Genomic DNA, 56,655 nt, shown 5'->3' on the forward strand with positions numbered 1-56,655 from the left:
GAGGGCTGTCTTGCCCATAATAAAAGCGCCTTTTAATCGCGATGGTACTGACGACGCAGAGTGCGACGTTAGTGACGGCTGAGTCCTGGCGCTGATCCGGGGGTAGCCTGGCAGGACGCCAGGCTAGCTGCACCGGGCCATGGATGGCCCGTTGCAGCGACCCCCGGATCAGTGACAGGGCGAAGGAACCCGACGAAGTCGGGCCGGAAACGGAGCTGCGGGCTTTGCCTACTTTGGCCCCATCAAAGTAGGTCGCCGAGGGGCGAAAAGGTGATCTGAGCCGGACCCCAACCTACCTGATATCACAGAACCGCTCTGTGACGCAGAGCGTCACGGAAGGCATTACCACGCGTGGGAACGAGAGTCGCAATGTGATTTTTGATTCGGGCAGAAGCCTGGAAGCCTTTTACTTGGAGCCTCCAGGACTTGCGCATAACGATGAGTGCAGAGCGTGTGGAGGATCAATATTATGGTCTGAGCAGCATTTTCCTGGGCCTCTCAGGCAATCTCAACACTCAACGAAACACCGGCACCACGTGCTTGATGAACAGCTCGAGCGACTTTTTCTTCTCGGCGTGCGGCAGGCTGTTGTCGCACCAGAAGCTGAACTCGTCGACACCCAACTCCTGATAGTGACGAAGGCGCGGAATGATCTCCTCCGGGGTGCCGATCATAGTGTTCTTGCGGATATTCTCCAGCTCGAACTCCGGACGTTCCTTGAATTTCTCTTCCGGGCTGGGGGCCAGAAAACCGTTGACCGGCGTCTGTTTGTTGCCGAACCAGGCGTCGAAGGTACGGTAGAACTTCGCGATGGCGGTGGCGCCCACTTTCCAGCCTTCAGGATCATCTGCGGCATGCACATGCGTGTGGCGCAATACCATCAATTGCGGGCGGCGCACTTCGGGATTGTTGGCCAGCGCGGCTTCGAACTTGTTCTTCAGGTCGACAACTTCTTCATCACCCTTCATCAATGGGGTGACCATCACGTTACAGCCGTTCTGCACGGCGAAATTGTGCGAGTCAGGGTCGCGTGCAGCGATCCACATCGGTGGCGTGCTGATCGGCTTGGGCACGGAAGTCGAGGTCGGGAATTTCCAGATGTCGCCATCGTGAGCGTAGTCACCCTGCCACAGCGCACGTACCACCGGGACCATCTCACGCAACGCCTTGCCACCTTCGGAGGCTGGCATGCCACCGGCCATGCGGTCGAACTCCACCTGATAGGCGCCGCGTGCCAGGCCGACTTCCATTCGCCCGTTGCTGATCACATCCAGCAGCGCGCATTCTCCCGCGACCCGCAATGGATGCCAGAACGGCGCAATGATGGTGCCGGCGCCCAGATGAATACGCGTGGTCCTGGCCGCCAGATAGGCCAGCAGCGGCATCGGGCTTGGCGAGATGGTGTATTCCATCGCGTGGTGTTCGCCGATCCAGACGGTGCTGAAGCCACCTTGCTCGGCCATCAGCGTCAGCTCGGTCAGGTCCTCGAAAAGCTGGCGATGACTGACACTGTCATCCCAGCGTTCCATGTGCACGAACAACGAAAACTTCATGACACTTACCTCGCTTAAATCCTGGCGCCTGCACCGGCGTGATGAGTTATTGTTGTCTGATGGTATACCGTAATACTTTCGGTGCAAGTGTTTTTTGCGCCGCTGCTCCTCGTTGCAAAATGCAACGGCAGAAACGAAAAAAGCGCCTCAAAGGAGGCGCTTTCGGATGTTGCGGATTCAGCCGGGGCAGGCTCGATCAGTCGGCTTCAACTGCAGGCTTCGGATTCAATATAGTCAGCCGTGGAGTCGCGAATCACCGGTCCCATGCCACTCACGGCCTTAGCCTGCTCCATGATTTCCAGCGTGGAACCGGTGCCGACCAGGTTCACCGTATGGTTGGCGCAGTTATACACCCGCTTGGAGTAGATCACCCCAAGCATGCCTTCACGCCGGGTGATCACCACGCGTTCCTTTGCGCTGCCGCTTTTTTCTACCAGTGCGTGATGACCGGTCGGATCATGGGGGATGGATAGGGTTTTGCCTTCGGCATGCGCCGACAGGGCAGGGATCATCAGGGCCAGAAAACAGGCATGCAATTTCATCAGTGCTCCTGCGGATGAATGCGGGTTCGTTGGATCCAAAATTTACTACTGCAACACGATTCTGGATAGCAGGGCGAGCTGCCTCTCGTCGGCTTGTTTTCATCAAATCACACCCTGCGCCATGCCAAAAAAACCGTGAAGCTGTTGCTCCGGCAACAGCCATTCCACACCCTGGCATGGCACGGACAGTTGACGCCGCACCTTAGCCGTCGCAACGCCTTGATCTGCCTGTATTTTATTCAATGGCACGGTTGCTGCTCTGTGGATGTGCAGGCCCTTGTGCTTAATGCGCTCGGGAAGCTTGCAGCCAGAGGAGTACCGATATGAGCCAATCGTCCATAAAATTTGCGTACTGGGTCCCGAACGTCAGTGGCGGGCTGGTCGTCAGCAAGATCGAACAGCGCACCAGCTGGACCATCGACTACAACCGCAAGCTGGCGCAGATCGCCGAGCAGTCCGGCTTCGACTACGCGCTGACGCAAATCCGCTTTACCGCCGGCTATGGCGCCGAATTCCAGCACGAATCCGTAGCCTTCAGCCACGCACTGTTGGCGGCGACCGAAAAGCTCAAGGTCATTGCCGCGATATTGCCCGGGCCATGGACCCCGTCGGTTGCCGCCAAGCAACTGGCGACCATTGATCAGCTCACTGCCGGGCGCGTGGCGGTCAATATTGTCAGCGGCTGGTTCAAGGGCGAGTTTCAGGCCATCGGCGAGCCCTGGCTGGAGCATGATGAACGTTATCGGCGCTCCGAGGAGTTCATTCGCGCGCTCAAGGGGATCTGGACCACCGACAACTTCACCTTCAAGGGTGATTTCTATCGCTTCCACGATTACACCCTCAAGCCCAAGCCGATCCAGCGTCCTCACCCGGAGATCTTTCAGGGCGGCAGCTCCCGTGCTGCACGTGACATGGCGGCGCGGGTGTCAGACTGGTATTTCACTAACGGCAATACTGTCGAAGGTATCAAGGCGCAGGTCGATGACATTCGAGCCAAGGCAGCCGCGAACGGGCATTCGGTGAAGATCGGCGTGAATGCCTTCATCATTGCCAGGGATACCGAAGAGGAGGCGCGGGCCGTGCTGGCCGAAATCGTCGACAAGGCTGACCCGGAAGCCGTCAACGCCTTTGGCGATGCCGCGAAACAGGCCGGCCAGTCGAGTCCGGAAGGCGAGGGTAACTGGGCCAAATCCACCTTTCAGGATCTGGTGCAGTACAACGATGGCTTCAAGACTAACCTGATTGGCACACCCCGGCAGATTGCCGAGCGCATCGTGGAACTCAAGTCCGTTGGCGTAGACCTGGTGCTTTCGGCGTTCCTGCATTTCCAGGAAGAAGTCGCCTATTTCGGCCGGTACGTATTGCCTCTGGTACGCGAACTGGAAGCTGCTGCACAACGCAAACCTGTCGCCGAGACGGCTTGACCCCGGCCAATACCGACAACCCCGCCTTGCCCCGGTAAGCCGGTCGCGCTTACCGCCCGCCATAAAATCAGGCGCCACTGTGATCCAGTGTGCGCCTGTGTCCGTATGTTCAACCCCGATCAACCCATAGACAGTTGTACGTGGCATTATGATGCCACTCTCTGGCATGCTTTTATCGATGCCAGGCCTTCCAGGTATGGCCGAGCACTTGCCGACAACGGCAGTTGATAGCGAAAGGATTGTCGATGGCCCCTGAGCAATCAGGTCCGGTTTTCAGAAAAACCAGATGCACTGGTTCTCACCTGTTGTGGAGGCAAGTTTTGAAACGCGACCTTCGGCTTGCGTCATGGCTGATCTTCGTAGTGTGCGCCTGCGTGGTGATGTTGATGGCCTGGCAAGCATGGACCGCACGCCGCAACACCCTGGAAAACATCCAGACCAGCACGATCAATCTGGCTGGAGCGCTGAGCACCTACACGGATGGTATTTTCAAGCAAAGCGAGCTGATGCTGATCGGCCTGACGGAGCGTGTCGAAAAGGACGGCGTCGGGCCTGAACAGATCGAGCGTCTCAGGTGGGTCATTGCGCGTGAAATGGGCGCGCTGCCGCAGATCGATACCGTGTCGCTGTACAACGCCGACGGGTACTGCATCTTCTCGAGCAATCCCAAGGTCATTGGCATCAACAGCGGGCAGCGCGAGTTCTTTCAGCACCACCTGCAGATGCCTGACAAAACCCCTTATATCGGCCCGACGATTCGCAGTCGCGCTTCCGGCGAATGGGTCATATCAGTCAGCAGGCGCATCAATAATCCCGACGCCAGTTTTGCCGGGCTGATGGTCGCGACCATCGGTGTCGACCATCTGTTGAAGTTCTACTCGGATATCAAGGTTGGTCGAACCGGCATCATCAGTCTGACGTCGACCGCCGGGCAATTGCGAGTGCGCTATCCCCATCTGGAGCAGGAGATCGGTCGCGATCTGTCATCGACGCCTATTTTCAAGTCGGAACGCGCCCAAGTGTCCGGTACCGCCCAGTTCGTTTCCAGGATTGACGGTGTTGCGCGTTTTTATGCGTTCAAACGCAGTGATGTCTACCCGATCGTCACCGTGGTTGCGCTGGGTCAGAAAGAAGCCATGCTCGACTGGCTGGGTCAGACCAAACAGTCCATTCTGGTCATGCTGGTGCTGCTCGGACTGGTGGTCGGACTCGGCGTTCGTCTGATCGGGCATATTCACAGTCGCATACGCGCAGAAGACCAGTTGCTCGATTCCCAGGCGGCCCTGATCCAGCTGAACCAGCACCTGGAGTTGATCGCCTCCGAAGACAAACTGACCGGGCTGGCCAATCGCAGACGTTTCGATCAGTTTCTGGAAGTCGAATTCAAGCGCGCCAGACGCGAGCGCAGCCCGCTGTCGTTGATTCTGATCGATGCCGATCATTTCAAGCGCTATAACGATCATTACGGTCACCTGGCCGGTGACGAATGCCTGATTGCGCTGGCCAGAGTGGTCGAGCAGTTCATTCGTCGTCCCAGTGACGTCGCCGCCCGTTATGGCGGTGAAGAGATTGCGGTGGTGTTGCCCGGTACTGATGAGTCGAACGCTCGCCAGGTGGCCGAGAAGATCCTGCGGGCGATCCGTGACGAGCAGATCGAGCATCCCGCCAGCCCGTTTGGCATCGTGACGATCAGCCTCGGTGTTGCGACATTCGTCGGCACGGATCGCCAACTGGATCAGCGCGGCCTGATCGAGCTTGCCGACCGAGCGTTGTATGCCGCCAAGTCGCAGGGGCGCAACCGGGTGAATGTGGCGTCGGAAATCGCGACCAGTACGTTACCGGCCTGGACCCGCGTCAAGTCCGCTACGGACGCGCAAGCCGACACGGAGCCAAGGTCGGGCCAGCGGGATTGATGCCCGCCGGCCGTCTCTGGCCTAGCGCTTCTCAGGCAGCTGCTGGTCTTCGGTAGCCTGTTGCGCATGCGGTTTGCGGCGCAGCACGGACAGGACCCAGACGAAGAATATCGGCACCAGAACCACGCCCAGCAGCGTCGCGCTGAGCATGCCGCCGATGACGCCGGTGCCGATGGCGCGCTGGCTTGCCGCCCCCGCGCCGGTAGCCAGGGTCAGCGGCACCACGCCAAGGATGAAGGCCAGCGAGGTCATGACAATCGGCCGAAAGCGCAGTCGCGCAGCCTGAAGTGCCGCGTCGCGCAGTGAATGGCCCTGATCCCACAGCTCCTTGGCGAACTCGACGATGAGAATCGCGTTTTTCGCCGCCAGCCCGATGATGGTGATCAGGCCGACTTTGAAATACACATCGTTGGGCATGCCCACGGCTGTCACGGCCAGCACGGAACCCAGCGCGCCGACGGGTACGATCAGCATCACCACCAGCGGGATCGCCCAGCTCTCATACAGTGCGACCAGCAGCAGAAACACCACCAGCAGCGCCAGGCCGAACAGTCCGGCCGCCTGGCCGCTGGCGACTCTTTCCTGATAGGAGAGGCCGGTCCATTCGTAACCGATGCCTTGCGGCAGCCCGGAAACGATCCGTTCGATTTCCGCCATTGCCTCGCCGGTACTGACCCCCGGCGCTGCGTCGCCGGAAATCCTGAACGCGGGGTAGCCGTTGTAGCGGGCGATCTGCACCGGGCCTTGTTCCCAATGCGTCGAAACGAAGGCACCCAGCGGCACCAGCGTGCCGCTGCTATTGGGCACGTAGAGTTTGAGCACGCTTTCCGGGGTCATTCGCGCACTTTGCTCGGCCTGCACGACCACGCGCTGCTGACGTCCGGCATTGGCAAAGTCACTGATCACCGAGGAGCCGAAGGCGGTGGACAGGGCGTTGTTGATCGACTCGAAACTCACGCCAAGCGCCCGGGCTTTTTCGCGGTCGATGCTCAGGCGCAATTGCGGCGCTTCGGCCAGACCTTCCATCATCGCGTAGAGGATCTTCGGATTGCCGTTGGCCTCGCCGAGCAGCTTGTCGCGTGCCGCCAGCAAGGCTTCACGGCCCAGGCCTGCGCGGTCCTGCAGACGCAGCGAGAAACCGCCCGAGGTGCCCAGGCCGTCGATGGGCGGTGGCGTTACCGCCATCACGGTACCGTCGCCAAGCCCGGCAAAATGCTGGTTGAACGCCGCCGCTTCTTCAGCCGCCGACTGGCCCTTGCCGCGCTCCGACCAGTCTTTCAGGGTCGGGAACGCAAGACCGGCGTTTTCACCCATGCCCGAGAAGCTGAACCCCAGCAGCATGGTCACCGCGCCAGTGGCTTCACGGGACAGCATGTAGTTCTCGAGCAATTGCGCGGTGAGGTCGGTACGCGACCGGGTGGCACCGGGAGGCAGTTGCACGTCGATGATCAGATAGCCCTGATCTTCAACGGGTACAAAGGACTCCGGCAGGCGCAGGTAGAAAAAGCCCAGCAGACCGACGATACCGACGTACAGCAGCATGTAGCGGCCGGCGCGCTTGATCATGCTGGAACTGACGCGCTCGTAACGGTGGGTGAACTTGCCGAACAGACGATTGAAACCACCGAAGAAACCACGCTTTTCATGGTGCCCGGCCGGGATCGGCTTGAGCAGCGTGGCACACAGCGCCGGGGTGAACGTCAGGGCCAGGAAACCCGAAAACAGAATCGACACGGCCAGCGACAGCGAGAACTGCTGGTAGATGACCCCGACCGAGCCGCCCATGAACGCCAGTGGCAGAAACACGGCGGCCAGGACCAGCGTGATGCCGAAAATCGCTCCGGAAACCTGCTGCATCGCCTTGACCGTGGCGGCGGCGGGAGAGAGGCCTTCTTCAGCCATGATCCGCTCGACGTTCTCCACCACCACAATGGCGTCGTCGACCAGAATACCGATGGCCAGCACCATGCCGAACATGGTCATCATGTTCACCGAGAAGCCCATCAGGTACATGATCGCCAGTGTCCCTGCCAGACACACCGGGACCACGATGGTCGGGATCAGCGTGTAACGGATGTTTTGCAGAAACAGGAACATCACCAGAAACACCAGCACCATGGCTTCGATGAGGGTGTAGATGACCTTGTCGATGGCCACGTCGACGAAGCGCGAGGTGTCGTACGGTATCGAAAACCCGACGCCTTCCGGGAAATTGACCGATAGCTCGGTGAGCCGCTGCTCGACGGCTCTGGCCGTCTGGATCGCGTTGGCACCCGGCGACAGTTGCACGGCACCGGCGACGGCGCGTTGCCCGTTCAGGCGTGATTCGAAGCTGTAATCCTGGCTGCCGACCGCCACACGCGCCACATCGGACAGGTGCACCGCAGAGCCGTCTTCGTTGGCACGCAGAACGATGCGCCCGAACTCTTCCGGGTTGTCCAGCGTGCCCTTGACCGCCAGGGTCGCCGTCAATTCCTGCAGTGACGAGGCTGGGCTGCTACCGAAGCTGCCTGCCGGAACCTGCACGTTCTGCGCCCGGATGGCGGCATTCACGTCGTCGATGGACAAGCCGAAGCCCACCAGCTTCTGCGGATCGATCCAGACCCGCATCGCGGCTTCGGCGGCGAAGAATTGCAGCCTGCCGACACCGTTCACCCGGCTGATTTCGTTATTGACGTTGCGTGCCGCGTAGTCGGCCAGCGCGACAGTATCCTTGCTGGCCGCGCCGTCCTTGTAGTTCAGGGTGTAGATCAACAGAAAACCGGAGCTGGCCTGTTCGACCTGCAGGCCCTGGCTGAGGACCGTCTGCGGCAGGCGCGCTTCGGCTTTCTTGATACGGTTCTGCACCTCGACCTGAGCCAGGTCCGGGTTGGTGCCCGGCACGAACGTCACGTTGATTTCCGCGCTGCCGGTCGAGTTGCTGGTCGACTCGTAATACAGCATCCCCTTGGCACCGTTGAGCTCGTCCTCGATAACGCTGGTCACCGAATCGACCAGCACTTTCGCGGATGCGCCGGGGTAGGTCGCGGTGATGGTGATCTGCGGTGGCGCCACGTCCGGATACTGCGCCACGGGCAGGGACGGCAGCGCCATCAGCCCGGCGAGCAGGATGAACAGGGCGAGTACCCAGGCGAAGTTGGGGCGCTTGATAAAGAAGAGAGACATGGACAATGATCCTCGGTCGCGCTGAAGGCGGCTTTATTGCGCCTTGGCCTGCGGCTGGGCGGAGGGCGATTTGCGGGCGACCTTGTCACCGGCGCTGAGCCCGGTCATGTTGCCGACAATGACCTGTTCGCCTGCCTTCAGGCCTTCGGTGATCTGCCAGCGCGAATCCTGCATCGCCCCGGTTTTGACCGGACGCGCTTCGACCGTGCCGTCCTGGGCAATCACCAGCACGCGGGCGGCACCGTCACCGGAGCGCTGAACGGCACGTTGCGGAACAAGAATGGCGTTGCTGTCGACGCGTTGCGGTGTGCGTACCCGCACGTACATACCGGGCAGCAGCACGCCCTTGGGATTGGCAAAGCGGGCCCGCAACGACACCTGGCCGGTGGTCCGGTCTACTGCAACATCGGTAAACAGCAGGGTGCCGGTGCTCGTGTAGTCGGTGCCGTCGACACTCAGCGACAACGCGTCTTCGCCACCCTTGGGCAAGCGGCCTTCCTGTATTGCAGCGCGCATCTGCAAGGCCTCGGCAGCCGGCTGGGTGAAGTCGGCGTAGACCGGGTCGAGTTGTTGAATGGTGGCCAGCAGGGTGGTTTCGCCCTGACCGACCAGCGCGCCCTCGGTGACCATCGCGCGGCCGATGCGGCCCGAAATCGGCGCCTTGACGGTGGCATAGCCCAGGTTCAGCCTGGCTGTTTCCACATCGGCCTCGGCTGAACGCTTCGCTGCGACAGCGTTTTGCAGCGCGGAGCGGGCCGTGTCGAAGGTCTGACGACTCACCGCTTCAATTTCCACCAGCGACTCATAGCGCTTGACCGTAGCCTGAGTCTCGAACAACGTGGCCTGGGTCCGTGCCAGATCTCCCTGCGCCTTGGACAGCGCGGCCTTGAACGGCGCCGGATCAATCTGGAACAGCACTGCGCCGGCTTTCACGTCGGCGCCTTCCTCGAAGTTGCGGCTCAGCACGATACCGGCCACCCGGGCACGAACCTGCGCCACACGCACGGGTTCGATACGGCCGGGCAATTCGTCAACCACTGTGAACGATTCGGTGTTGACGGTAATGGCTTCCACCTCTTTGGGCGCTGTTGATGCAGCGTGATCCTGCTGCTGTTTCTGCTCGCACCCGGACAGACCCAACGCTGCCAGCAGGGCTACTGCAGGCATGACACGCCAATCGCTGAAACTACTCATCGTTCACCCGGCCGCAGCCATCAGATGCTAAAGCCGAGAATGATCCACTCTGAAAGGCGATGAGTCAATATTGACTCACATGAGGCTTTAGTGACTAATTGTGTATAGGCTTTGAGAACGCGGTAAGGTTTCTGCACAATGCGCCGCCTGCCACTTAGACGAGTTGAAGACGTACCAATGGAATTACCTGCTGACGACAAATTTCTGAAGGCCCTGGCCGTTGCGCTGGTTGACCATTCCAACGGTACGCTCAAGGATATTGCTCAGGCAGCTGGCGTCAGCAAGGCGACGCTCAACCGCTTCTGCGGCACCCGCGCCAACCTCGTGGAACTGCTGCTCAATCACGCCTCGGACCTGATGAACCAGATGGTCGCCGACGCGGATCTGCAGCATGCTCCGCCGCTGGAAGCGCTTCAGCGGCTGGTCGACAACCACCTCATGCACCGCGAAATGCTGGTCTTTCTGGTATTCCAGTGGCGCCCGGATTCGCTCGATGAAAGCAGCGGTGGGCGCCGCTGGTTGCCTTACTCCGACGCCCTCGATGCGTTTTTCCTGCGCGGTCAGCGTGAAGGTCTGTTCCGGATCGACGTCGGTGCCGCTGTCCTTACCGAAATGTTCGCAGCGCTGCTCTCCGGGATGGTCGACGCCGAACGCCGCGGCCGTGTGGCACGCGTCGGCATGGGCGCTTTGGTGACCCAGTTTTTCCTGCAGGGCGCGGCGGCACGATAAGCAGGCCTGTGCTGTTTTGTCGCATGACCTATTGCAGCCCATGAGCGCGACGTTTGCGCGTCTGCTCATGCCTTGATACAGGATTGGCGGTATTCCCCATTGTCCTTGAGTGGTAAATTCGCCGCCTTTGAATTTGTCTGAATCCACGCGCCTTATCCTCAGGGGACGCATGACATGACGCAACATCTGACACGCCGCGAGGTGGTCGCAGGCCTCTCGTTGCTGAGCCTTGGCCTGCTGACCGGCTGCGGCAGTTCCAACGCACTGCCGTTCAAGCACGGCAAGGACATGAGCAACGAGATTGTCGGCCGCAACTTCCGGCTCAAGGATTCGCAAGGCAACGTCAAGACCTTGTCCAGCTTTCGCGGCCTCATGCCGATGATCTTCTTCGGTTTCACCCAGTGCCCGGCCATCTGCCCCACGGCGCTGGCGCGGGCTGCGCAGATCAGGAAACTGATGGGCGAGGAGGGAAAAACGCTGCAGGTGGTGTTCATTACCCTGGACCCGGAGCGCGACACGCCCGAAGTGATCGACGCCTACGTGAAGGCCTTCGATCCGACCTTTGTCGCACTGTCCGGCACGCTTGAAGAAACGGCGGCAACGGCCAAGGAGTTCGGCGTATTCTTCGAGAAGGTCCCGCTGGGTGACACCTACACGATCTCGCACACTGCCACCAGTTACGTTTACGACACCCGCGGTGTATTGCGCCTGGGCTTGTCGCACAGGCTGTCCGCCCAACAATGCACCGAAGATCTGCTCACTTTGATGGAAGTATGCTGATGACCGTTCTGATTCGTAACGTCGCAAAACCGCTGTTGCTGACCCTTTCGCTGTTGGGCCTGAGCGCTCAGGCCCTGGCCGAAACACACGTCGATGACGCCTGGGTGCGTGCCACCGTGCCGGGCCAGTCCGCCACGGGTGCGTTCATGCGCATCACTGCGGACACCGACAGCAAGCTGGTCGACGTTGCTTCACCCGTTGCGAAAACCGTGCAGATCCATGAGATGAGCATGAAAGGCGATGTGATGAGCATGCAGCGCGTCAACTCGGTCGACCTGCCGGCCGGCAAACCGGTGATGCTCGATTCCGACGGCTACCACGTGATGTTCATGGGCCTGGCCGCCCAGGTCAAAGAAGGCGACCAGGTGCCTCTGACCCTGACCGTGGAAGACGCCAAGGGCGCGAAGCAATCGATCCAGGTCAGCGCAGTCGCCAGGTCACTGACCAGCGACGAGCACAGCAGCCACGGCGATCACAGCGGCCATTGAGCCTGTAGCCGGACGCGGAGCGTCGAGTGATCTACCTGACGACTATCGTTCCTCACGCTCCAGTGGAATGCCTTTCGTGACGCTCCGCGTCACTCTGCGCCGCACTGCACATTCAGGGGAGGACGCAGAGCGTCCAGAACGGCATGCCCACGCGGAGCGTCGGCACGATATGATCTGCCTGACGACTATCGTTCCTCACGCTCCGGCGTGGGAATGCCTTTCGTGACGCTCCGCGTCACAACTCTGCGCCGCACTGCACATTCAAGAGCTGACGCGGAACGTCGGCACCCTAGTCTTTTCCGTACACTCATGCCGCATTCCGACCGAGTCCAAGAAAGCAGTCAATCAGGTCTTTATATGTATTTAAGATCTAACCGACGAACCAAATATTCTTTTCAGGAACAAGCCTTTTTCGGCGATGATTGCCTCGCCACTTCGGCCTAAGGAAGGTGACTGATACCAACAGAACCTGGATTTTTATCATGAAAATGCAGGAGTGTATCAATGGGCAATGTCCAGACCGCAGCCAGTGCACATGACGTGCCCTGGCGCCAGACGCCGAGTGGCGACCTGGTCGATCTGGGGCGTCCTTTCCGTGCGCCGCTGGCGTTAGCGCGGCTGCAAAGCACCCCCAAGCCGATTCTGGGGCGGCGCGAAGCCATTTTGCTCGGTGCGCTGGCGCTGGTGTTCCATGGCGCGATCATTTACTGGCTGAGCCAGAACCCGACGCCAGCGTTGCCGGTGGTGCCACCTGAAATTCCGCCGATGACCATCGAGTTTTCCCAGCCTGCGCCACCGGTTGTGGAAACACCGCCGCCAACGCCCGAGCCTGTCGTGCAGCCGGTGGTCGAGCCGCCGCCTCCGGTCGAGGACGAACTGGCAGTCAAACCACCACCGCCCAAACCGATTCCCAAGCCCAAGCCACAGCCGCCCAAACCGGTGTTCAAGCCAGCTGTAAAACCAGTGGCCAAACCGGTTGAGCAGCCACCCGCACCTCCTGTACCTGCAGCCCCTGTCGCCGCGCCTGCGCCACCGGCAGCGCCCGCACCAAAGCCGGTGACCCCGGCCTCGGCCAGCGCGGGTTACCTGCGCAACCCGGCCCCGGAATACCCATCGCTGGCCATGCGTCGTGGCTGGGAAGGCACTGTGCTGTTGCGCGTACATGTATTGGCCAGCGGCAAACCCGGCGAGATTCAGATACAGAAGAGCAGTGGCCGCGACCAGCTCGACGACGCCGCGCTGGCGGCGGTGAAACGCTGGAGTTTCGTTCCGGCCAAGCAGGGCGATGTCGCCCAGGATGGCTGGGTCAGCGTGCCCATTGATTTCAAGATCAAATGAGGCTTCAAGATCAAATAACGTTTCAAGATCAAACCCGGCTATTCGAATGACCTGGCGAGCTACCTGAACCAAAGGCGCATCGCGACACAACCCATGCCTTGTTCAGACTTTGTTCATAGAGAGAGCTGCGCCATGAACCTGATTGCTTCGCCTTTTGAATCCATCGAACACGCGGTCATCTGGCTGCTGGTCATTTTTTCCGTCGCGACCTGGGGCCTGGCCCTGCTCAAGGGCGTGCAGTTTTCGCGCCTGAAGTCTCAGGATCGCAAGTTCCACAAGCAGTTCTGGGCGGCATCGAGCCTGGATTCAGCCGCGCAACTGGCCCACGAGCAACCGGGCGCTGCCGCTCGGGTCGCGCTGGCCGGTTACGCCGCCATTCAGGTGGCGGATGGCGCGCAGGCCCATGACCTCAGTCAGTCCATCAACCATCAGGACCGCCTTGAGCGCGCCCTGCGTCAGCAGATCGTCCGCGAGCGCCGCTCGCTGGAAACCGGTCTGGCCATCCTCGCCAGCATCGGCAGCACTTCGCCTTTCATCGGTCTGTTCGGTACGGTCTGGGGCATCATGTCGGCCCTCAAGGGCATCAGTGCGGCCGGTTCCGCGAGCCTGGAAACGGTGGCCGGGCCGATCGGCGCGGCGCTGGTGGCAACCGGTGTCGGCATTGCCGTCGCAGTGCCTGCAGTGCTGGTCTACAACTACTTTCTGCGACGCCTGAAACTGACGGCTGCCGATCTGGATGACTTTGCCCATGACTTCTATAGCCTGGCGCAGAAGAGTGCCTTCCGTGTGCTGCTGCATCCGGTATTGAAGTCCGGCGCTGCAGGCGCACACGCCGGGCAGAAAGTGCAGGAGGCCTCCTGAGATGGCTTTTTCCACGCAAGACACCGATGAAGTGCTGAGCGAGATCAACGTCACGCCGCTGGTAGACGTGATGCTGGTGCTGCTGGTGGTGTTCATCGTTACCGCGCCGCTATTGACAAACTCGATCCCGATCAACCTGCCCAAGACCGAATCGGTCGCGCCAGTGGAGCAGAAAGACCCATTGGTGGTGAGCATCGACGGGCAGGGCAAGCTGTTCATCAACAAGGACGAAATCCAGCCGGACTTGCTGGAAAGCAACCTGAAGGCGGCCAGGGACAAGGCCCCTGACGTGCGCGTGCAATTGCAGGCGGACAATGGCGTCAACTACGGGGAAGTCGCGCGCGCCATGGCCTCCATCGAACGTGCCGGGATTACCAAATTGTCGGTAATCACTGCCAGGTAAAAGATTCATACCACCTACAGTTTCAACAGTTTCGGGCCGCATCCTCAGGCAGGTGCGGCCTTTTTTTGTCTGCATCGCAGGCATTTTTCAGTACTGACACAAATGCAGATGCTTATTCGTTATTGATATTTAAATATTTAAATCAATGTCATTAAGCTATATCGCATCGGACTACCGGAACATTAATCAGACACCGTAATGATCGCCACCGTCCGCCGCACGGATCGCTCGTTGTAACCAGAACAGAGTTTCTGGATCAAGGATTTTCAAGGGGTAGTGGTATGGGGAATTTCAAACGCAGTGTATTGGCCACGGCGATTTTTTCAGCCAATTTGCTGAGCGTCGCGGGCATCAGTGCAAGTGCATTCGCCGCAGAAGCGACAGATGAAGCAAACACTCAGGGTGCGTCCACCCTGGGTACAGTGATCGTGACCGGCACCCGTGCGCAGGAGCGTACCGCCAGCGCCTCGCTGTCGCCTATCGATGTGATTTCCGGTGACAGCCTGCGCAGTTCCGGCTCCAGCGAACTGGGCACCGTGCTGGCACGTTTGATCCCTTCGATCAATTTCCCCCGGCCGAGCCTGGTGGACGGTGCGGAGCTGACGCGTCCGGCGCAACTGCGCGGCCTGTCGCCGGATCAGGTGCTGGTGCTGGTCAATGGCAAGCGCCGCCATACATCCGCCTTCGTCAATCTGGGCGGGGCGGTCGGACGCGGTTCGGCACCTGCCGACCTGAATGCCATCCCGCTGTCGGCCATCGACCATATCGAAGTCCTGCGCGACGGTGCGTCGGCACGTTACGGGTCCGATGCCATCGCCGGGGTGATCAACATCATTCTCAAAAGCGCCGACCACGGCGGGTCGATTTCCAGCCAGTACGGCCAATACAAGAAGGGCGACGGGATCCAGCGCCAGGTGTCGGGCAATACCGGTTTTGCTTTAGGCGACAATGGCACGTTCAACCTTTCCGGTGAAGGTGCCAACAATGACTACACCAACCGTGCCGGTGACGACTTTCGAGCGTCCAGTGTCGGGTCCACCACTTACGGTCAGCAGGTGTTTCGCCAGGGCGAGCCACAGACGCACGAGGGCAAGCTGCAGTACAACGCTGAATACAGCTTCAATGATGCGGCGGAGTTCTATAGCTTCGGGGGCTACAGCAAGAGGCGTGGCGAAACCGCCGGATTTTATCGGCCGAGCAATGCCTCGAATAACATTGCGGCGATTTATCCCAACGGCTATCTGCCGCTGATCAATGGCACGCTCGAAGACATCTCGCTGGTCGCGGGCCTGCGCGGAGAGCTGGCGTATGACTGGCACTACGACGTGTCCGCCAACTATGGCAAAAACTCCTATGAGCTGCGCACCAAAACCATCAACACCTCATTGGGACTGAACACGCCGCGCTCGTTCTACAACGGCACGCTGACCAATGATCAGAAGCAACTGAGCCTCGATCTGTCCAGAGAATTCAATACAGCGTGGTTGCCTTACCCGGTATCGGTTGCGTTTGGCGCGGAATACCTGCGTCAGGGCTATCAGATCGAGGCAGGGCAAGCGGAGTCGTATTTCCAGACCGGCAGTTCCGGGCTGGGCGGTTTCCGTGCGGCGGATGCCGGCAGTTACTCGCGACACAACTTCGCCCAGTATCTGGACCTGGAAACCAATCTGACCGAGAAACTGGGCGTGTCGGCGGCCGTTCGCCACGAGGACTACAGCGATTTCGGCTCCAATGTCAGCGGTTCACTCTCGGCGCGCTACGATTTCACTCCGCAGGTGGCCTTGCGAGGCAGCGTATCGACAGGCTTCCGCGCGCCTTCGCTGGCGCAGCAGAATTTTGCCTTCACGTCGTCGCAGCTGATTGGCAACACCCTCCAGGAAGCGGGCACGTTTCCGGCCGGCAGTAACGTTGCAAAACTGTTGGGCGCCGAAGACCTCAAACCGGAAAAGTCCCGTAACTACAGCCTTGGCCTGGTACTCCAGCCGCTGAACAGCCTGACCTTGACTGCCGACGTCTATCGCATCGACATTCAGGACCGTATCTCGCTGTCTTCCAATCTGGTGCTCAATGACACCGCCATCAATTACCTGCGCAGCAATGGCGTAGGCGATATCAACTACACCAGTGCCCGCTATTTCACCAACGCCACGGACACCAGCACCGATGGCGTCGATCTGGTCGCCAGTTACCGCTATCAGTTCGACAACGGCGTGCGCTGGAACAGCACGGTGGGTTACAACTACAACCACACCAAAGTCACCGACGTGAAGGCCAACCCGGCGATTCTCGATCAGTTGGGGGTGAATCTGGTACGGGTAGACCGCAGGGAACGCATCGGTTTGCTGGGCGACACCACGCCACAACACAAACTGACACTGGGCAATGACCTGACGTTCGGTAACTGGGCGTTGCACTCCAACCTGGTCCGCTACGGCGAGTTCACCAGCTATCAGGCCGACAAGGTCAACGACCAGACCTTCAGCGCCGCCTGGCTGCTGGACCTGGCGGTCGACTACAAGCTCAAGAGCTGGGTCTTCACCCTGGGCGGCGACAACGTCACCGACAAATACCCGGAGAAGCTCAACGACTTCTCCTCCAGCGGCGGCAACCTGGCCTACAGCACGTTCTCACCCTACGGGTACAGCGGCGCTTATTACTACGGCAAGGTCACGTATAACTGGTAGCGCGATTTGCCGCTGACTGTCGTTCCAATGCGTTGAGTTTGTATAAAGCTCGTGACGCTGCAACACGACGCTATGCCTTGCTCCTGGGCACTGCACATAAACGAAAGCGCTTTTTTGGCGCGATGGAACTGACAACGCAAATTGCGACGTAAGTGACGGCTGAGTCCTGACGCTGATCCGGGGGATGCTCGGCAGGACGCCGAGCAAGCCGCACCGGGCCATGGAGGGCCCGTTGCGGCGACCCCCGGATCAGTGACAGGGCGAAGGAACCCGACGAAGTCGGGCCGGAAACGGAGCCAGGGGCTTTGGTCACTTTGGCCCCATCAAAGTGACTCGCCGAGGGGCGAAAAGGTGACCTGAGTCGGACCTCAATCCACCTGACATCCCGGAACCGCCGTGTTACGCAGAGCGTCGGCCGCTGTGAGGCAGCTGATACGGGGCAGAAATCTTGCAGTCTTCGGCATGCGATGCTCCAGCGGGGATTTAGAATGCTCTGGAGCATGTCGCTATACAAAAAGTTATTTAAATAGCCTTTAGGAATAATCATAGACCGTCGTGCACACGCGCAAAGCAGATGACCAAGCAGATTTTAATATTCTGATTTTTTATAATTAGCTTAGAAGTAAATGTGCTTTTTAATTGGATTGCCATACGCCTAGTCTTGTTGATCAGTCAGCAGTCATCAAGGAGCAATACCATGAGCAACGTCAGCGCTTTGCCAGTCCAGTCAGGTACGACGCAGTCGGGTGGCGGCAGCGTGCGCGACAGAGTGTCGCCGGAGGAATGGGACGTCCGGGTCAAACTGGCGGCAGCCTATCGGCTGGCGGCGCTCAAGCGTTGGACCGATCATATCTATACGCACTTTTCGGCACGTGTGCCGGGCCCGGACGAGCACTTTCTGATCAACGCGTTCGGGCTGTTGTTTGATGAAATCACCGCGTCCAACCTGGTCAAGGTCGATATTGACGGGACGATTGTCGATGACCCCACCGGGCTGGGTATCAACTACGCCGGTTACGTGATTCACAGCGCCATTCATGCAGCGCGCCACGACCTGCAGGCGGTGCTGCACACTCACACCCGTGACGGTATCGCCGTGTCGGCCCAGAAGCACGGCCTGCTGCCCATCTCCCAGCACTCGATTGCCTTCTCCGGCCGGGTGGCTTACCACGGCTATGAAGGTATTGCGCTGGATTTGAGCGAACGCGAACGGCTGGTGGCGGACCTGGGTGACAAGAGCGTGATGATCCTGCGTAACCACGGGTTGCTGACTGGCGGGGTGAGTGTCGAGCATGCGTTTCAGCAGCTTCATGCCCTCGAGTACGCCTGCAACATTCAGATTGCAGCGCAGTCGGCGGGTAACGCCGAACTGGTGTTTCCGCCGCGCGAGGTGATTGCCAAGGTGGAGCAGCAGGCAAAGGCCATCAAGGACGGCCATGCGCCGGGTGTCGCACGGCACTGGAATGCCCTGATTCGCGAGCTGGAGCGTAATGACACCGACTACAGGACCTGAGCCTGCAACGCAGTGATGCGAGGCGCTTGAGGTTGGTGTAGTGTGCGCAGCCAAAACAAGGGGCGCACACATGCAAGACCTGCTGAACGAAATCCTCGACGAAGTAAGACCCTTGCTTGGTCAGGGCAAGGTTGCCGATTACATCCCGGCACTAGGCGAGGTCCGGCCTGATCAACTGGGCATCGCGGTGTACGGCAACGATGGCCAGGTGTTCAGCGCCGGCGACGCCGAAACGGCGTTTTCGATACAGAGCATTTCCAAGGTGTTCAGCCTGGTGCAAGCCATCAATCACTCGGGCGAGGAGATCTGGCAGCGCCTCGGGCACGAGCCTTCCGGCCAGCCGTTCAACTCGCTGGTGCAGCTGGAATTCGAGCAGGGCAGGCCACGCAACCCGTTCATCAATGCCGGTGCGCTGGTGATCTGCGACATCAATCAGGCGCGGTTTGCAGCACCGTCGCTGTCGATGCGCGACTTCGTTCGACGCCTGTGCGGCAATCGGGCGATCACTTCCGACTCCAAAGTCGCCGACTCCGAATACCAGCACCGTTCGCGCAATGCCGCGGCGGCCTATCTGATGAAGTCCTTCGACAATTTCCACGGCGATGTGGAAGACGTGCTGCGCAGCTACTTCCACCATTGTGCGCTGAGCATGAACTGCATCGATCTGGCCAAGGCATTCGGCTTCCTGGCGCATCAGGGCTTTTGCGCGCACAGCGGCGAGCAGGTCCTCACTGCGCGGCAAGCCACCCAGGTCAACTCGATCATGGCCACCAGCGGCTTGTACGACGAGGCCGGCAACTTCGCCTATCGCGTAGGCCTGCCGGGCAAGAGCGGGGTAGGCGGTGGTATCGTTGCGATCGTGCCCGAGCGTGCTTCGGTCTGTGTGTGGTCCCCGGAGTTGAACGCAGCGGGCAATTCCCTTGTCGGTATGGCTGCGCTGGAAAAACTCAGCGCGAGGGTCGACTGGTCGGTCTTTTGAGGTAAAAAGCCTTCTGAAGTGAACCGCGCGTCGAAGCGCGAACCAGACAGGAGTCATGGATTGAATAGAAGGCTATGCAAATCGCTCATGCTGAGCGTCGGGCTGCTGGTGCTGGCAGGCTGCGGCACGCAACGGGTTCTGGAACCCGAGTTGACGCCTGAACAGGCGCGCGCGCGGATCGTGCGCCTGATGCCGGTAAATGTCACGGATCGCCAGGCATGGGCCACGGATATTCATGCCGCGTTTGCCGCGCAGAAAATCCCGCTGACCACCGAAAACCTGTGTTCGGTGATGGCCGTTACCGAGCAGGAGTCGACCTTTCAAGTCGATCCTGCAGTGCCGGGCATGGGCCACATCGCCCGCGCTGAAATCAACCGCCGCGCCGCGCGACTGCACATTCCCGATGCGCTGATCGCCACGGCGCTGCGCGTGCGCTCGCCGGACGGCAAGACTTACGGCAAACGCCTTGATTCTGCGCGCACCGAGAAAGACCTCAGCGCGATCTTTGATGACTTCATCGGCATGGTGCCGCTGGGTCAGGCGTTGTTCGGCAACTTCAACCCGGTCAAGACCGGCGGGCCGATGCAGGTCAGCATCGCCTTTGCCGAGAAACACGCCGAGGATTATCCCTACACAGTCGATGGTTCGATCCGTCGCGAAGTCTTCACCCGCCGTGGTGGCATGTACTTCGGTATCGCCCACCTATTGGGCTACCCGGTCAACTACACCGAGTCGCTGTACCGCTTTGCCGACTTCAATGCCGGCTGGTACGCCAGCCGCAATGCTGCGTTCCAGAATGCCGTGAGTCGGGCAACCGGGATCGAGCTGGCGCTGGATGGCGACCTGATCCGCTTTGACTCCACCTCGCCAGGCTCCACCGAGCTGGCGGTGCGCACCCTCGGTGATCGGCTGGGGATGAACAAGTCGCAGATATGGAACCAGCTCAAGCAGGGCGATACGCTGGAGTTCGAGGAAACCGATCTGTACAGCAAGGTCTTCGCCCTGGCGGACAGGGCGGCGGGCAAGCCTTTGCCCAGAGCCATCCTGCCCGGCATCACCCTGAAAAGTCCGAAAATCACCCGCAACCTTACTACCGCCTGGTTTGCCGAGCGCGTCGACGACCGACGCGAACGCTGCGTGCAGCGTGCGCCCAAGTGAAGTCGAATCATCGTGACAGGAGGTTCACCGTCATTGCGTCCCGCTCGCCCCCGAAAAACGTATCCAGCACCTTTTGAAACACAGGCCGCTCAGGTGCTGCGATGCTGAACAGGGTCATGCTCGAATGCAGTTTCATGTCATCCGGCGAACTGAAGATCTGTCGCGCCGAACGTTCTACCTGAGGCGCAATGATGCCGGCGCACTGTTCCAGACGCGGGCCCAGCACGGGGTGTTGCAGGTAAGCCCGCGCTTCATCGAGATCGGTGACTGCGTAGTGTCGCGCCGTGTCGCTGCGCCCCAGCCCCTGGATCTGCGGGAACACGAACCACATCCAGTGGGAGCGTTTCTGCCCGGCTTCAAGTTCCGTTAACACCTGCTGGAACAGCGGCTGCTGGGCATCGACGAAGCGTTGCAGGTTGTAAGTATCTTTCATGATGAGTTTCCTGTTTTTCAACGAACCTGTGGTCGTATGATGGCCGCCCCTCAAGGGGGTTCGACCTGTCTGAAGAGTTTTTAAGCGTATGCCGGTTTTCAAGCGTTTCATTTCGTTCATGCAGCAGGCCTTGCGCGCCATGCATCTGGTCTGGACCACCTCCCGAGCGCTGTCCATCGGCCTGATCGTCGCCACGCTGATCGCCGGCCTGCTGCCCGCGCTGGCCGCCTGGCTCGGCCAGCGCATCGTCGATGCCGTGGTCGCTGCCATGCAGTTGCACGCCAGCGCAGGCGAAGCGCCGTTGTGGCCGGTGTTGCGCTATGTGTTGTTCGAAGCCGGTGTGCTGGCTCTGCTGGCGGCAGCACAGCGTGGGCTTTCGGTGCAGCAGGCATTGCTGCGGGTGCTACTGGGGCAGAAGGTCAATACCCTGATTCTGGAGAAGGCCCAGACCCTGTCGCTGTCGCAGTTCGAAGACTCCGAGTTCTACGACAAACTCGTGCGGGTCCGGCGTGAAGCCTCGACACGGCCGCTGGCGCTGGTGACCAAATCGTTGGGGTTGCTGCAAAACCTTATTTCGCTGATCAGCTTTGCCGTATTGCTGGTGCATTTTTCGCCTTGGGCGTTGCTGATTCTGGTGCTCGGCGCGTTGCCGGTGTTCTTTGCCGAGGCGCACTTTTCCGGCGACGCGTTCCGCCTGTTTACCCGGCGCGCTCCGGAAACCCGTCGGCAGAATTACATCGAAACACTGCTCTCCCACGAGGGCTATATCAAAGAGGTCAAGCTGTTCGGCTTCGCGCCGCTGCTGCTCAAGCGTTACCGCGACACCTTCGAGCGTCTGTACGCCGAAGACCGGCGCCTGACGGTGCGCCGTGATGGTTGGGGCTTCCTGCTCGGCCTGCTCGGCACGGCTGCGTTTTACCTGGCCTACGCCTGGGTGGTGGTCGATGCGGTGCATGGGCGGATCACCCTGGGGCAGATGACCATGTACCTGGTGCTGTTCAAGCAGGGTCAGGCCGCAGTAAGCAGCAGTCTCAGCGCCATCAGTGGTCTGTACGAGGACGGCCTGTATCTGGCCGACCTGTATGTCTACCTCGGTCAGCCGGTCACGCCGTCTGCCGGCAGCCTGACCGTGGGCGCGCAGCCCGGCGATGGCATGCGCTTCGAAAACGTCAGTTTCACCTACCCGGGGACCAGCCGTCCGGCACTGGAAAACATCGATCTGCACCTGGCGCCGGGGCGCAGCGTGGCCCTGGTGGGCGAGAACGGCTCGGGGAAAACCACGCTGATCAAGCTGCTGACGCGTCTTTACCAGCCTGATCAAGGCCGCATTCTGCTGGACGGCAGCGACCTGCAGGAGTGGGACGAAGAGGCTTTGCGATCGCGCATCGGCGTGATTTTTCAGGACTTCATTCGCTATCAGTTTCTGGTCGGCGAGAACCTCGGAGTCGGCGACACTCAGGCCTTCCATGATGAAGGCCGTTGGCGCGAAGCGGCGGCGCAGGGCATGGCCGCGCAGTTCATCGAACAGCTCGACAATGGCTACGCCACCCAATTGGGTCGCTGGTTTGCGGGAGGTCAGGAACTGTCCGGCGGGCAGTGGCAGAAAATCGCGCTGTCACGCGCCTACATGCGCCGCGACGCCGATATTCTGATTCTCGACGAGCCGACTGCTGCGCTGGATGCAGGCGCAGAAGCGGCGGTATTCGAGCATTTTCGCGAGTATGCCAAAGGGCGCATGACGCTGCTCATATCGCATCGCTTTTCCAGCGTGCGCAATGCCGAACACATCGTGGTACTGGAGCACGGGCGGGTGCTGGAACGCGGTGATCATGACAGCCTGATCGCCGCCGCAGGGCGCTACGCCGCGCTGTTCGATCTGCAGGCGCAGGGTTATCGCTAGGTAAAACCGGATAAAAAGTGTTGCAGTGAATGACCAGTCGGCGTTTTATGGGAGCCCTGTTTCAAGCTGTATCTTTTTGAATCAAACGGAGACATCGATGCAATTTCGTAAATTGGGCAAAACCGATCTGTCGGTCAGCGCGATCTGTCTGGGCACCATGACCTGGGGCGAGCAGAACACCCAGGATGAAGCATTCGAACAGATTCGTATGGCCAAGGATGCCAAGGTCAACTTCCTCGACACGGCAGAAATGTACCCGGTGCCGCCGCGTGGCGAGACCTACACCAAGACCGAAAGCATCATCGGCGAGTACTTCAAGAAGTACGGCGACCGCAACGACTGGGTACTGGCCAGCAAGGTCGCCGGTCCAGGTCGCATGGATCACATCCGCGATGGCAATCCGCGCCTTGACCGCAAGAACATCACTGCGGCGCTGGAAGCCAGCCTCAAGCGTCTGAACACCGATTATCTGGACCTGTACCAGCTGCACTGGCCGGATCGCAAGACCAACTTCTTCGGCGTGCTCGGTTACACCCACGACCCGGATGATCAGGCCGTCGAAATCGAAGAAACCCTGTCGGTACTGGGCGATCTGGTCACGGCGGGCAAGATTCGTCACTTCGGCCTGTCCAACGAAACGCCATGGGGCACCCAGCGTTTTCTGCACCTGGCCGAAACCCTCGATCTGCCACGTGCCGTCTCCATCCAGAATCCCTACAACCTGCTTAACCGCACGTTTGAAGTCGGTCTGGCGGAAATCGCCATTCGCGAACAGATCGGCCTGCTGGCGTACTCGCCGCTGGCGTTCGGTGTGCTGGCGGGCAAGTACCTGGACGGTGCACGTCCGGCCGATGGCCGTCTGACCCTGTTCGAGCGTTTCCAGCGCTACAACAATCCGCAGGCCGTCACCGCCACGGCCAGGTACGTCGCGCTGGCTCGCGAGCATGGTCTGGATCCTTCGCAGATGGCGCTGGCCTACGTGACCAGCCGACCGTTCGTGACCAGCAACATCATTGGTGCCACGAAACTCGATCAACTGAAGATCAATCTGCAGAGCATCGACGTCACGCTGTCCGATGAGGTCATCGCCGGTATCGAGGCCATTCACACCTCGCAGCCCAACCCTGCGCCATAACCTGCACTGAACTTAATTTCAGCCTCGCCAGTCAGCACTAATACGCTTACTCCGAGGCTGAAATTGATGCACATCTCACTCAAGCAACAAGTTGCAATCGTTACCGGCGCCAGTTCCGGTCTGGGCGCAGGTGCCGCACGCGCGCTGGCAGAAGCCGGTGCCGCCGTGGTGATCAACTACAACTCCAAGCCTGAACCTGCCGAGAAACTCGCCGAAGAGATTCGTGCGGCCGGGGGCAGGGCGCTGGCTGTGGGTGCCGACGTTTCGAAGGAAGAAGACGTCGAGCGGCTTTTTGCACAGACCATCGAACATTTCGGCGCGCTGGATATTCTGGTCGCCAATTCCGGCTTGCAAAAGGACGCGTCGATCGTCGACATGTCCCTCGAAGACTGGAATACCGTCATCAACGTCAACCTGACCGGGCAGTTTCTCTGCGCCCGCGCAGCATTGCGCCAGTTCATCAAGCAGGGCATGCGCCCTGAAGTGTCACGGGCCATGGGCAAGATCATTCACATGAGCTCGGTGCACCAACTGATTCCATGGGCCGGGCACGTCAATTACGCAGCGTCCAAGGGCGGCGTCGACCTGTTGATGCGCAGCATCGCTCAGGAAGTCGGCGAACTGAAGATTCGCGTCAACAGCGTTGCACCGGGTGCCATCCGCACGCCGATCAATGCCGATGCACGCAAGGGCGACGCCGAGAAGGAAATGCTCAAGCTGATCCCTTATGGTCGTATCGGCGAGCCTGAAGACGTCGCCAATGCCGTGCTCTGGCTGGCTTCCGATGCCTCGGATTATGTGCACGGCACCACCCTGTTCATCGACGGCGGCATGACCCTCTATCCGGAGTTCCGTGGCAATGGCTGACTTTTCCGCAGAGGCGCAAAACCGCATCGAGGATCACGGCATCATCGGCGACATGCGTAGTGCTGCGCTGATTGCCAACACCGGCAGTATCGATTTCTGCTGCTGGCCGGACTTCGACAGCCCGTCGATTTTTACCGCGCTGCTGGACACCCCCGACGCCGGGATCTTTCAGTTGGCGCCCGATCTGCCTGACGCCAGGCGGCTGCAGATCTACCTGCCGGACACCAACGTTCTGCAAACCCGCTGGATCTCCGAGGACGCGGTGGTGGAAGTCACTGACCTGATGCCGATCGGCGAGGATCAGGACGATCTGCCGCGCATCGTGCGCCGCGTTCAGGTGCGTTTTGGCGAGGCCACGCTGCGCATGCGCTGCCGGGTGCGCATGGATTACAGCCGTGCCGACACCACCGCGCGAGTCGATGGTCAGGACATCTGTTTCGAAGCCGCCGGGCAACCGGGCATGCGCTTGTCGGCGGCGACGCCGTTGCGTCTCGAGCAGCACGACGCCGTGGCCGAATTCCATATGCACAAGGGCCAGACCATCGAGTTCATTCTGGGCGGGATCGACGATCCGAATGTCGCTGCTGGCCGGTGCTCGCGCTATTTCGATGACACCTTGAAGTTCTGGCGGCGCTGGTCCGGGCAATCGCAATACACCGGGCGCTGGCGTGAGATGGTCACTCGCTCGGCGCTGGCCCTCAAGCTGCTGACCTCGCGCAAGCATGGCGGCATTGTTGCCGCTGCGACGTTCGGTTTGCCGGAAACCGAGGGCGGCGAGCGCAACTGGGATTACCGCTACACCTGGATACGTGACGCGTCGTTCACCGTGTATGCGTTCATGCGCCTGGGTTACACCGACGAAGCCAATGCCTTCATGAGCTGGGTACGCGGACGACTGGATGACTGCTGCGAACAGACCGAAAAGCTCGGCATTCTCTATGCACTGGATGGCCACGCCGAGCTGCCGGAAGATAATCTCGATCACTTGTCCGGCTACGGCGGTGCTCAGCCGGTACGCATTGGCAACGAAGCGTACAAGCAGGTCCAGCTGGACATCTACGGCGAGCTGATGGATGCCGTGTACCTGGCCAACAAGTACGGCGACGCCATCTCCCATGACGGCTGGCAGCATGTGGTGCGTCAGGTCGACTATGTGTGCGAGCACTGGAGCGACCGGGACGTGGGCATCTGGGAAATGCGCGGCGGCGATCAGCACTTCCTGCACTCGCGGCTGATGTGCTGGGTAGCGCTGGACCGGGCACTGCGCCTGGCCTTCAAGCGTTCGCTGTCGGGGCCGTTCGAACGCTGGACCAAGGTGCGCGAGGAGATCCACAACGATATCTGGGAGAACTTCTGGAATGACGACCTGGGTCACTTCGTGCAGCACAAGGGCAGCCGCAATCTGGATGCCTCGATGTTGCTGATGCCATTGGTACGTTTCGTCGGTGCCAACGATCCCAAGTGGCTGGCGACGCTGGATGCCATCGAGGCCGCGCTGGTGCGTGACGGGATGGTGTTCCGTTACCGCAACGACGACGATCATGATGACGGCCTGGCAGGTGAAGAGGGCGCCTTCGTGGCTTGCTCGTTCTGGTACGTCGAGTGTCTGGCCCGTGCCGGCCGGGTCGAACAGGCGCATCTGGAGTTCGAGCAGTTGCTGCGCTACGCCAATCCGCTGGGCTTGTACGCCGAGGAATTCGACGCGCATGCTCATCACCTCGGCAATACGCCGCAGGCCCTGAGCCATCTGGCGCTGATCAGTGCGGCCAGTTTTCTGGACCGCAAACTGGGCGGTGGACAGGCGCTCTGGCAGCCTTGACACGGTGAAGAAACGGATCATGAAATGAACGTTCAACGCGTCATTCATGGTTCGTTTCATTTTGCCTGTAATGAATGCCCAGCTTGCCTTGCTGCAGCCAGACGAACAGGCTGAACAGCTGTAACGGATGATTACGGGTAAAAACCGCGGCGGTTTCAAACAGCATGTCGGATCGCAGCAATGTTCCGTCGAGGTCGACAACCAGCGGTGTATGAACCTCAAGAATTCTTCCTTGAATACCGGGCATGAATAGTTGCTCCTGTGAACGTGAGCGCACTATGGAACGAAAACGGACATTCGCCACTTCAATAAAGTTAAACGCTATCGATAATTCAGCCGTGCCGATGGCGTCAGAAAAATCAGCTGTTTGACACCATTCGTCACACGACGGCTATTGATCCGTTATTCGATCAAAGACCGGAATCTGGCGGTGGCAACGGTGATGGCTGGCGAGTGCCGCGCCACCCATCGCGATCTGGCCGGGGCAGTGCGCTTTCGGCGATTCTCTGCCGATCGGTACCAGCGACTGCGCGTGACCCGTTGCAGATCCCGGCCCCGCGCGGACTGCGCTTGAGGTGTTCATTGGTCGCAGACATTAAAAAATAATGAATTTCTTCGCACTGAAGGGAGTCACCTATACTTCAAGCCACTGCTGAAAAAGGATCAGACTTTCAATGGCACTTCCAAAGCATTACCGCATTGATTATCTGCTGAATGGTTCGTTCAAGAGTTTTTATATACGAACCGAGAATATGGATAACGCTGAAGCATGGCACTGTGCAAGTGTCGACGCAGGTCTCGCGCGCATACCGAAATACCGTTTGGAGAAGGTCGCGCGGGTGTCGAAACCGTACGCCGAGCACTTCGGTGTCACCAATGTTGAGTGGGCTCAGGCCTGAGCCCACTCAACCTGCACTCGTCAGCGGTGAGCGATCTGCTCCAGCGCAAGATTGCGTGTGCGTGGCCCGAACCGGCCGATGGTGACGATCACGATCAACATGCTGCCGACGATGAAGGCCAGTACGCCCGGCGTGCCGAAGTGGTCGAGAAATATCCCGATCAGCAGGCTGCTGAACACCGTTGACAGTCGGCTGAACGAGTAACAGAAGCCCACTGCGCGAGCGCGGATGTTGGTCGGGAATAGCTCACCCTGATACGAGTGGTAGCTGAAGCTCAGCCATGCGTTGCAGAACGTGATCATGATCCCGCAGAAAATCAGTCCTGCCGCGCTGGTCTGAAAGGCGAACAGGCTGCCGAAGATCATCGCGCCCAATGCTGAGCCGACGATTTGCCATTTGTTCTCGAAGCGGTTGGCAAACTTCACGAACAGTAACGGCCCCAGCGGATAAGCCAGCGTAATCACGAACGCATAGGCCAGGCTGTGGGTGACGCTCAGGCCCTGACCCGAGAGCAGGGCAGGCAGCCAGTTGCCGAAGCCAAAGAAACCGATGGCCTGAAAAACGTGAAACACGATCAGCATCAAGGCGCGGCGACGATAGGGTGGCTGCCACATGTCGGCAAATCGACCGTTGCCTGACAGCGCTACGTTTTCCGGTTCAGGCTCATCCAAGGGCTTGCCGTGGTCTCTGATACAGCGTGCTTCAATGCCGTCCATGATGCGCTCGGCTTCATCGAAGCGTCCCTTCTGTGCCAGCCAGCGCGGCGATTCCGGCAGCGCCGAGCGTAGCCACCAGACGAACAGGGCGAAGACTGCACTGCTGATCACTACCCAGCGCCAGCCGGAAAAACCGAAAGGGTCCTGGGGCACCAGCCACCATGACATCAGCGCGACGCTGGGCACTGACAGAAACTGAATGAAGAAGGCAAAGGCGAACGCCGAACTGCGTATGCGCTTGGGCACCAGTTCCGACAGGTAGGTGTCGATGGTGACCAACTCGACCCCCAGGCCGATACCCACGACGAAGCGCATGCCTATCACGCCCAGCGCAGAGGTCTGCAGGCCCATGATCACGGTGGCGACGGTGTACCAGATCAGCGCGAAGGTGAAGATCGCGCGGCGTCCGTAGCGATCGGCAACCGGGCTGACGAGGCTGGCACCGAAAAACAGTCCCAGAAAGGTTGCCGAAGCAAAGGCTGCCTGATCGGAAAAGCCGAACAGACCCTGACTGCCGGTGGCGAAGATCCCGTCGCGAATCAGGCCGGGACTGATGTAGGCGGTCTGGAACAGGTCGTAGAGCTCGAAAAAGCCGGCGATGGACAGCAGGGCGACCAGTCGCCAGATGGTCGCGACCGCAGGCAGTCGGTCAATACGCGCCGAGATGTACGCTGCCCGCAACGGCTCGTTCGCGGTTGCCTCGGTATGAGGTAATGAGGTCATGGATGGCCATCCTGAGTTCTTGTTAAGGCCTGAATACTACTCCTTACAATTTGTAATCATTGGTCTTTTAATGCAGTTATCGGGGTATAAAAGATGAAAAATTGTTTACTGGGTCATTTTTTTGACTTTTTATATCGGATCCATTAGGTCGCTGGAATTAAGTGAACATGAGGACGGTGCAGCGGTGACCGTGTCAGGCAGGGAGGTACGCGAAAAACAGCAGGCATGAAGCCATCAACGATGTATCAACATGTGTCGCAAAACTTTAGGATTGGGCCTTAACTATCTGCATGCCGGGTTCCCGTGACGTACAAACTGCCCACTACTGCCACCGCTCCTTTCTGCCCTTCGGCGACCACGGACAGTGTGGCCATTCCGCCGAACGCGTCCTTGCTGCGCAAGATGACGCTGTTTGTCGGGCCTGGCCTGCTGGTTTCCATCGGCTATATGGATCCTGGTAACTGGGCGACCGCCATCGAGGCCGGGTCGCGCTTCGGCTATTCGCTGCTGTTCGTGGTGGTCCTGGCCAGCCTCTCGGGCATGGTCTTGCAGAACCTTTGTTCGCGGCTGGGCATCGCGACCGGCCGTGACCTGGCGCAGTTGTCCGCCGCCCGCTACAGCCGCAAGGTCGCCAAGTGCCAGTGGTTGCTGGCAGAGCTGTCGATCATTGCCACCGATCTGGCGGAAGTGCTGGGCGCTGCGCTGGCGTTTCATCTGTTGCTCGGCGTTTCCATCACCACCGGTGTGGCGCTGACCGCTTTCGATACGCTGATTGTGCTGGCCTTGCAGGGCGCCAATTTTCGTCGTCTGGAAGCCATTGTACTGGGGCTGATTGCAACCATCGCCAGTTGCTTTGCCGTCGAGTTGTTTCTGATCAAGCCATTCTGGCCGGATGTCGTCGCGGGTCTGAAGCCGAGCTGGGATGTGTTGAGCAGCCAGGAGCCGCTGTACATCGCCATCGGCATTCTGGGCGCCACCGTCATGCCGCATAACCTTTATCTGCATTCGTCTGTGGTGCAGACGCGGGTCAACGGTTCGGACCAGGCCAGCAAGGCCAGCGCCATTCGCTACGCGCGGCTGGACACCATCGGTTCGCTGAGCCTGGCGCTGCTGATCAATGCGGCGATTCTGATCCTCGCTGCTGCAGCGTTTCACAAGACCGGGCATACCGAGGTGGTCGAGATTCAGGACGCCTATCACCTGCTTGATCCGCTGGTGGGTGGTGCGATCGCCAGCGTGCTGTTCGGTATTGCCTTGCTGGCGGCGGGGCAGAGCTCGACCTTCACCGGCACCATTGCCGGGCAAGTGGTGCTCGAAGGTTTTCTGCAGGCAAAGATTCCGTGCTGGCAGCGGCGCTTGATCACCCGTGCACTGGCACTGATTCCGGCGCTGATTGGCGTGATCTGGCTGGGTGACAGCTCGGTGGGGCAGATGCTGGTGCTCAGTCAGGTCGTACTGAGCCTGCAACTGCCTTTCGCGCTCTGGCCGTTGATTCGTTTTACCAGCGACCCACAACTGATGGGGCCGTTCGTCAACAGCCGGCTGGTGAAAACGGCGGCCTGGGGGCTGTTCGGGCTGATCTCGGCGGCTAATCTGACGTTACTGTGGTTCTGGATCAGCTGAACTTGATCGGCTGCCGCGACTCTCACACCTGACACCAATGTCAGCCGTCAGGTAGCCGGACATGAGCACATCGAGCGACAAGGGCAGCGTCTTCGAAACCGATTTGCCCGCGCGTCTGGACCGCCTGCCCTGGGGACGGTTCCACACCTTGCTGGTGGTTGCGCTGGGGATCACCTGGCTGCTGGACGGCCTGGAAGTCACCCTTGCAGGCTCCGTCGCCGGGGCCTTGAAAGCCAGCCCGGCGCTCAATCTCAGCAACAGTGACATTGGCCTGGCGGGTGCCGCCTATATTGCCGGTGCCGTGCTGGGCGCGTTGTTCTTTGGCTGGCTGGCGGACCGTCTCGGGCGTCGCAAGCTGTTCTTCATCACCTTGCTGCTGTATGTCGGCGCAACGGCCGCCACGGCGTTTTCTTTCAGTGTGTGGAGCTTCATGCTGTTCCGCTTCCTGACCGGCATGGGCATCGGCGGCGAATACACGGCAATCAATTCGACCATTCAGGAATTTACCCCGGCCCGCTACCGTGGGTGGGTCGACCTGACTATCAATGGCACGTTCTGGCTGGGTGCCGCGCTCGGTGCGATTGGCTCGATTGTCTTGCTCGACCCGCTGTGGGTTGGCGCCGAGCTGGGCTGGCGCCTGTGTTTCGGGATCGGTGCGGTATTGGGCCTGCTGGTTCTGCTGATGCGACTGTGGCTGCCAGAGAGCCCGCGCTGGCTGTTGATACACGGCCAGGCTGAACAGGCCAGGCAGATCGTCGAGCAGATAGAAGCAGACTTGCAGCGTCAGGGCCACGTACTGCCCGCAGTGTCGGGAAAACCCCTGCGCCTGCATGCCCGTGACCACACGCCGTTGGGCGAGGTCGCCAGAACGTTACTGGTGACGTTCCGTCAGCGTTCGCTGGTAGGCCTGACGTTGCTCACCGCCCAGGCGTTTTTCTACAATGCGATTTTTTTCACTTACGCACTGGTGCTGACCGACTTCTATAATGTGCCGGCCGAGCGCGTCGGCTGGTACGTGCTGCCACTGGCGCTGGGCAATTTCTGCGGTCCGCTGCTGCTGGGCAGACTGTTTGACGTGGTCGGTCGACGGGTGATGATCAGCCTCACCTATGGCGTGTCGGGCGTGCTGCTGGCGATCAGCGGCTACCTGTTCCAGCAAGGCGTGCTGGACGTCACCCAGCAGGCCATCGCCTGGATGGTGATTTTCTTCTTTGCATCGGCAGCGGCCAGCTCGGCCTACCTGACCGTCGCCGAAACCTTTCCACTGGAAATCCGTGCCCTGGCGATTGCGGTGTTTTACGCATTCGGTACCGGGCTGGGCGGGATGATTGGCCCGACGCTGTTCGGCGAGCTGATCGAAACCGGCGAGCGCAGCAATGTGCTGATCGGCTATCTGATCGGAGCAGGGCTGATGCTGCTGGCGGCGGTTGTGCAATCGATATGGGGCACGGCTGCCGAGCGCAAATCTCTGGAAGATGTGGCCAGACCGTTGTCGCAGGCCGGGGACCGATAGGGGCCTTTAGCGGAATATGCCGCGCAGGCTGTCCACGGACGCCCGCAGGCCGATGATTCGCTCACTGACCTCTTGCGCTTCGTGTGCCCGGGAAGTTCGCTCGAGGTACAGGAGATGTCCTGCCAGGTTGGCCGAAACAAGTTCCAGGTCGTCGGCAGTACGCCTGATGTAAGCCTGCATGTCTTGCAACTGTTCGATCTGCACGGATGGTGCCCTTATAGGTCGCATCCGAGCGCACTAGATGAATGGGTGACTATTATCAATCCACCCGGTCGGGTTGTCGGCGGCAAGGTCATCTTTCTTTAATGCCGCAGGTAAATAAACAATTCAATCAGTTTTCGCACCGTGTCGAGCAGCCTAATCGTCTTCCTGATCATCGTGTTCCGAGTAGGAGTCCAGCAACTCGGCCAGTGCCAGGGTGCGGTCCAGCCCACTGCGGGTGGACATGATTTCGGCCACCGCCTGCGTGGCGGCAACTCTGGCAGCTTCGCGTTCGGCATCGGTGTTATTGGGCGTGGCGGCCTGCGCAGCCTCAATAATCGATTGCTCAAAGGTATTCATGGTGCTCGCTCGTGAAATTCAAGTGCCTGTGATACCGAGAATGGCGGATTGTTTCAAGGCCGATCAATCACCTTCGTAGGGAAATTCCTCCAGGCTCTGCATCAATGCAACGCCCTGTGGCCCCTGAACATTCTCCAGCACCCAGCAACTGTTGGCATTTTTGGCCAGCAGCAGGCGTGTTGTCTGGCTGGTGACCGGCTGCTGTGGGGCATCCTTGTAACCCAGGTTATAGGTCATTTCGACCACGGCCTGCTTGTCCGAGTTGGACACCAGCTTCCAGTCGATCGGCTTTTGCACATCACCGTCCTGCGCATCGGTCCACGGGTTGGCACTGACGGCGCATTGATCGTCGTTCTGGCACGCCCAGTCCTTTTTGAGCAGGCTCAGCAGAGGTTTTGACAAATAATCAGCGCTACCTTTGCCGTTCAGATAGAAATCCTGGTGCTTCTCATAGATCCAGCCCGCCGTGTCGACCGGGGTCGCAGCCGGGCAGGCCGCATGGGCAGTGGTTGAAAGCAGGCAGGCGAAGGCAATGGCGACGGTTCTGGACATGGAGCGGGCTCGCAGAGAAGGTGGCAGTGAGGTTACAAGCTGACAACACTGCATTTGTAAGGCATGCGGACAAAAAAGCAATGGTTTCGGTCATGCGTCAGAGGGTCGGGCAGACTAAACCGGATTGAGGGTCATTTCATTCAATACGCGGTTCGCGGCCGTCACTACCTTGATCCGGTCATTTCCGATCGTGTTCAAGGGGTTTTTCATGAGTCTGCTCATTTCCACGACCGCGTTTGCGCGGGAGGAACCATCGAGACGAGCTCTGCGCCGGACATGCCCTGCATGGCGCATGCTCACGCAGAGCGTCGGCGAAGAAGGCTTAGCCTTACTTCTTGATTGGCACGATTTCCATCATTTGCCCATTAACCTTCTGGAAACGCACGTATTTGTCGTTGATTTTTACCCATTCGCTTTCTTTCGCAGGCTCTTTCAGGCCTTTGCTTTTCCAGTCCTTCACTTCCAGATCGCTGCGGCGATATTTTTCCGGAACGCGGGAGCCTACTTCCAGCTCATGGACATTGTCCTTGGATTCGCTGACTTTCGGTTCCGCCGTCTCTGCTGCGTGAACGGGCAGGGTGACGGCGGAAAAGCAGCCGAGCAAGGTCATGCAGGCGATCAATGATTTGCTATTCATGTGAAGACTCCCGGTCTTTGGTATAAGGCGATGGCTTAATGCCTCGTAATAACTCGGACCCTCACTGTTGCAAATCATTCGATCGGGTTTGCTGTGCTCAGCCTTTCAGTGTCTCGGCGATGGTTGCCGAGAGCGGGGTGGTCGGGCGGCCGATCAGCGCGCTCAACTGGCGACTGTCATCGAACAGGGCGCCCTTGGCAGCAGCGGCATCGGAATCGGCCAGCAACTGGGCCACGAAGTCCGGCAGGCCTGCCTGGATAAGCGCGGCCTCGAATTCGGCCTGTGGCAGGTTGACGTAAGGCAGGGACTTGCCGCTCTGCGTAGACAACTGCGCCGCAAATTCGGACAGCGTGTAGGACTCATCGCCTGCCAGTTCATAGACTTTACCGGCTTGTGTCGTTTCCGAAGTCAGCAGCACAGCGGCCGCTTCGGCGTAATCCAGACGTGAAGCAGAGCTGATACGGCCCTCATCGGCACTGCCCATGACCGCGCCATGGGCCAGCGCGCCGGGAATGCCCGCCGTGTAGTTCTCGGTGTACCAGCCATTGCGCAGCAAGGCGAAGGGCAGGCCACTGGCGCGCAGGTAATCTTCGGTTTCGCGGTGCTCTTTGGCCAGGCTCAGCGCCGAGGTGTCGGCATGCAGAACACTGGTGTAGGCCAGCAGCTGGACCCCGGCACGTTTGGCTGCATCGATTACCGCCTTGTGCTGCGGCAAACGCTGGCCCACTTCGCTGGACGAAATCAGCAGCACCTTGTCGGCGCCGGCAAATGCGCTGTCCAGTGTCGCAGGCTGTGAATAGTCGGCCTGACGAACCTGAATGCCCTGCCTGGACAGATCGGCGGCTTTTTCCGGACTGCGCACCGCGGCAATGATTTGCGAAGCGGGTACGCGGCTGAGCAACTGTTCAATGACGAGGCGGCCAAGCTGGCCGGTGGCACCGGTGACAACGATCATGGAATGATTCCTTGAATCAGGTTGAAAGGAAGCGCCAGCATAGTCATGATGCTTACCTTTAGTAAGTACGTACAAAAAGGTAAGTGTCATGAGCGAATCCGCCTCGCAATCAAGTGCCCCGCGATCAAGCGTTACGCCGCAAGGCTTCCAGTCTGAAGCGGTCGAGACGCTATTGGCGCTGGTTCGTCAGGGCCAGGTGCTGGCCACTGACTGCCCTTCGCGGGTGGTGCTCAATCACGTCTGCAGCCGTTGGGGCGTGCTGGTGCTGGTGGTGCTGCGGGGTGGCATGCATCGCTTCAGCGAAGTACGCCGCAAGATTGGCGGGGTGAGCGAGAAAATGCTCGCGCAGACGCTCCAGCATCTGGAGCATGACGGTTTTGTCAGTCGCAAGTCGTTGCCCGTGGTGCCACCGCATGTGCAATATCGGCTCACCCCGATGGGCGAAGAGGTCGCCTTGCAGATTGAAACCCTCGTTACCTGGATCGAGACCAATCTGCCGCGCATCATGCAGGCCCGCGAGGCGTCGAACACACTGCAGACCACGCCCGAATGAACCTTTTCTGACAGAATTTTCATCCTGCGATTGTCGGCTTGATCGCCTGCAATCCGCCGCTTCTTGGTATGGTGCGCGCCGAAATCTTCATATACACGTTTAGTTGCGCCGTTTGCCCTTCACCGAGAAGCTGTAGAAATGCCCAATCCCATTCCCCTGAAAGACCACGAAAAAGAGACGCGGCTGGTCAATCAGCGTCTGATTGCCTGCGCAGTGCTGGTCGGCCTGCTGGCTGCCTGTCTGGTCGCACGCATGTATTTCCTGCAGGTTACCGAGTTCGACTATCACTCAACCATTTCCGAAAACAACCGTGTTCACGTACTGCCGATCCCGCCCGAGCGCGGTTTGATCTTTGACCGCAATGGCGAAGTGCTTGCCGACAATCGTCCCAGTTTCAACCTGACCCTGACGCGTGAGCGCGCTGGCGACTGGCACAAGGTGATCGATGAGCTGATGACCCTGCTGGAATTGCCCGACGAAGACCGGATTCTGTTCGACAAGGAGCTTAAGCAGGTTCGTCACCCGTTCGAGCCGGCAACATTGCTCTATGAACTCACCGAAGAGCAGATCGCCATTCTGGCGGTTAATCAGTACCTGCTGCCGGGTGTGGACGTGGCGGCGCAGTTCGTTCGTCATTATCCGTTGGGCGCCCATTTCGCTCATTCGATCGGCTACGTCGGGCGTATCAACGAAAAGGAAGCGGCGCACCTCGACAACGAGTATCGCGGCACACAGTCGATCGGCAAGACCGGTGTCGAGCGCTTCTACGAATCCGAGCTGCACGGCCACGTAGGCTATGAAGAGGTCGAAACCAATGCCCAGGGCCGCGTGCTGCGCGTGCTGAAACACACTGACCCGGTGCCCGGCAAGAACATCACTCTCACGCTGGACGCGCACTTGCAGGCCGCGGCGGAAAACGCGCTGGGTGATCGACGTGGTTCGGTGGTCGCACTGGACCCGGAAACCGGCGACGTGCTGGCGATGGTCAGCAAACCCAGCTTTGACCCCAACCTGTTCGTCACCGGCATCAGCTTCAAACAATACGCGGCGCTGCGTGATTCCATTGATCGGCCACTGTTCAACCGTGTGCTGCGTGGCTTGTATGCGCCGGGCTCGACGGTCAAGCCGGAAGTGGCGATTGCCGGTCTCGACAGCGGCGTGGTGACGGCCTCGACAAAGGTCTTCGACCCCGGCTATTTCCAGTTGCCGGACTTCGACCACAAATACCGTAACTGGAACCACAGCGGCGATGGCTGGGTGGACATGGACACCGCGATCATGCGTTCCAATGACACTTATTTCTACACCGTGGCGCACAAGCTCGGCATCGACCGCCTGCACGACTACATGACCATGTTCGGCATCGGCCAGAAGGTGTCGCTGGACATGTTCGAGGAGTCTGCAGGGTTGATGCCGTCCCGGGAATGGAAGCGGGCCACGCGTCGCCAGGCATGGTTCCCTGGCGAAACGGTGATTCTCGGCATCGGCCAGGGCTACATGCAGGTCACGCCGTTGCAACTGGCCCAGGCCACGTCACTGATTGCCAGCAAGGGTGTCTGGCATCGACCGCACCTGGCGATGGAAGTCGGTGATACGGCGCCCGTTGACGAGCATCCGATGCCAAATATCGTGCTGCACGATCCCAACGAATGGAATCAGGTCAATACCGGCATGCAGATGGTTATGCACGACCCGCGCGGCATTGCGCGGGATGCCGCCAAGGGCGCTCAGTACCGCATCGCCGGCAAAAGCGGTACGGCGCAGGTGGTGGCTATCAAGCAGGGCGAGCGCTACAACCGTCTGAAGACTCTGGAGCGTAACCGTGACAACGCCTTGTTCGTGGGCTTTGCGCCAGCCGACCATCCCAAGATTGTCGTGTCGGTGACCATCGAGAACGGCGAGGCGGGTGGCCGGGTAGCAGGTCCTGTGGTGCGGGAGATTCTTGATGCCTGGCTGCTCGACAGCGAGGGCAAGCTCAAGCCGGAGTATGCGACACCCGCCAAGGCACCGGGCAACCCGCACGCCTGATCAGCGTTTTAAAACGCTTGCCGAACGACCGAGCCCTGAACAGGGCTCAGGTTTTCTGAACTGTCGAGAATGCATCGGGTCGACCACAACAGGCGTGGCAGAGCGCTGCGCGCGTTTTACCGAATTCATTATCATTGCCTCGACAAGGAACCCCGCATGTCCAAGACCATTGCCGACCATCTCGCGCAAACCCTCGCAGCGGCAGGTGTTTCGCACATCTGGGGGGTGTCCGGTGACAGCCTCAACGGCCTGACCGACAGCCTGGAACGCACCGATTCGATTCGCTGGATGCACACCCGTCATGAAGAAGTCGCAGCCTTTGCTGCCGGTGCCCAGGCCGCGTCCAGCGGCAAGCTGGCGGTCTGCGCCGGCAGCTGCGGGCCGGGCAACCTGCACCTGATCAACGGCCTGTATGACTGCCACCGCAACCGTGTACCGGTACTGGCAATTGCTGCGCATATTCCGTCCTCGGAAATCGGTCTGGATTACTTTCAGGAAACCCATCCGCAGGAGCTGTTCAAGGAGTGTAGCCACTTCGTCGAGCTGGTCAGCAACCCCGAGCAGTTCCCGCGCGTGCTGGAACGTGCCATGCGTGCCGCGATCAGCCAGAAAGGTGTGGCGGTGATTGTCTTGCCGGGCGACGTGGCGCTCAGCGACGCGCCGGATGTCGCGGCAAAATGGATCGAGGCTACAGCGCCCAAGGTCGTGCCTGCCGAAAACGACCTGCAGTCGATGGCCGACATGCTCAACGCTTCCAAAGCCGTCACGCTGCTGTGCGGTGCGGGTTGCGAGGGTGCCCACGAGCAGCTTCTGGCATTGGCGGATACGCTGGGCGCGCCGATCGTTCACGCATTGCGCGGCAAGCAGCACGTTGAGTACGACAACCCGTTCGACGTCGGCATGACCGGCCTGATCGGTTTCAGCTCCGGCTACCATGCCATGCTGTCCTGCGACACACTGGTGATTCTGGGCAGCAGCTTTCCGTACCGGAATTTCTACCCTGAAAAAGCCGACATCATCCAGATCGACCTCGATCCGACCCAGCTTGGTCGCCGTACGCCGGTGGCGCTGGGTCTGGTTGGCGGGGTGCGGGAAACCCTTGAAGCGCTTCAGCCAAAACTGGAGCCGCATACCGATCGCCGTTTCCTCGACAAGGCCCTGAAGCATTACGCCAAGGCCCGGGAAGAACTGGACGAACTGGCCACCCCGACACCGGATGGCACGCCGATTCACCCGCAGTACCTCACTCGACTGGTCGACGAGCAGGCGGATGCCGATGCGATCTTTACCGTCGACGTCGGTACGCCGACGCTGTGGGCTGCGCGCTATCTGCACATGAACGGCAAGCGCAGTCTGCTCGGCTCGTTCAACCACGGCTCGATGGCCAATGCCTTGCCACAGGCTTTAGGGGCCAAGGCTGAACATCCGGATCGTCAGGTCATCGCCCTGTGTGGCGACGGCGGCCTGTCGATGTTGCTGGGCGACCTCCTGAGCATTCGTCAGCTGAACCTGCCTATCAAGATGGTGGTGTTCAACAACAGCTCGCTGGGCTTTGTCGACATGGAAATGAAAGCCAGTGGTTATGTGCCGCACGGCACTGATCTGCATGAAACCAACTTCGCCGGGATTGCCCTGGGCGCAGGCATTCTGGGCCTGCGTGTCGAGAACGCCGAAGAGCTGCCCGCCGCCTTGCGCAAGGCGTTCGATCATCCCGGTCCAGTGCTGATCGACGTTGTCACCGCCAAGCAGGAGCTGGGCATTCCACCGAAAATCAAGCTGGCACAGGCCAGGGGCTTCAGTCTGTACATGATGCGCGCGATCATGAGCGGACGCGGCAGTGAAGTGCTGGAACTGGCGAAAACCAACCTGCGTTAATACATTATAAAAACGTATGGGATGAATAGAAAAAGTTGCAACTTCTATCCACCGAGATTGTCGTCGCTGTTACAGGTGATACGCTCGGTGTCTTTATATTTCCCTTCTCATCATGACCGCCCAAGGCGGTCATTTCTTTGTGGATCCAAACTTCGCTCACTCTGTGCTTATTGAGTTCGCTATTTGAACTAACAAATTCAAATAGTGGGTAAAGCTTCCCGGCAGACAGCCGAGACAGTGATACGGGAGCAAGACCGGCTACGGCAGGCTGATTACCGAACAGTCCCTGGCGACAAAAAAACGTCGACGCTACAGAACGTTACGCCCTGGATATTCTTTATAGAAAAGTCTGCATGTCATGAGGTCTGCAATGCTTAGAAATGCTCCTTTGAGTATGAAACTGCTGCTTATTTTAATATTCCCCCTATTGGGCTTCCTGGCCTTCGCAGGTCTGTTCGTTGCTGACAAAAGCGAAAATCTCGGTGATATGAGGCGCGCGGTGACAGCCACCGCGGTTGCACAGAAACTGAGTAACGTGGTCACCACCATTCAGCGTGAGCGCGGCGCCAGCGGCGTGTTTCTGGGCAGCGGCGGCAAGTCCATGCAGGATAAGCTGAAGGCCTTTCGTCAGGAAACCGACAAGGCGATAAGCGAGATGCGCACCCAGTCGACCGACGGTATTCCCAGCCCCGACAAAGTCTACCGCGCACTGGATGACCTGACCGCGCTGCGCCTCAAGATCGATACGCTGGGGATCAACAACACCGAGTCCTCTACGCGGTTCACCGACGTTATCAAAACACTCGTCGGGTTCTCCTATTCGCTGGAAGCGAGTATCGAAGATCCGGAAATACTGCGTGGCCTGAGTTCGCTCAACCAGTTCGTGGATATGAAGGAGCGTGCCGGTCGCGAGCGCGTACTGCTCGTTCAGGCGTTCAACCAGAACCGCTTTGATGCGCCACTGTTATCGCGCTTCAGTCGTAACCTCGGAGAGTTCTCCGGCTACCTCGAAGCCTTTCAACGCTGGTCCCCTGAAGTATTCAAGACCAAACTCAATGATGTCATGCAGCAGCCGGGCTCGCTGGAAGTGGCCCGCTTGCAACGTCTGGGCTTCGATACCCCGATGGGTGATCCGCTCAACGTCAAGCCGGAAGACTGGTTCAACCTTTCCACCGCACGTATCGACATGATGGCCAATGTAGAAGCAGAGCTTGGCCAGAACGTCGTCGGCCTGGCAACGGATGCGCGCAGCTCCGCTCAAAGCAGCCTGTACGTGGCGGTTGCCATCGTTGTCCTGATGCTGATCGTGGTGCTGTGGCTGGCGTCGGTGATCATCCGCAACATCAAGGTTGCGGTTGTCGATGTGAACCGCACGCTGATGGCACTTTCCACTCGCGACCTGACCGCGCGGACCCGCTATATCGGCAAGGATGAGTTTGGCGAGATCTCACGCAATCTTGACAACATGGCGCATCAGATCAGTGAGGTTATCAGCGAAATCGGCAGCGCCACGGCGCAGGTTGCCACCGCTGCCGAACAGTCTTCCGCAGTGGCGTTGCAAACCAATCAGAACGTGGCGCAACAACGCCAGGGCACTGATCAGGTCGCCACTGCCATCAGCGAGATGAGCGCCACGGTCAAGGATGTAGCACGCAGCACCACCGACGCGGCCGAGATGTCGCAGCGCGTCAACAGCAGCACCGTGCAGGGCAAGACCGAAATCGACAACACCATCGGCCTGATACAGGAGCTCTCGGTGCAGGCTGAAGAGACTTCTCGGATCATTGACGAGCTCAAGGGCGAGAGCAACTCGATCTCCTCGGTGCTTGATGTCATCCGTGGCGTCGCCGACCAGACCAACCTGCTGGCGCTCAATGCAGCCATCGAGGCTGCACGTGCCGGCGAGCAGGGGCGTGGTTTCGCGGTGGTGGCCGACGAAGTACGCAATCTGGCCAAGAAGACTCAGGACTCTACCGTCAGCATCCAGAAAATGATCGCCAACCTGCAGTCCGGCTCGGAACGCGCTGCCGCGTCGATGCAGGAAACCCTGGGCAAGGCGCAGGAGGGTGCCAGCAACGTCGTGCGCGCTGGCGAACTGCTGGAAGAAATCGCCGAAGGCATCGCGACCATCAGCGACCGCAACATCCAGGTCGCTTCGGCCGCTGAAGAACAAAGCCTGGTGGCCGAGGAGATCCACCGTAACGTCGACGACATCAACTCGCTGGTCATCCAGGTCAGTGCCGGTGCCGAGCAGACTGCCGTCACCAGTCGCGAACTCGCGCGTCTGGCGGAGCACCAGCAGGGGTTGGTCGGTCGCTTCAAGGTGAGCTGACAGCAAGCTGTTTGTGTATTGTGAAAAGGCCTGGAAGCGAAAGTTTTCAGGCCTTTTTGTTGGTCTGCGGATACTGTCGTGCCGCGGTCTCTGATCACCATCGATAGTCCGTCAGCCATGACCCTTCAGTCACCTTTTCACGTAACCCCACGTCCCGCTTACGATTATGTAGTGACTAAAAATAATCACTACATAATCGTTGACGCACTCCATTTGCCCTTGCATTATGCAGCTGTCTCCCTGATCGGGAGCGCTGCAAAAGGTGTGATGAACAGGCTCGGCAAGCCGTCGAGATGTTCCCGGATGTAGGCTGCCCACAAGGCAGATTGATGGAGCTGAACTGGCATTTGTCGTCGATAAGGGCGAGAAGCTGGCGAAATGTCCTCATGATGCTTGTAACGGATCGATTGCCGATCCTGGGCCGGGTCTTTGGGTTTCGTGACTTCTTCTCTCTACGCTGATGCCGTTGTGTAGCGGCTCTTCATCAAGGCTACCTGCATGTCCTTGAGGGCTGGAACGGTATTCAACGCACACTCAATCGTGTTGCGTTGCTGAAGTTCTGGCGCATGAACTTGATGTATCAATTATCGAACAGTCTATGAGCGAAGGGGCATCAACATGAATATTAACACACAACCGACTATTGATGAACTGGCTCGTCTGTTTGCTGCGTGCAAAGACACGCTGGATAACCATATCGTCTGGGTGGCCGAGTCCGGTGAAGTGCGCGTCGACGCCATGTCGCCGTTCACGCAAGAGCACGAGTTTCGTGATGCGCACCCGCAACTGCGCGCATCCCTGAAGATGTTCCGTCGTGGCCAGGGTTATGTCGGCAAGAAAGCCGCTGCCGATCGTGCCTACATGGAGAACACGCTGCAGGCGTTGAAAGGTGAGTGGCAGAAGACTCGTCGGCAGGCGCATTCGCAGGTTGCCTGATCAGGTCATCGCATGTCTTGAAGCCTGTTTCCGACCGCGATCGGGAACAGGCTTTTTGGTTTTCGGCATCGAGAGGGCGAAGACCTTATCGGTTGTACAAAGTGATTTTGCTGGTATAGATTCCGGGAGTGAGTCAGTGCATCTGACTCGTCTCATTCCCAGCCTGCCATTGAAGTCGTGGCAGTGCCTATACAGAGGTTGCCGATGCGTGCGCCACGATGGTTATGGTTGGTGATGTTGCTCAGCGCCGGGGCTTCGGCGGATTGGCGTGAGGCATTGCCCAATGCTCAGGTCGTCGGCGGCGGAGACCTTAGTCTGTTCGGCTTTCGTGTCTATACCGCCAGGTTGCTCAGCCCGGTCAAACCTTTCGTGGCAGACGCGCCACTGGCACTTGAACTGACTTACCATCGCGACATTGACCGGGAAGATCTGGTCGATGCCAGTATCGATGAGATCAAACGTATTTCCGGCTCGAAGGTGACCGAACAGCAACTGACTGAATGGCGTCAGCAGATGGACCAGTCATTTGTCGACGTCCAGCCCGGCATGAAGATTACCGGCGTCTACCTGCCTGGCCGCGAAGCGCGGTTTTATGTTGGCGACAAGCTCCAGCATGTGGTGCCCGACAGCCAGTTCGCCAAGGCTTTCTTTTCCATCTGGCTTGATCCGAAAACCCGTAACCCAGAACTTCGCGAGCAGTTGCTCGGCAGTACCGGCTCATGACCCATCAAGGAGGGCGCATGCTGAGAAAGTGGATGTTGATGCTGTGTGTGGGGCTTGTACTGAGCGGCTGCGGTGGTGTGCCGGTAACCCGTTACAGTCAGGAAGCGCCGAAGCTTGATCTGCGCCAGTACTTCACCGGACGTGTCGAAGCCTGGGGAATGTTTCAAAAACGCTCCGGTGAAGTCACCAAGCGTTTTACTGTGGTGATCGACGGGCACAGTGAAGGCGAAGTGCTGGTCATGCACGAAGCGTTCAGCTACAGCGATGGTACCAAACAGGTCCGGGAGTGGCGCTTGCGTCCCGATGGTCCGGGGCGCTGGAAGGGTACGGCTGGTGATGTGGTCGGCGAGGCCTATGGCGAAGTGTCGGGCAACAGCTTCCACTGGAACTATGTGCTCAGGTTGCCGGTGGATGGCACCGAGTATGACGTGAGCCTGGATGACTGGATGTACCTGATCGACGAGAAGACCATGGCCAATCGTTCGTCGATGACCAAGCTGGGTGTCGAAGTCGGGCAGATCACTTTGTTCTTTCGCAAGGCCGGCAAATAAATAACGCCTCGTATGAGGCGTCATCCTTCAGGGCGGCGGTCAGCCGCCCGTCATATTCATGAAGCGCACCACCTGCACGCCATCGTCGTGGGTGAAGTTGTGGCTCCACGGCTTGAGCTGCATGGCGTCGATGATGGCTTTTTCGAGTTTTTCCGGCTGGCCGGGATTGGCGCGCAGTACCGCTTTCAAATCCACGGAATGCTCGTTGCCCAGGCACAGCAGCAAGCGACCTTCAACGGTCATGCGCACGCGGTTGCAGGTGCCGCAGAAGTTATGGCTGTGCGGGGAAATGAAGCCAATGCGAATTTCCGGTGCCTCGGCCAGACGCCAGTAGCGCGATGGCCCCTGAGTCGAGTCAGTGGAAGGCACCAGCGTGTAACGTTCGGCGATGCGTTCGCGCACCTGATCGCTGGAGTAGAAGGACTCGGCGCGGCTGTGTTCGCTGATGATGCCCAGCGGCATTTCTTCGATGAACGAGACGTCCAGGTTGCGATCGATGGCGAACGCCAGCAGGTCGTTGATCTCATCATCGTTGCGGCCGTGCATCACTACGCAGTTGAGCTTGGTGTGCACAAAACCGGCGGCGTTGGCGGCATCGATACCGGCAATTACCTTGTGCAGATCGCCTGTGCGGGTCAGCTCGCGGAAACGCTGCGGGTCAAGGCTGTCCAGGCTGATGTTCAGGCGCGTCACGCCGGCCTCGAACAGCGGGGCAGCCAGTTTGTCCAGCTGCGAACCGTTGGTGGTCATGCACAGTTCGCGCAGGCCGGGCAGGGCGGCGATCTTTTCACAAAGCCCCACCACGCCTGCACGTACCAGCGGCTCACCACCGGTCAGACGAATCTTGCGCGTGCCCAGTGCCACGAAGCGCTCGGCCACCTGGAGGATCTCCTCCAGCGACAGAATCTGTTGCCGAGGCAGAAACGTCATCTCTTCGGCCATGCAGTACACGCAGCGAAAATCACAGCGGTCGGTGACCGACATGCGCAGATAATCGACTTTACGTGCAAAGCGGTCCATCAGGACGGGTTCTGACATTTCACCTTCTAAATAATCAAGTGGGCTGTATTACCGGATTTGGAGGCCAGTGCTTTACAAGGGTTCAGCCAAATTGCAGTGTGCCGATTTCAGGCCTGATCGCAGGCTGGCAATGTGCCCTGTACGGATTACAGAGTAGCTGCGCGCATCGCCGTTTGCATCGGCTGGATGACGCCACGCTAACCGAGTCGAAATGCCGCAGTCCAATTGCTTGTTCCAATACCCTCATCGACACGCTCTATGGCGCTTTGCCTTGATGGCCGATCAGTCAGGACTGGCGGCAGCACTGCGCTCGTATCGCTCCAGCAAAGGCTGGATACTGATGCCGTGTACCAGGATGCTCAGCGCGACAACCGACAGGGTCATGCCGATCACCACATGGCCGACGTCGTGTGCCAGACCATGTGACAAAGCGAAGCACAGGTAATAAAGACTGCCGATGCCGCGAATGCCGAACCAGCCAACCAGTGCTTTTTGTCTGACGTTGAGCAGGCGACGACTCACCAGCAGCCAGACGCTGGCAGGACGAATCACGCAAAACAGTGCAATGCCCAGGCCGATGGCGCGCCAGTCCCAGTACATCGCCAGCGCCGCGCCCAGCAGGGTGATCAGCAGGACTTCCATCGCGCGCTCCACCAGGCTGCCGAACGCCAGCATATCGCCCATCATCACGCCGGCAGCCAGTTGCGAATCGCTCATGTCGTCGACCTGCGCGACCGTGCCCTGTTCGAGGGATGACGTCATATGCCCGAGGACTGGCTGCGCGACGTGCTCGGACGGCAGCTCTGAACGCGTGACACGTACCTCGGCCTGACGCAGCCCGAACCCGGCGGCAAATACCGAAAGAAAGCCAAAGGCCCCGACGCTTTGGGCGACTACGTAAGCCAGGGCGATCAATGCCAGCGCCAGAAAATCATTGGGCGAGGTGGTGCTGTCGGCGTTCTTGATGCGCAGAAAGATCATCAGATGACCGACGCCGCGGCCCATGCCGTAACCAATCAACAAACCGGCCGGCACCGCCCAGATCAGGTCCTTGATCAGCCATCCCTGGACCCAGTCGCTCATCGCGCCCCCGGAACTCAGGTACAGCAAGGCAAAGATCACGAATGGAAACGCGGTTCCGTCGTTGAGGCCCGCTTCGCCGGACAAGCCGAAGCGCAGGCGATCCTGATCCTGGGCATTGTTGACCTGGACCATACCGGCCAGCACCGGGTCGGTCGGCGACAGCATTGCGCCGAGCAACAACGACACGCCCCAGTCCAGGCCGATGATGTAGTGCCCTGCGACAGTCACGCCAGCGATGGTCGCCAGCATCACCGGCCCGGCCAGCCAATAGGCTGAATGCCAGGCTTTGCCGCGTAAGGGCAGGCGCAACTTGATACCTGTACCGAACAGCGAAAACAGCACCGCCACTTCGGTCAGGCGTTCCAGCCACTCGTAGGACTTCTCGAAATCCAGATCGACGATATCCAGGCCCATCGGGCCGATGCCGAAGCCGAATCCCAGGCACACGGCCGATGTGGTCACTGGCATCCAGCGCAGGTAAGAGGAAGTGAGCGCCAATAGCATCAACAGCACGCCAAGCACGCCCATGCAGACAATAAAACTCATAGAGAAAGAACCACCGTCAAAATGCGCCCGAAGAAGAGGGCGTAACGGTGGGACTCCCGTGCACGGTAATAAGTTGAAATAATTTGCCGGATGGCAATCAGCGTGCGTCTTTTACGCACGGCGATGCCTTTCGGTGCCGCCGCCGAGGCCTAGCGCTCGATACTGCGGCTCCAGCGTGCGTTCCACTCGGGACGGATCTGATTGACCTGATCCCAGTCGATGGTCACCGCCGTTTCCAGATACTTCTCCATGGCCTCGACCTGACTGCGTGTCTTGTCAGTGGTCGGGGTTTTCGGGTTCGACGGGATCTGGTCACCGAACTCCAGCGCAGGCGCCTGTGCTTCCGGCGTCAGCAGATAAGCGGCCAGCTTCTGCGCCAGCTCCGGCTGGTTGTTGTTGGCTATCGCGCATTCAGCCACGTTCAACACCACGCCGCCTTCCTTGGGCGATGCGTATTCCACCGGTACGCCCTTGATCTTCAGCGCGGTGACCTGGGTCGGCGTCAGCGGGAACAGGGCGGCTTCGTCGGTCTGGACCATTTCCGAGATCTTCGCCGAGCTGGCGATGTATTCCAGCACGTTCGGGCCGATGGTTTTCGGCCAGGCCTTGAAGCCGGGTTCGACGTCTTTCTCGCTGCCGCCCTGGATACGGTTGAACATCAGAAAGCCATGCAGGCCGAAGGTCGAGGAGGCCAGTGACTGGAACACCACCTTGTCCTTGAAACGTTTGTCGGCAAGGTCCATCCACGAGGTGGGCGCGCTCCAGCCCTGTTCCTTGAACATCCGCGTGTTGTAGGCCAGGCCGGTCACACCCAGGCTGACGGCTGCTGCCTGTTCCTTGATTTTGGCCTTGGCAGGCAGGTCGGCCAGGCTGGCGCTGGGTTGCAGCGTGTCGCACAGGCCCATGGAGATGGCCCGGTACATGATGCCGTCGTCGAGAAAGATGACGTGCATCTGCGGGTTGTCCTTGCTCGCCTGAACCTTGGCGAGGATATCGGCCGACGTGCCAGGCACGATCACCACCTTGACGTTGTTGGCCTTCTCGAAAGCCGGCAGCACCTGATCGGCATACAGGCGCTCCATGGTCCCGCCGTTCATGCCCAGATACAGCGTGGTTTCGGCCAGCGCTGGCGTTGACAGGAGTGCGGCGGCCAGCGGCAGGCAGGACAGCCCGGCGAGGGCCAGACGTTTGGTGCTTTTCATATTGACGACCGTCCTCTGTGCAATGGGATGACGTTGGTAACAGGTTCGATAGCAGGGGGTTGCAGGACGATTTGCTGAAAGCGGCCGATGGAAAAGGCATCGAGCGAGATCCGTGAGGCGCCGTCGCAGACCCATTCGGCCAGCGCTTCACCCGCTGCCGGGCCGATCTGAAAGCCCGCCCCGGCAAAACCGAAGCCATGCAGCAGGCCAGGCCGGTTCAGGCTCGGGCCTAACACAGGCTCGCGATCCGGCAGATAGCCCTCGGTGCCGCTCCAGGTGCGGATCGCCTGGGCGCCGGCGAGTGGCGGATAGAGTTCGACGGCGTTGCGCAGGATATCCAGCACCGCCGCCTGTCCCGGTCTGGCGCGCGCCGGGTCGAGGGCAAAGCCTTGTCCGCCGCCCAGCACGCAATTGCCGCGTGCCACTTGCCGGGCATAAATGCCGCCGCCTTCGACACCGGTGCTGACGTCCATGAACATCGGCAGCGGTTCGGTCACCAGCATTGCCGGGTACCCTGAATACATCGGCACCGGTTCGTTGAATTGTGCGGCCAGCGCTGCGGCCCACGCCCCGGCGCAGTTGAGCAGCCAGGTGGCACGCAGTGTCAGGCCGCTGGTGGTGCTGACAACGAAAACGTTACCGTCGTGGCTGACGTCGCTGACCGGCGCCTGCTCGAACACTAGCGCGCCTGCCCGGCGTGCAGCGCGGGCGAAGGCCGGCGAGACCAGGCGTGGATTGGCGTGCCCGTCGTCGGCGCACAACGATGCACCGACAGCGACATCGCCTGCCCAGGGATAGCGCGCGCGCAGTTGATCGCGATCAAGCAACTGCAAATCCAGGCCGAATCCCTGGCTGGCTTCGGCGTAGGCGCGCAAGGCATTCATGTCCTGTTCGCTGCGCGCCAGTTTGAGGTGGCCCGAGCGCTGATACTCGCCGTCGATGCCGATCAGCTCGCGCAGGTTGCCCCAGATCTGGTGCGCCCGCTGCGACAAGGGCAACTGCGACAATGGACGACCCTGACGCCGCACGCCGCCGTAATTGACACCGCTGGAGTGCGACCCGCAAAAATCGCGTTCCAGCAAGGCGACCCGCTTGCCCTTCAGGGCCAGCGTCAAGGCTGCCGAGGCACCGACAATGCCGCCGCCGATGACAATTGCATCGGTTTCAATCAGTGTGCTCATGGTTGCGTCTCCACCGATTGCTTTTCCACGGGCTGCATCCCCAGACCAAAGGGCAGCGGCTTGATCGGCGCCTGGCCGCGCAGTCGGCCGACGTGCTCGACGGGCCGGCCGCTCTCGCGGGCGATGATCTCTGCCGCTGCCAGACCACACATCCGGCCCTGACAGCGACCCATACCGACCCGGCACATGGCCTTGACCCGATTGATCTCCCAATGACCGTCCTGCACGGCACTGCGAATCTCGCCGGCAGAGACTTCTTCGCAGCGGCACACCAGCGTGTCATCCGCTACCTTGGCGACCCAGTCCTCAGGGAACGGAAACGCGGTTTCCAGCCCGTGGCGGAAGCGTTCGATGCGTCGCAAGGCAGTTTTAAGCGTGTCGATACGTGCGGTGTCTGCGACCACACCGATGTCTTGCAGCAGCCCGAGCGCGGCCAGTTCGCCGGCCATTTCCGCAGCGTCTGCGCCCATGATTCCCGCGCCGTCGCCCGCCAGATAGATACCTGACACGCTGCTGCGTCCACAGTCATCGCGGGTCGGCAGCCACGCCCGGTTCAGCGCGCTCCAGGCGAATTCACAGCCCAGCAGGTCGGCCAGTTGCGTCTCGCTGCGCAGCGCATGGGCAAAAGCGACCGCGTCACAGGCCAGGTGGCCCGATTTGCTATTACGTTGCCATTGAATGCCATCTACACGTTTTTCCCCGTCGATGCGTGTCAGCTGCGCACCTTGATGCACCGGAATACCGTGTGCGCTCAGCCACGCGCGGTAATACATGCCTTTGGCCAGCGTTGCCGGTTGGCCCAGCAGCGCCGGCAACGCCTTGCATTGCGCCGAAAACGGCGCGCTGTCGAGCACCGCCAGCACCTTCGCGCCCGCCTTGGCGTACTGATAGGCGACCAGGTACAGCAACGGGCCAGTGCCACAAAACACCGCGCGCTGACCGATCGCGCAGCCCTGGTATTTGAGCGCGATCTGCGCTGCGCCGAGGCTGTACACGCCGGGCAGGGTCCAGCCGGGCACCGGCAGAATGCGATCCGTGGCACCGGTGGCGACAATCAGGTGGCTGAAGTCGAGGGTGGCGGCGGTACCGTTTTGCAGGGTATCGAGTTGATGGTCTTCGGCGTTCCAGACCAGCGTCTGCGGCCGGTAGTCGATCTGCGCTGCCAGCGTGTCGAGTGCGTTGTGCACCGCGACTGCCTTGGCGCTTTCAAAGCCGTAGAGCGCCTTGGCCGAGCGCTGAAAGTTGTCCGGCTGGCGACGGTAGACCTGGCCGCCGCCGCGCAGCCCTTCATCGATCAGGCAGGCCTTGATGCCGTGGGCCAGTAGCGTCTGGGCGGCACGAATGCCGGCCGGTCCTGCGCCAACAATGGCAATGGCCTGACCGCTCATACGCAACGCCCCGGTTCACGAATCACCGCCTGACCGGCCTCCAGCAGTGTTGAACAGGCACGCACGCGCTGACCGTCACCCAGCCTTACCCAGCAGTCCTGACAGGCGCCCATCATGCAGAAACCGGCGCGAGGTTCGGCACTGAAATCACTGCCGCGCAAGTGTTCGCTGGCGGTCAGTACCGCGGTCAGCAAGGTGTCGCCCAACAAACCGCTGGCCGGTTGGCCGTCAAGGGTAAAGGGCAGAACCGGGCGGTCATGTTCGGTCAGTCGTTTCAGCAATGCCATAACGTCAAAGCTCCGGTTAGTGTTTGCCGACCAGCACGCGATCCAGCCCATAGACCCTGTCGAGCAGGATCATGGTGGCGGCGGTGAGGGCGATGACCAGTGCCGATACGGCGGCCATCATCGGGTCGATGGATTCGGTGGCGTAGACATACATGCGCACCGGCAGGGTCTGGGTCGCGGGCGAGGTGACGAAGATCGACAGCGTGACTTCATCGAAGCTGTTGATGAACGCCAGTAACCAGCCGCCTGCCACGCCGGGCAGGATCATTGGCAGGGTGATCTGCCGAAACAGCGTGAAACGATCGGCCCCCAGTGACTCGGCGGCGTGCTCGGCGCTGCGGTCGATGCCAATTGCCGCTGCCAGTACCAGGCGCAGTACGTAAGGCGTGATGACCAGCACATGGGCAAAGATCAGCCAGGTGAAGCTGCCGTTCACGCCCATCAGCGCAAACAGACGCAGCATCGCCACCCCCAGTACCAGGTGCGGAATGATGATCGGCGAGAGAAACAGTGCGTTGAAAAAATTGCGGCCCGGGAATGTATGGCGAGTGATTGCCAGAGCGGCGGGCACTGCGATCAGGGTGGCCAGCGTCGCCGATACGAACGCCAGGATCAGGCTGTTGTAGAACGAATCGATAAAGTCGGCGCGCTCGAAGACGGCCTTGAACCAGCGCAGCGAGAAGTGGGTGGTGGGCAGGCTCAAGGTGTTTTCCGGGGTGAACGCCACCAGGCACACCACCACCAGCGGAGCCATCATGAAAATCACCACCAGCGCATGAAACGAGAGGGCCAACGGACCGTTCTTGGACATGGATCATTCCCCCAGAGTTTTTTTGTAACGGCCTTCGATCATGCGGTTCCAGGACAGCATGACCAGCAGGTTGACCAACAGCAGCGCCACGGCAAGGGTCGCGCCCATCGGCCAGTTCAACTCCGAGAGGTACTGGTCGTAGATCACCGTGGCGACCATCTTCAGACGTCGTCCGCCGAGCAGGCCGGGAATGGCGAACGAACTGGCGGCCAGGCCGAACACGATCAGCGAGCCGGACAGCACGCCGGGCATGACCTGCGGCAGCACGATCAGGCGCATGACTTTCGCCTGGCTGGCGCCCAGCGACAGCGCGGCCTGCTCGGCGGTGGGGTCGAGCTTTTGCAGCGAGGTCCAGACCGGAATGATCATGAACGGCAACATGACGTGGACCAGCGCAATGACCACGGCAAACGGGGTGTACAGCAGTTTCACCGGGCGTCCGCCCATGAACTGGATGACCTGATTTATCAGACCGTCCGCGCCCAGCAGCAGGCTCCAGCCGAACGCCCGGACCACCACCGAGATCAGCAGCGGCGTGAGAATCAGGATCAGGAAGATCGAGCGCCACGGCGTGCCCATGCGGCTGAGAATGTAGGCTTCGGGGACGCCGATCAGCACGCACAGCAGGGTGACCAGCGCACTGATCCAGAAGGTGCGCAGGAAGATTTCATAGAAATACGAGTCGGTGACCACGGCCACATAGTTGGCCAGCGTGTAGCTGTCGCTTTTCACCCCGACCTGATAGTCGAACACGTTGAACGACAGCACCAGGGTCAGACCCAGCGGCAGCACCAGCAAGCCGATATACAACGCCAGCGCCGGAGCTGACAGCCAATAGCCGCGGCCGCCCTGACGCATTTCGCTCAGCAGGCTCATGCGCGCACCTCGTCGGCATCCAGCACGCGCAGCAACTCGTCGGGCCAGTCCATGTCGACCGCCGCGCCTTGTTCCAGCGGCGCCTGGCCGTCGTTGCGACGTACTACCGTCACTTCGCCAATGCCGGTCTCAATCCGATACAGCCACTGGCTGCCGAGAAAATAACGCGTGACGATGCGCCCGGACAGCCGTCCGCAGCCAGGCGCCACCAGATCGATCTTCTCGGGACGCAGGCTGAGGGTCAGGCTGCCATCGCCGGGCACCTGACGAATCTGCGGAATGCCGCTGCTGTCCAGATCACCCTGCAACATGTTGGCCTTGCCGACAAAACCCGAGATGAAGCGTGTGCGCGGGTGTTCGTAGAGCTTGTATGGCTCGTCGATCTGGGTGATACGACCGGCCTGCATCACCACCACCCGATCGCTGATCGACAGGGCTTCGGCCTGATCATGGGTGACCATCAGCGTGGTAATGCCGACTTCGTTCTGAATGCGGCGGATCTCGAACTGCATCTCTTCGCGCAGGTTGGCGTCCAGGTTGGACAGCGGCTCGTCGAGCAGCAGCACTGGCGGCTCGATTACCAGTGCGCGGGCCAATGCGACCCGCTGGCGCTGACCACCGGACAGCTCGCGCGGGTAGCGCTCGGCATGCTGACCGAGGCGCACCAGCTCCAGCACCCGTTTGACACGCGGGTGCAACTCGGCGGCAGCCACCTTGCGCATCCGCAGGCCAAATGCAACGTTGTCGGCCACGGTCATGTGCGGAAACAGCGCATAGCTTTGAAACACTACGCCGAGGCCTCGGCTGCTGGGTTTGGCGTGGGTGATGTCGCGCCCGTCGAGCACAATGCGCCCGTCACTGACTTCAACGAAACCGGCGATCATTTGCAGGGTGGTGGTTTTGCCGCAGCCGGAAGGGCCGAGCAGTGAAACGAATTCGCCCTTGTCGACGGCCAGGTTGGTGGCAACCACCGCGTCAATGGAGCCGTAGCGTTTGGAGAGACCTTCGAGCTGCAGAAATGCCATGCCTGCTTCCACCTTTGTGCATGCGCGCCGAAGCACGCGTTTGTCATGGGCAGATGCGAAATGAAGTCATGCAGTTCTGTGGACGTTGGCGCTCGCTCTGCGTCGGCTACCGATGATTGTTCAAATCGCCCCTGTGGACTGAGAGTAGGGCGAAGGCTAGGATGGGCTCAACAAGGAATTTCACTGAATAACATCTTTCTTTGAATTAATTCTTTTGGTGGAAATATAAAGAGATATTGTCATGGATAATTCCACTGATCGGAATAACGTGAAGGCCGAGGTCGGAGTGGGAGCCGTTTCCCGGCTGTTCGCGGTACTGCGCTGTCTGGGCGATTGTGATGAAGGCGGTGAGCGGGTCACGCAACTCGCCCAGCGTGTCGGGCTGTCGCAACCCACCACACACCGCTTGCTGCGTAGCCTGATGGAGGAGGGCATGGTCGAGCAGGATCTGCTCAGCAAACGTTATCGGTTGAGCATCGAGTTCTTCGCCCTGGCCGCCAAGGCGGGTAATACCGGCAACCTGCGTGACGTGGTGCGCCCAAGCCTTTTGCGCCTGTCCGCCTCACTGGGTGACTCGCTGTTTCTGCTGGCACGCAGCGGTTTCGACGCGATCTGCCTGGACCGCAGCGAAGGCCCGTACCCGATACGCACGTTCACCGGCGACATCGGCGGCCGTGTTGCCTTGGGCGTCGGGCAGGGCAGTCTGGCGATTCTCGCGTTTCTGCCCGAGGACGAGCGGGAAACGGTCATTGCCTACAACCTGCCACGGCTCAAGGATTTTCACCTGTACGACGAGGTGTTTCTGCGTTCGGAGGTGGAAAACGTGCGGCGCCTGGGCTACGCCGGGCGCAACACCGGTGCGCTTCCGGGCATGGCCGGGCTGGCAGTGCCGATCCTGGACCGCAGCGGTCGTGCGGTGGCTGCGCTCAGTGTGGCGACCATCTCCGACCGGCTGGGGCCGGATCGCCTGATGACCGTGGTCGAACTGCTCAAGCGCGAAGCCACGGCCATCAGTGCCAGAATCAACCCGTTCGACCCGTCGTTGCGGCGGCCCAGCCAGGTGTTCGGGCAGGTTGATTAGGCAGGATGCCTGTTCAGCTTCGAAGCGGCTGTCGGTCTTCTTTCGTTACGCCCATCCGCTGCGGCTCAGGCCTTCTGCCTTGAACACCAGCGCCTTCAAGCCGCCCTCGGCGCGAGCGTCGGGGAACTCTGGCGGGTTTTCCAGGCGCTGCTCGAAGCGCAGGCAAGGTGCTTCGACTGCGGTGTGCTGAATCAGAAAATCCGGTCCCAGCGCGGGATCGTTCATGCACGCCAGCACCGAACCGTTCTCGTCCAGCAACTCCGGCAGGCGGCGCAGGACACGCTGGTAGTCCTTGTCGAGCATGAAACTGCCTTTCTGGAAGGACGGCGGGTCAATGATGATCAGGTCATAAGGGCCGCAGCGGGTGACCTTGGCCCAGGATTTGAACAGGTCATGGCCCAGAAAGGTCACGCGGCTGAGGTCCTGATCATTGAGGCGATGATTCTCGCGGCCGCGATTCAACGCAGCACGGGCCATGTCCAGATTCACGACGTGGTCGGCACCCCCGGCCAGGGCGGCGACCGAGAAGCCGCAGGTGTAGGCGAACAGATTGAGGATGCGCTTGCCCTTGGCCTGAGCCTGCACCCATTCACGGCCGTAGCGCATGTCCAGAAACAGCCCGCTGTTCTGCTTTTTGCCGAAATCGACTTTGTAGCGCAGGCCGTTTTCGGTGATGACCCATTCATCCACGACCTCGCCAGTCAGCCATTGCGTGGTGCTCTGCGGCAGATAACGATGTTGCAGCAGCAGGGTGTGAGCCTGGCTCTGCTGCCACTGGGGTGTGTCGATCAACGCGTGCAACAGTTGCTTCAATGCTGCCAGCTCGGATTCGAGAGGCTCCTTGAACACCGAGACCAGCACCACGCCCTGCATCCAGTCGACGGTGATGTGCTCCAGCCCCGGCCATACACGACCACGGCCGTGAAACAGGCGGCGGGTTTCATTCGGAACGTTGTTCAACGCGTCGATCAGGTGCTGGTGCAGAATCGCGAGTGCTTCAGGGGTCATGGCGCAGGTCAGTCAGGAAAAGCGGCGTATGGTAAACGTATTTCAGCAGATGGGCATCGCAGGGTTCAGCGTGGCATGTACTGACGTTGCCAGCGGTGCGGGATTTTCAGCGAAACCAGCCCCAGCAATGCCGACAGGCTGCCGCTGATCAGCAGGGCGTTGAGCCCCAGGCGATGCTCGAGTAGCGCGCCTATCACCGCTCCGATGAACATGCCCACCCAGGGGACCAGTTGCACGCGCCAGCCGTCCCGGCGTTCCCCGAGCATCCAGCGACCCAGGCCACGACCGAACCGCGACAGCGCGCCGGTTACATAAGTCAGGCCGACCGGCAGCCCGTTGACCTGCTCGACGGCGGCGTTGAGCATGCCCATGGCCAGAATCGCCCAGATCAGTGCGAGCATATTGCTTTCCAGTGGCCATGCGGCAGCGGCACACAGCAGCGTGGCGATGCCCAGCAGCAGGGGCAGGGCGCGCCGCCCGCCAAGGCGCGCAACCACCACGCCCAGCGCGTTGCCGGCAATGAAAACAAGGATTGCAAGGGTCAGACGCACCGTCACGCTCAGGTCGCCATCACTGATCGCGACGGCAAGCCGGGTGGTGTTGCCACTCATGAACGAAACGAAGTCGCCGGTGGCCATGAAGCCGATGGCATCGGTCATGCCGGCCAGAACCGACAGGCTCGCAACCAGCCCCATACCGACCCGGCCACGCCATTTCTGCATGCTCAGGTGCCTGGGGCTGACGCTGGAAGTGGCGGGCTGTGGCAGCATCGAAGGCCCTCTGGAGCGAAGAACGCGCGTCTGAACGCAGCGATTTACAGCGGCTTGGCGCGCACGATTCGCTTGGCCTTGACCTCATCAGCATAGGCTTTGAGCTGGTCGGCATCGCTGTAAAGACGGTTGACCATCTGCAGCACTGCGGTGACATCCACATCGTTCATCTGTGAGGCGAGTTTGAGAATTTCTTCCGCCGTGTTTTCCAGGTTGGTTGCTGTCCCTTTCAGGTGTCGCTTCAGCTCCTGAGTCGACTTATTGAGCGCCATACGTGTTCCTGTGCCAAGACCTTGAATTCCATACCCGGAGCATGGCTTTT

At 60.0% G+C, this 56,655-nt stretch carries 51 protein-coding genes; 27 read left to right on the top strand and 24 right to left on the bottom strand.

All coding sequences use genetic code 11. The features are described 5' to 3' along the window. Positions 1-515: 515 nt before the first annotated feature. Both KUIN1_RS11945 and KUIN1_RS11950 read right to left on the bottom strand, forming a co-directional pair. Entirely contained in the window at positions 516-1,553 is a 1,038-nt protein-coding gene (locus KUIN1_RS11945) for an LLM class flavin-dependent oxidoreductase (RefSeq protein WP_011267558.1), read from the bottom strand. Positions 1,554-1,759: 206 nt separating this feature from the next. After that, a complete protein-coding gene (locus KUIN1_RS11950) occupies positions 1,760-2,095 on the bottom strand; it encodes a hypothetical protein (RefSeq protein WP_003407971.1) in 336 nt (111 codons plus the stop codon). A 323-nt stretch (positions 2,096-2,418) separates the two neighbouring features. On the opposite strand from KUIN1_RS11950, the gene sfnG reads away from it, so the two are divergent. Both sfnG and KUIN1_RS11960 read left to right on the top strand, forming a co-directional pair. After that, entirely contained in the window at positions 2,419-3,519 is a 1,101-nt protein-coding gene (sfnG, locus tag KUIN1_RS11955) for a dimethylsulfone monooxygenase SfnG (RefSeq protein ID WP_011267559.1), read from the top strand. Positions 3,520-3,839: 320 nt separating this feature from the next. After that, on the top strand, positions 3,840-5,432 hold the full coding sequence (locus KUIN1_RS11960; protein ID WP_172980049.1) for a sensor domain-containing diguanylate cyclase: 1,593 nt from the start codon (positions 3,840-3,842) through the stop codon (positions 5,430-5,432). Between the two features lie 21 nt (positions 5,433-5,453). Here the strand turns inward: KUIN1_RS11960 and KUIN1_RS11965 are convergent, their stop codons facing one another. Then, positions 5,454-8,597, bottom strand: a complete 3,144-nt coding sequence (locus KUIN1_RS11965; protein WP_152091994.1) for an efflux RND transporter permease subunit — start codon at positions 8,595-8,597, stop codon at positions 5,454-5,456. A 33-nt stretch (positions 8,598-8,630) separates the two neighbouring features. Further along, entirely contained in the window at positions 8,631-9,791 is a 1,161-nt protein-coding gene (locus KUIN1_RS11970) for an efflux RND transporter periplasmic adaptor subunit (RefSeq protein WP_011267562.1), read from the bottom strand. Positions 9,792-9,968: 177 nt separating this feature from the next. On the opposite strand from KUIN1_RS11970, the gene KUIN1_RS11975 reads away from it, so the two are divergent. The 10 genes from KUIN1_RS11975 to KUIN1_RS12030 all read left to right on the top strand — a co-directional run bounded on the left by KUIN1_RS11975 (position 9,969) and on the right by KUIN1_RS12030 (position 20,724). After that, on the top strand, positions 9,969-10,520 hold the full coding sequence (locus KUIN1_RS11975; RefSeq protein WP_003317850.1) for a TetR/AcrR family transcriptional regulator: 552 nt from the start codon (positions 9,969-9,971) through the stop codon (positions 10,518-10,520). Positions 10,521-10,694: 174 nt separating this feature from the next. Then, positions 10,695-11,300 (top strand): SCO family protein, encoded by a 606-nt coding sequence (locus tag KUIN1_RS11980; protein ID WP_003424002.1) that lies wholly within the window; start codon positions 10,695-10,697, stop codon positions 11,298-11,300. Next, on the top strand, positions 11,294-11,788 hold the full coding sequence (locus tag KUIN1_RS11985) for a copper chaperone PCu(A)C (protein ID WP_011267564.1): 495 nt from the start codon (positions 11,294-11,296) through the stop codon (positions 11,786-11,788). Before KUIN1_RS11980 ends, KUIN1_RS11985 begins: the two co-directional genes overlap by 7 nt. Before the next feature lie 504 nt (positions 11,789-12,292). Further along, positions 12,293-13,126 (top strand): energy transducer TonB, encoded by an 834-nt coding sequence (locus KUIN1_RS11995; RefSeq protein WP_011267565.1) that lies wholly within the window; start codon positions 12,293-12,295, stop codon positions 13,124-13,126. Between the two features lie 132 nt (positions 13,127-13,258). Next, positions 13,259-13,987: a MotA/TolQ/ExbB proton channel family protein gene (locus tag KUIN1_RS12000; protein WP_003407988.1), complete on the top strand. Its 729-nt coding sequence runs from the start codon at positions 13,259-13,261 to the stop codon at positions 13,985-13,987. Position 13,988: 1 nt separating this feature from the next. Continuing rightward, on the top strand, positions 13,989-14,390 hold the full coding sequence (locus KUIN1_RS12005; RefSeq protein WP_003407991.1) for an ExbD/TolR family protein: 402 nt from the start codon (positions 13,989-13,991) through the stop codon (positions 14,388-14,390). A gap of 281 nt (positions 14,391-14,671) precedes the next feature. Next, positions 14,672-17,074: a TonB-dependent receptor plug domain-containing protein gene (locus KUIN1_RS12010; RefSeq protein ID WP_116892412.1), complete on the top strand. Its 2,403-nt coding sequence runs from the start codon at positions 14,672-14,674 to the stop codon at positions 17,072-17,074. Between the two features lie 697 nt (positions 17,075-17,771). After that, entirely contained in the window at positions 17,772-18,587 is an 816-nt protein-coding gene (locus KUIN1_RS12020; RefSeq protein WP_024651520.1) for a class II aldolase/adducin family protein, read from the top strand. A gap of 70 nt (positions 18,588-18,657) precedes the next feature. Beyond that, positions 18,658-19,566: a glutaminase B gene (glsB, locus tag KUIN1_RS12025; RefSeq protein ID WP_011267568.1), complete on the top strand. Its 909-nt coding sequence runs from the start codon at positions 18,658-18,660 to the stop codon at positions 19,564-19,566. Between the two features lie 87 nt (positions 19,567-19,653). Continuing rightward, positions 19,654-20,724, top strand: coding sequence for a DUF1615 domain-containing protein (locus tag KUIN1_RS12030; RefSeq protein ID WP_024642562.1), 1,071 nt, complete (start codon positions 19,654-19,656; stop codon positions 20,722-20,724). A 7-nt stretch (positions 20,725-20,731) separates the two neighbouring features. Here KUIN1_RS12030 and KUIN1_RS12035 read toward each other — a convergent pair whose 3' ends face one another. Then, a complete protein-coding gene (locus KUIN1_RS12035; protein ID WP_024651518.1) occupies positions 20,732-21,157 on the bottom strand; it encodes a DUF1810 domain-containing protein in 426 nt (141 codons plus the stop codon). A gap of 88 nt (positions 21,158-21,245) precedes the next feature. Between KUIN1_RS12035 and KUIN1_RS12040 the strand changes: the two genes are divergently transcribed. From KUIN1_RS12040 to KUIN1_RS12055, 4 genes are all read left to right on the top strand, one after another. After that, on the top strand, positions 21,246-23,057 hold the full coding sequence (locus KUIN1_RS12040; RefSeq protein WP_011267570.1) for an ABC transporter ATP-binding protein: 1,812 nt from the start codon (positions 21,246-21,248) through the stop codon (positions 23,055-23,057). A 97-nt stretch (positions 23,058-23,154) separates the two neighbouring features. Continuing rightward, positions 23,155-24,192, top strand: a complete 1,038-nt coding sequence (locus tag KUIN1_RS12045) for an NADP(H)-dependent aldo-keto reductase (RefSeq protein ID WP_058823038.1) — start codon at positions 23,155-23,157, stop codon at positions 24,190-24,192. Positions 24,193-24,258: 66 nt separating this feature from the next. Then, complete coding sequence (locus tag KUIN1_RS12050) at positions 24,259-25,059, top strand: SDR family oxidoreductase (protein ID WP_103378939.1); 801 nt, start codon at positions 24,259-24,261, stop codon at positions 25,057-25,059. Next, positions 25,052-26,878, top strand: a complete 1,827-nt coding sequence (locus KUIN1_RS12055; RefSeq protein WP_103378938.1) for a glycoside hydrolase family 15 protein — start codon at positions 25,052-25,054, stop codon at positions 26,876-26,878. Before KUIN1_RS12050 ends, KUIN1_RS12055 begins: the two co-directional genes overlap by 8 nt. A gap of 40 nt (positions 26,879-26,918) precedes the next feature. Here KUIN1_RS12055 and KUIN1_RS12060 read toward each other — a convergent pair whose 3' ends face one another. Further along, positions 26,919-27,125: a hypothetical protein gene (locus tag KUIN1_RS12060; protein ID WP_152091995.1), complete on the bottom strand. Its 207-nt coding sequence runs from the start codon at positions 27,123-27,125 to the stop codon at positions 26,919-26,921. Positions 27,126-27,552: 427 nt separating this feature from the next. Between KUIN1_RS12060 and KUIN1_RS12065 the strand changes: the two genes are divergently transcribed. Further along, complete coding sequence (locus tag KUIN1_RS12065) at positions 27,553-27,777, top strand: DUF6555 family protein (RefSeq protein ID WP_003407519.1); 225 nt, start codon at positions 27,553-27,555, stop codon at positions 27,775-27,777. Between the two features lie 20 nt (positions 27,778-27,797). On the opposite strand, the gene KUIN1_RS12070 is transcribed toward KUIN1_RS12065, so the two are convergent. Continuing rightward, entirely contained in the window at positions 27,798-29,216 is a 1,419-nt protein-coding gene (locus tag KUIN1_RS12070; RefSeq protein WP_024639487.1) for an MFS transporter, read from the bottom strand. A 315-nt stretch (positions 29,217-29,531) separates the two neighbouring features. Here KUIN1_RS12070 and KUIN1_RS12075 point away from each other — a divergent pair, with 315 nt between their 5' ends. Beyond that, complete coding sequence (locus KUIN1_RS12075; RefSeq protein ID WP_161936304.1) at positions 29,532-30,839, top strand: Nramp family divalent metal transporter; 1,308 nt, start codon at positions 29,532-29,534, stop codon at positions 30,837-30,839. A gap of 61 nt (positions 30,840-30,900) precedes the next feature. After that, a complete protein-coding gene (locus KUIN1_RS12080; protein ID WP_024642989.1) occupies positions 30,901-32,352 on the top strand; it encodes an MFS transporter in 1,452 nt (483 codons plus the stop codon). 6 nt (positions 32,353-32,358) lie between these two features. Here the strand turns inward: KUIN1_RS12080 and KUIN1_RS12085 are convergent, their stop codons facing one another. The 5 genes from KUIN1_RS12085 to KUIN1_RS12105 form a co-directional block, all read right to left on the bottom strand. After that, complete coding sequence (locus KUIN1_RS12085; RefSeq protein WP_003407534.1) at positions 32,359-32,556, bottom strand: hypothetical protein; 198 nt, start codon at positions 32,554-32,556, stop codon at positions 32,359-32,361. Positions 32,557-32,709: 153 nt separating this feature from the next. Continuing rightward, positions 32,710-32,913, bottom strand: coding sequence for a hypothetical protein (locus KUIN1_RS12090; protein WP_003367271.1), 204 nt, complete (start codon positions 32,911-32,913; stop codon positions 32,710-32,712). A gap of 63 nt (positions 32,914-32,976) precedes the next feature. Further along, positions 32,977-33,465 carry a DUF3828 domain-containing protein gene (locus tag KUIN1_RS12095; protein ID WP_172980050.1) on the bottom strand — a complete coding sequence of 163 codons (489 nt, stop codon included), beginning with the start codon at positions 33,463-33,465 and terminating at the stop codon, positions 32,977-32,979. Positions 33,466-33,793: 328 nt separating this feature from the next. Next, on the bottom strand, positions 33,794-34,102 hold the full coding sequence (locus KUIN1_RS12100) for an RcnB family protein (protein WP_003407540.1): 309 nt from the start codon (positions 34,100-34,102) through the stop codon (positions 33,794-33,796). Positions 34,103-34,199: 97 nt separating this feature from the next. Continuing rightward, a complete protein-coding gene (locus tag KUIN1_RS12105) occupies positions 34,200-35,057 on the bottom strand; it encodes an SDR family oxidoreductase (protein WP_011267584.1) in 858 nt (285 codons plus the stop codon). Between the two features lie 88 nt (positions 35,058-35,145). Between KUIN1_RS12105 and KUIN1_RS12110 the strand changes: the two genes are divergently transcribed. The 7 genes from KUIN1_RS12110 to KUIN1_RS12140 all read left to right on the top strand — a co-directional run bounded on the left by KUIN1_RS12110 (position 35,146) and on the right by KUIN1_RS12140 (position 44,055). Next, positions 35,146-35,610 (top strand): winged helix-turn-helix transcriptional regulator, encoded by a 465-nt coding sequence (locus KUIN1_RS12110; protein WP_024639490.1) that lies wholly within the window; start codon positions 35,146-35,148, stop codon positions 35,608-35,610. Between the two features lie 138 nt (positions 35,611-35,748). Continuing rightward, complete coding sequence (mrdA, locus tag KUIN1_RS12115; RefSeq protein WP_011267586.1) at positions 35,749-37,638, top strand: penicillin-binding protein 2; 1,890 nt, start codon at positions 35,749-35,751, stop codon at positions 37,636-37,638. 156 nt (positions 37,639-37,794) lie between these two features. Beyond that, positions 37,795-39,513, top strand: coding sequence for a ubiquinone-dependent pyruvate dehydrogenase (gene poxB / locus KUIN1_RS12120; protein WP_024639491.1), 1,719 nt, complete (start codon positions 37,795-37,797; stop codon positions 39,511-39,513). A gap of 370 nt (positions 39,514-39,883) precedes the next feature. Continuing rightward, the gene (locus KUIN1_RS12125; protein WP_046722244.1) at positions 39,884-41,845 is read left to right on the top strand and encodes a methyl-accepting chemotaxis protein; all 1,962 of its coding nucleotides are present in this window, start codon (positions 39,884-39,886) and stop codon (positions 41,843-41,845) included. Positions 41,846-42,463: 618 nt separating this feature from the next. Next, complete coding sequence (locus KUIN1_RS27650; RefSeq protein WP_024639493.1) at positions 42,464-42,781, top strand: hypothetical protein; 318 nt, start codon at positions 42,464-42,466, stop codon at positions 42,779-42,781. 204 nt (positions 42,782-42,985) lie between these two features. Further along, a complete protein-coding gene (locus KUIN1_RS12135; RefSeq protein WP_011267595.1) occupies positions 42,986-43,504 on the top strand; it encodes a chalcone isomerase family protein in 519 nt (172 codons plus the stop codon). A gap of 17 nt (positions 43,505-43,521) precedes the next feature. After that, entirely contained in the window at positions 43,522-44,055 is a 534-nt protein-coding gene (locus KUIN1_RS12140) for a DUF3833 domain-containing protein (protein WP_003407549.1), read from the top strand. A gap of 39 nt (positions 44,056-44,094) precedes the next feature. Here KUIN1_RS12140 and moaA read toward each other — a convergent pair whose 3' ends face one another. The 9 genes from moaA to KUIN1_RS12185 form a co-directional block, all read right to left on the bottom strand. Further along, the gene (gene moaA, locus KUIN1_RS12145) at positions 44,095-45,093 is read right to left on the bottom strand and encodes a GTP 3',8-cyclase MoaA (RefSeq protein ID WP_058399083.1); all 999 of its coding nucleotides are present in this window, start codon (positions 45,091-45,093) and stop codon (positions 44,095-44,097) included. 264 nt (positions 45,094-45,357) lie between these two features. Continuing rightward, a complete protein-coding gene (locus KUIN1_RS12150) occupies positions 45,358-46,704 on the bottom strand; it encodes a cation:proton antiporter (protein WP_011267596.1) in 1,347 nt (448 codons plus the stop codon). A 149-nt stretch (positions 46,705-46,853) separates the two neighbouring features. Further along, positions 46,854-47,906 carry an ABC transporter substrate-binding protein gene (locus tag KUIN1_RS12155; RefSeq protein WP_111522747.1) on the bottom strand — a complete coding sequence of 351 codons (1,053 nt, stop codon included), beginning with the start codon at positions 47,904-47,906 and terminating at the stop codon, positions 46,854-46,856. Next, on the bottom strand, positions 47,903-49,087 hold the full coding sequence (locus tag KUIN1_RS12160; protein ID WP_152091998.1) for an NAD(P)/FAD-dependent oxidoreductase: 1,185 nt from the start codon (positions 49,085-49,087) through the stop codon (positions 47,903-47,905). Before KUIN1_RS12160 ends, KUIN1_RS12155 begins: the two co-directional genes overlap by 4 nt. Beyond that, positions 49,084-50,475, bottom strand: coding sequence for an FAD/NAD(P)-dependent oxidoreductase (locus KUIN1_RS12165; RefSeq protein ID WP_103378929.1), 1,392 nt, complete (start codon positions 50,473-50,475; stop codon positions 49,084-49,086). Before KUIN1_RS12165 ends, KUIN1_RS12160 begins: the two co-directional genes overlap by 4 nt. Continuing rightward, complete coding sequence (locus KUIN1_RS12170) at positions 50,472-50,762, bottom strand: (2Fe-2S)-binding protein (protein ID WP_003407557.1); 291 nt, start codon at positions 50,760-50,762, stop codon at positions 50,472-50,474. Before KUIN1_RS12170 ends, KUIN1_RS12165 begins: the two co-directional genes overlap by 4 nt. A 16-nt stretch (positions 50,763-50,778) precedes the next feature. Continuing rightward, positions 50,779-51,573, bottom strand: a complete 795-nt coding sequence (locus KUIN1_RS12175) for an ABC transporter permease (RefSeq protein ID WP_003348289.1) — start codon at positions 51,571-51,573, stop codon at positions 50,779-50,781. A 3-nt stretch (positions 51,574-51,576) separates the two neighbouring features. Then, positions 51,577-52,449: an ABC transporter permease gene (locus KUIN1_RS12180; RefSeq protein ID WP_011267600.1), complete on the bottom strand. Its 873-nt coding sequence runs from the start codon at positions 52,447-52,449 to the stop codon at positions 51,577-51,579. Continuing rightward, positions 52,446-53,474, bottom strand: coding sequence for an ABC transporter ATP-binding protein (locus KUIN1_RS12185; protein ID WP_011267601.1), 1,029 nt, complete (start codon positions 53,472-53,474; stop codon positions 52,446-52,448). Before KUIN1_RS12185 ends, KUIN1_RS12180 begins: the two co-directional genes overlap by 4 nt. 241 nt (positions 53,475-53,715) lie before the next feature. Here KUIN1_RS12185 and KUIN1_RS12190 point away from each other — a divergent pair, with 241 nt between their 5' ends. Beyond that, positions 53,716-54,555 (top strand): IclR family transcriptional regulator, encoded by an 840-nt coding sequence (locus tag KUIN1_RS12190; protein ID WP_003407563.1) that lies wholly within the window; start codon positions 53,716-53,718, stop codon positions 54,553-54,555. Positions 54,556-54,600: 45 nt separating this feature from the next. On the opposite strand, the gene KUIN1_RS12195 is transcribed toward KUIN1_RS12190, so the two are convergent. From KUIN1_RS12195 to KUIN1_RS12205, 3 genes are all read right to left on the bottom strand, one after another. Next, positions 54,601-55,563, bottom strand: coding sequence for a class I SAM-dependent methyltransferase (locus KUIN1_RS12195; protein WP_104653094.1), 963 nt, complete (start codon positions 55,561-55,563; stop codon positions 54,601-54,603). A gap of 65 nt (positions 55,564-55,628) precedes the next feature. Continuing rightward, the gene (locus tag KUIN1_RS12200) at positions 55,629-56,333 is read right to left on the bottom strand and encodes a YoaK family protein (RefSeq protein WP_104653093.1); all 705 of its coding nucleotides are present in this window, start codon (positions 56,331-56,333) and stop codon (positions 55,629-55,631) included. Between the two features lie 44 nt (positions 56,334-56,377). Further along, positions 56,378-56,605, bottom strand: coding sequence for a hypothetical protein (locus KUIN1_RS12205; protein WP_003317903.1), 228 nt, complete (start codon positions 56,603-56,605; stop codon positions 56,378-56,380). Positions 56,606-56,655: the final 50 nt, after the last annotated feature.

The organism is Pseudomonas sp. KUIN-1 (assembly GCF_009176725.1).
Taxonomy (GTDB): domain Bacteria; phylum Pseudomonadota; class Gammaproteobacteria; order Pseudomonadales; family Pseudomonadaceae; genus Aquipseudomonas; species Aquipseudomonas fragariae.

What these genes read in the sequence shown, in the direction of transcription:
- KUIN1_RS11975 (WP_003317850.1), top strand. Translation starts at nt 9,969, where the DNA reads ATGGAATTACCTGCTGACGACAAATTTCTGAAGGCCCTGGCCGTTGCG.
- KUIN1_RS12055 (WP_103378938.1), top strand. Translation starts at nt 25,052, where the DNA reads ATGGCTGACTTTTCCGCAGAGGCGCAAAACCGCATCGAGGATCACGGC.
- KUIN1_RS12070 (WP_024639487.1), bottom strand. Translation starts at nt 29,216, where the DNA reads ATGACCTCATTACCTCATACCGAGGCAACCGCGAACGAGCCGTTGCGG.
- KUIN1_RS12020 (WP_024651520.1), top strand. Translation starts at nt 17,772, where the DNA reads ATGAGCAACGTCAGCGCTTTGCCAGTCCAGTCAGGTACGACGCAGTCG.
- KUIN1_RS12080 (WP_024642989.1), top strand. Translation starts at nt 30,901, where the DNA reads ATGAGCACATCGAGCGACAAGGGCAGCGTCTTCGAAACCGATTTGCCC.
- KUIN1_RS12005 (WP_003407991.1), top strand. Translation starts at nt 13,989, where the DNA reads ATGGCTTTTTCCACGCAAGACACCGATGAAGTGCTGAGCGAGATCAAC.
- KUIN1_RS12135 (WP_011267595.1), top strand. Translation starts at nt 42,986, where the DNA reads ATGCGTGCGCCACGATGGTTATGGTTGGTGATGTTGCTCAGCGCCGGG.
- KUIN1_RS11995 (WP_011267565.1), top strand. Translation starts at nt 12,293, where the DNA reads ATGGGCAATGTCCAGACCGCAGCCAGTGCACATGACGTGCCCTGGCGC.
- KUIN1_RS12110 (WP_024639490.1), top strand. Translation starts at nt 35,146, where the DNA reads ATGAGCGAATCCGCCTCGCAATCAAGTGCCCCGCGATCAAGCGTTACG.
- KUIN1_RS12065 (WP_003407519.1), top strand. Translation starts at nt 27,553, where the DNA reads ATGGCACTTCCAAAGCATTACCGCATTGATTATCTGCTGAATGGTTCG.
- KUIN1_RS11965 (WP_152091994.1), bottom strand. Translation starts at nt 8,597, where the DNA reads ATGTCTCTCTTCTTTATCAAGCGCCCCAACTTCGCCTGGGTACTCGCC.
- KUIN1_RS12040 (WP_011267570.1), top strand. Translation starts at nt 21,246, where the DNA reads ATGCCGGTTTTCAAGCGTTTCATTTCGTTCATGCAGCAGGCCTTGCGC.
- sfnG (WP_011267559.1), top strand. Translation starts at nt 2,419, where the DNA reads ATGAGCCAATCGTCCATAAAATTTGCGTACTGGGTCCCGAACGTCAGT.
- KUIN1_RS12205 (WP_003317903.1), bottom strand. Translation starts at nt 56,605, where the DNA reads ATGGCGCTCAATAAGTCGACTCAGGAGCTGAAGCGACACCTGAAAGGG.
- KUIN1_RS12050 (WP_103378939.1), top strand. Translation starts at nt 24,259, where the DNA reads ATGCACATCTCACTCAAGCAACAAGTTGCAATCGTTACCGGCGCCAGT.
- KUIN1_RS12060 (WP_152091995.1), bottom strand. Translation starts at nt 27,125, where the DNA reads ATGCCCGGTATTCAAGGAAGAATTCTTGAGGTTCATACACCGCTGGTT.
- KUIN1_RS12190 (WP_003407563.1), top strand. Translation starts at nt 53,716, where the DNA reads ATGGATAATTCCACTGATCGGAATAACGTGAAGGCCGAGGTCGGAGTG.
- KUIN1_RS12200 (WP_104653093.1), bottom strand. Translation starts at nt 56,333, where the DNA reads ATGCTGCCACAGCCCGCCACTTCCAGCGTCAGCCCCAGGCACCTGAGC.
- KUIN1_RS12195 (WP_104653094.1), bottom strand. Translation starts at nt 55,563, where the DNA reads ATGACCCCTGAAGCACTCGCGATTCTGCACCAGCACCTGATCGACGCG.
- KUIN1_RS12045 (WP_058823038.1), top strand. Translation starts at nt 23,155, where the DNA reads ATGCAATTTCGTAAATTGGGCAAAACCGATCTGTCGGTCAGCGCGATC.
- KUIN1_RS12095 (WP_172980050.1), bottom strand. Translation starts at nt 33,465, where the DNA reads ATGTCCAGAACCGTCGCCATTGCCTTCGCCTGCCTGCTTTCAACCACT.
- KUIN1_RS12035 (WP_024651518.1), bottom strand. Translation starts at nt 21,157, where the DNA reads ATGAAAGATACTTACAACCTGCAACGCTTCGTCGATGCCCAGCAGCCG.
- KUIN1_RS12090 (WP_003367271.1), bottom strand. Translation starts at nt 32,913, where the DNA reads ATGAATACCTTTGAGCAATCGATTATTGAGGCTGCGCAGGCCGCCACG.
- KUIN1_RS12105 (WP_011267584.1), bottom strand. Translation starts at nt 35,057, where the DNA reads ATGATCGTTGTCACCGGTGCCACCGGCCAGCTTGGCCGCCTCGTCATT.
- KUIN1_RS12140 (WP_003407549.1), top strand. Translation starts at nt 43,522, where the DNA reads ATGCTGAGAAAGTGGATGTTGATGCTGTGTGTGGGGCTTGTACTGAGC.
- poxB (WP_024639491.1), top strand. Translation starts at nt 37,795, where the DNA reads ATGTCCAAGACCATTGCCGACCATCTCGCGCAAACCCTCGCAGCGGCA.
- KUIN1_RS12160 (WP_152091998.1), bottom strand. Translation starts at nt 49,087, where the DNA reads ATGAGCACACTGATTGAAACCGATGCAATTGTCATCGGCGGCGGCATT.
- KUIN1_RS12100 (WP_003407540.1), bottom strand. Translation starts at nt 34,102, where the DNA reads ATGAATAGCAAATCATTGATCGCCTGCATGACCTTGCTCGGCTGCTTT.
- glsB (WP_011267568.1), top strand. Translation starts at nt 18,658, where the DNA reads ATGCAAGACCTGCTGAACGAAATCCTCGACGAAGTAAGACCCTTGCTT.
- moaA (WP_058399083.1), bottom strand. Translation starts at nt 45,093, where the DNA reads ATGTCAGAACCCGTCCTGATGGACCGCTTTGCACGTAAAGTCGATTAT.
- KUIN1_RS12000 (WP_003407988.1), top strand. Translation starts at nt 13,259, where the DNA reads ATGAACCTGATTGCTTCGCCTTTTGAATCCATCGAACACGCGGTCATC.
- KUIN1_RS11985 (WP_011267564.1), top strand. Translation starts at nt 11,294, where the DNA reads ATGCTGATGACCGTTCTGATTCGTAACGTCGCAAAACCGCTGTTGCTG.
- KUIN1_RS11970 (WP_011267562.1), bottom strand. Translation starts at nt 9,791, where the DNA reads ATGAGTAGTTTCAGCGATTGGCGTGTCATGCCTGCAGTAGCCCTGCTG.
- KUIN1_RS12010 (WP_116892412.1), top strand. Translation starts at nt 14,672, where the DNA reads ATGGGGAATTTCAAACGCAGTGTATTGGCCACGGCGATTTTTTCAGCC.
- KUIN1_RS12180 (WP_011267600.1), bottom strand. Translation starts at nt 52,449, where the DNA reads ATGAGCCTGCTGAGCGAAATGCGTCAGGGCGGCCGCGGCTATTGGCTG.
- KUIN1_RS12185 (WP_011267601.1), bottom strand. Translation starts at nt 53,474, where the DNA reads ATGGCATTTCTGCAGCTCGAAGGTCTCTCCAAACGCTACGGCTCCATT.
- KUIN1_RS12030 (WP_024642562.1), top strand. Translation starts at nt 19,654, where the DNA reads ATGCTGAGCGTCGGGCTGCTGGTGCTGGCAGGCTGCGGCACGCAACGG.
- KUIN1_RS12170 (WP_003407557.1), bottom strand. Translation starts at nt 50,762, where the DNA reads ATGGCATTGCTGAAACGACTGACCGAACATGACCGCCCGGTTCTGCCC.
- KUIN1_RS12155 (WP_111522747.1), bottom strand. Translation starts at nt 47,906, where the DNA reads ATGAAAAGCACCAAACGTCTGGCCCTCGCCGGGCTGTCCTGCCTGCCG.
- KUIN1_RS11945 (WP_011267558.1), bottom strand. Translation starts at nt 1,553, where the DNA reads ATGAAGTTTTCGTTGTTCGTGCACATGGAACGCTGGGATGACAGTGTC.
- KUIN1_RS27650 (WP_024639493.1), top strand. Translation starts at nt 42,464, where the DNA reads ATGAATATTAACACACAACCGACTATTGATGAACTGGCTCGTCTGTTT.
- mrdA (WP_011267586.1), top strand. Translation starts at nt 35,749, where the DNA reads ATGCCCAATCCCATTCCCCTGAAAGACCACGAAAAAGAGACGCGGCTG.
- KUIN1_RS12150 (WP_011267596.1), bottom strand. Translation starts at nt 46,704, where the DNA reads ATGAGTTTTATTGTCTGCATGGGCGTGCTTGGCGTGCTGTTGATGCTA.
- KUIN1_RS11950 (WP_003407971.1), bottom strand. Translation starts at nt 2,095, where the DNA reads ATGAAATTGCATGCCTGTTTTCTGGCCCTGATGATCCCTGCCCTGTCG.
- KUIN1_RS12165 (WP_103378929.1), bottom strand. Translation starts at nt 50,475, where the DNA reads ATGAGCGGTCAGGCCATTGCCATTGTTGGCGCAGGACCGGCCGGCATT.
- KUIN1_RS11980 (WP_003424002.1), top strand. Translation starts at nt 10,695, where the DNA reads ATGACGCAACATCTGACACGCCGCGAGGTGGTCGCAGGCCTCTCGTTG.
- KUIN1_RS12175 (WP_003348289.1), bottom strand. Translation starts at nt 51,573, where the DNA reads ATGTCCAAGAACGGTCCGTTGGCCCTCTCGTTTCATGCGCTGGTGGTG.
- KUIN1_RS12125 (WP_046722244.1), top strand. Translation starts at nt 39,884, where the DNA reads ATGCTTAGAAATGCTCCTTTGAGTATGAAACTGCTGCTTATTTTAATA.